Source organism: Streptomyces sp. NPDC056161, assembly GCF_042268025.1.
Classification (GTDB): Bacteria; Actinomycetota; Actinomycetes; order Streptomycetales; family Streptomycetaceae; genus Streptomyces.
Genome location: NZ_JBHJUV010000001.1, coordinates 229714 through 285535, shown reverse-complemented (window position 1 = coordinate 285535; position 55822 = coordinate 229714). Strand labels below are relative to the sequence as shown.

Annotated in this window: 53 protein-coding genes and 3 pseudogenes (2 of these 56 running past the window's edge); 33 read left to right on the top strand and 23 right to left on the bottom strand. The window is 70.1% G+C overall.

Features of this window, described 5'->3' with window-relative positions; all coding sequences use genetic code 11:
* Both ACFC09_RS01290 and ACFC09_RS01285 read right to left on the bottom strand, forming a co-directional pair.
* Nucleotides 1-1732, bottom strand: the 5' portion of a protein-coding gene (locus ACFC09_RS01290) for an alkyl/aryl-sulfatase (RefSeq protein WP_376522548.1). 170 nt of this gene lie to the left of the window's left edge; only the first 1732 of its 1902 coding nucleotides appear in the window; its start codon is at nt 1730-1732; its stop codon lies beyond the left edge, outside the window.
* Between the two features lie 190 nt (nt 1733-1922).
* Nucleotides 1923-2390: a MarR family winged helix-turn-helix transcriptional regulator gene (locus tag ACFC09_RS01285; RefSeq protein WP_376522546.1), complete on the bottom strand. Its 468-nt coding sequence runs from the start codon at nt 2388-2390 to the stop codon at nt 1923-1925.
* Between the two features lie 175 nt (nt 2391-2565).
* Here ACFC09_RS01285 and ACFC09_RS01280 point away from each other — a divergent pair.
* The 7 genes and pseudogenes from ACFC09_RS01280 to ACFC09_RS01250 all read left to right on the top strand — a co-directional run.
* A pseudogene (locus ACFC09_RS01280) lies at nt 2566-3747 on the top strand (MFS transporter); the annotation flags it as partial.
* 369 nt (nt 3748-4116) lie between these two features.
* Nucleotides 4117-4941: an aldo/keto reductase gene (locus tag ACFC09_RS01275; protein ID WP_376522544.1), complete on the top strand. Its 825-nt coding sequence runs from the start codon at nt 4117-4119 to the stop codon at nt 4939-4941.
* A 62-nt stretch (nt 4942-5003) separates the two neighbouring features.
* Complete coding sequence (locus ACFC09_RS01270; RefSeq protein ID WP_376522542.1) at nt 5004-5798, top strand: SDR family NAD(P)-dependent oxidoreductase; 795 nt, start codon at nt 5004-5006, stop codon at nt 5796-5798.
* Between the two features lie 240 nt (nt 5799-6038).
* Complete coding sequence (locus ACFC09_RS01265; protein ID WP_376522540.1) at nt 6039-7052, top strand: aldo/keto reductase; 1014 nt, start codon at nt 6039-6041, stop codon at nt 7050-7052.
* 53 nt (nt 7053-7105) lie between these two features.
* Nucleotides 7106-7528, top strand: coding sequence for an SRPBCC family protein (locus ACFC09_RS01260; protein ID WP_376522539.1), 423 nt, complete (start codon nt 7106-7108; stop codon nt 7526-7528).
* A 280-nt stretch (nt 7529-7808) separates the two neighbouring features.
* A complete protein-coding gene (locus tag ACFC09_RS01255; RefSeq protein ID WP_376522538.1) occupies nt 7809-8312 on the top strand; it encodes a MarR family winged helix-turn-helix transcriptional regulator in 504 nt (167 codons plus the stop codon).
* Between the two features lie 501 nt (nt 8313-8813).
* A complete protein-coding gene (locus ACFC09_RS01250; RefSeq protein WP_376522536.1) occupies nt 8814-10331 on the top strand; it encodes an MFS transporter in 1518 nt (505 codons plus the stop codon).
* Between the two features lie 457 nt (nt 10332-10788).
* Here ACFC09_RS01250 and ACFC09_RS01245 read toward each other — a convergent pair whose 3' ends face one another.
* The 3 genes from ACFC09_RS01245 to ACFC09_RS01235 form a co-directional block, all read right to left on the bottom strand.
* A complete protein-coding gene (locus ACFC09_RS01245; protein WP_376522534.1) occupies nt 10789-11313 on the bottom strand; it encodes a hypothetical protein in 525 nt (174 codons plus the stop codon).
* Complete coding sequence (locus ACFC09_RS01240; protein WP_376522533.1) at nt 11313-12434, bottom strand: lipid II:glycine glycyltransferase FemX; 1122 nt, start codon at nt 12432-12434, stop codon at nt 11313-11315. Before ACFC09_RS01240 ends, ACFC09_RS01245 begins: the two co-directional genes overlap by 1 nt.
* Nucleotides 12435-12612: 178 nt before the next feature.
* Entirely contained in the window at nt 12613-13389 is a 777-nt protein-coding gene (locus ACFC09_RS01235; protein ID WP_376522531.1) for a GvpL/GvpF family gas vesicle protein, read from the bottom strand.
* A 999-nt stretch (nt 13390-14388) separates the two neighbouring features.
* Here ACFC09_RS01235 and ACFC09_RS01230 point away from each other — a divergent pair.
* The 7 genes from ACFC09_RS01230 (at nt 14389) to ACFC09_RS01200 (ending at nt 23930) form a co-directional block, all read left to right on the top strand.
* On the top strand, nt 14389-16017 hold the full coding sequence (locus ACFC09_RS01230) for a cytochrome P450 (protein ID WP_376522529.1): 1629 nt from the start codon (nt 14389-14391) through the stop codon (nt 16015-16017).
* Nucleotides 16018-16122: 105 nt separating this feature from the next.
* On the top strand, nt 16123-17697 hold the full coding sequence (locus ACFC09_RS01225) for an NAD(P)-binding domain-containing protein (RefSeq protein WP_376522527.1): 1575 nt from the start codon (nt 16123-16125) through the stop codon (nt 17695-17697).
* The gene (locus ACFC09_RS01220) at nt 17697-18917 is read left to right on the top strand and encodes an alpha-hydroxy acid oxidase (protein ID WP_376522525.1); all 1221 of its coding nucleotides are present in this window, start codon (nt 17697-17699) and stop codon (nt 18915-18917) included. The genes ACFC09_RS01225 and ACFC09_RS01220 overlap by 1 nt, the downstream gene beginning before the upstream one ends.
* Nucleotides 18914-20653 (top strand): MFS transporter, encoded by a 1740-nt coding sequence (locus ACFC09_RS01215; RefSeq protein WP_376522523.1) that lies wholly within the window; start codon nt 18914-18916, stop codon nt 20651-20653. The genes ACFC09_RS01220 and ACFC09_RS01215 overlap by 4 nt, the downstream gene beginning before the upstream one ends.
* Before the next feature lie 97 nt (nt 20654-20750).
* On the top strand, nt 20751-21878 hold the full coding sequence (locus tag ACFC09_RS01210) for a DUF6282 family protein (protein ID WP_376522521.1): 1128 nt from the start codon (nt 20751-20753) through the stop codon (nt 21876-21878).
* A gap of 44 nt (nt 21879-21922) precedes the next feature.
* A complete protein-coding gene (locus ACFC09_RS01205; protein ID WP_376522519.1) occupies nt 21923-23314 on the top strand; it encodes an aldehyde dehydrogenase family protein in 1392 nt (463 codons plus the stop codon).
* Nucleotides 23315-23354: 40 nt separating this feature from the next.
* Nucleotides 23355-23930: a carboxymuconolactone decarboxylase family protein gene (locus ACFC09_RS01200; RefSeq protein ID WP_376522518.1), complete on the top strand. Its 576-nt coding sequence runs from the start codon at nt 23355-23357 to the stop codon at nt 23928-23930.
* A 95-nt stretch (nt 23931-24025) separates the two neighbouring features.
* Here the strand turns inward: ACFC09_RS01200 and ACFC09_RS01195 are convergent, their stop codons facing one another.
* Complete coding sequence (locus ACFC09_RS01195; RefSeq protein ID WP_376522516.1) at nt 24026-24634, bottom strand: TetR/AcrR family transcriptional regulator; 609 nt, start codon at nt 24632-24634, stop codon at nt 24026-24028.
* A 176-nt stretch (nt 24635-24810) separates the two neighbouring features.
* Between ACFC09_RS01195 and ACFC09_RS01190 the strand changes: the two genes are divergently transcribed.
* Nucleotides 24811-25524 (top strand): SDR family NAD(P)-dependent oxidoreductase, encoded by a 714-nt coding sequence (locus ACFC09_RS01190; protein WP_376522514.1) that lies wholly within the window; start codon nt 24811-24813, stop codon nt 25522-25524.
* Between the two features lie 95 nt (nt 25525-25619).
* Here the strand turns inward: ACFC09_RS01190 and ACFC09_RS01185 are convergent, their stop codons facing one another.
* Entirely contained in the window at nt 25620-26702 is a 1083-nt protein-coding gene (locus tag ACFC09_RS01185) for an aldo/keto reductase (protein WP_376522512.1), read from the bottom strand.
* A gap of 257 nt (nt 26703-26959) precedes the next feature.
* Between ACFC09_RS01185 and ACFC09_RS01180 the strand changes: the two genes are divergently transcribed.
* On the top strand, nt 26960-27772 hold the full coding sequence (locus ACFC09_RS01180) for an AraC family transcriptional regulator N-terminal domain-containing protein (protein ID WP_376522820.1): 813 nt from the start codon (nt 26960-26962) through the stop codon (nt 27770-27772).
* A 315-nt stretch (nt 27773-28087) separates the two neighbouring features.
* Here the strand turns inward: ACFC09_RS01180 and ACFC09_RS01175 are convergent, their stop codons facing one another.
* Nucleotides 28088-28474, bottom strand: coding sequence for a hypothetical protein (locus ACFC09_RS01175; RefSeq protein ID WP_376522510.1), 387 nt, complete (start codon nt 28472-28474; stop codon nt 28088-28090).
* A gap of 134 nt (nt 28475-28608) precedes the next feature.
* On the opposite strand from ACFC09_RS01175, the gene ACFC09_RS01170 reads away from it, so the two are divergent.
* Entirely contained in the window at nt 28609-28776 is a 168-nt protein-coding gene (locus ACFC09_RS01170; RefSeq protein ID WP_376522508.1) for a hypothetical protein, read from the top strand.
* A gap of 85 nt (nt 28777-28861) precedes the next feature.
* On the opposite strand, the gene ACFC09_RS01165 is transcribed toward ACFC09_RS01170, so the two are convergent.
* From ACFC09_RS01165 to ACFC09_RS01155, 3 genes are all read right to left on the bottom strand, one after another.
* A complete protein-coding gene (locus ACFC09_RS01165) occupies nt 28862-29137 on the bottom strand; it encodes a transposase family protein (protein WP_376522506.1) in 276 nt (91 codons plus the stop codon).
* Between the two features lie 46 nt (nt 29138-29183).
* On the bottom strand, nt 29184-29507 hold the full coding sequence (locus ACFC09_RS01160; RefSeq protein WP_376522504.1) for a hypothetical protein: 324 nt from the start codon (nt 29505-29507) through the stop codon (nt 29184-29186).
* A gap of 341 nt (nt 29508-29848) precedes the next feature.
* A complete protein-coding gene (locus tag ACFC09_RS01155) occupies nt 29849-30700 on the bottom strand; it encodes a helix-turn-helix domain-containing protein (protein ID WP_376522502.1) in 852 nt (283 codons plus the stop codon).
* A 143-nt stretch (nt 30701-30843) separates the two neighbouring features.
* Between ACFC09_RS01155 and ACFC09_RS01150 the strand changes: the two genes are divergently transcribed.
* The 5 genes and pseudogenes from ACFC09_RS01150 to ACFC09_RS01130 all read left to right on the top strand — a co-directional run bounded on the left by ACFC09_RS01150 (nt 30844) and on the right by ACFC09_RS01130 (nt 33893).
* Nucleotides 30844-31263, top strand: a complete 420-nt coding sequence (locus tag ACFC09_RS01150; RefSeq protein ID WP_311696224.1) for a nuclear transport factor 2 family protein — start codon at nt 30844-30846, stop codon at nt 31261-31263.
* A gap of 345 nt (nt 31264-31608) precedes the next feature.
* A pseudogene (locus tag ACFC09_RS01145) lies at nt 31609-31870 on the top strand (NAD(P)(+) transhydrogenase (Re/Si-specific) subunit beta); the annotation flags it as partial.
* A 227-nt stretch (nt 31871-32097) separates the two neighbouring features.
* Nucleotides 32098-32946 (top strand): enoyl-CoA hydratase/isomerase family protein, encoded by an 849-nt coding sequence (locus ACFC09_RS01140; protein WP_376522499.1) that lies wholly within the window; start codon nt 32098-32100, stop codon nt 32944-32946.
* 85 nt (nt 32947-33031) lie between these two features.
* Complete coding sequence (locus ACFC09_RS01135) at nt 33032-33370, top strand: MerR family transcriptional regulator (protein WP_376522498.1); 339 nt, start codon at nt 33032-33034, stop codon at nt 33368-33370.
* Nucleotides 33371-33551: 181 nt separating this feature from the next.
* Nucleotides 33552-33893 carry a hypothetical protein gene (locus ACFC09_RS01130; protein ID WP_376522496.1) on the top strand — a complete coding sequence of 114 codons (342 nt, stop codon included), beginning with the start codon at nt 33552-33554 and terminating at the stop codon, nt 33891-33893.
* A gap of 16 nt (nt 33894-33909) precedes the next feature.
* Here ACFC09_RS01130 and ACFC09_RS01125 read toward each other — a convergent pair whose 3' ends face one another.
* Nucleotides 33910-34338, bottom strand: coding sequence for a hypothetical protein (locus tag ACFC09_RS01125; RefSeq protein ID WP_376522494.1), 429 nt, complete (start codon nt 34336-34338; stop codon nt 33910-33912).
* A 157-nt stretch (nt 34339-34495) separates the two neighbouring features.
* On the opposite strand from ACFC09_RS01125, the pseudogene ACFC09_RS01120 reads away from it, so the two are divergent.
* Together ACFC09_RS01120 and ACFC09_RS01115 are read left to right on the top strand one after the other, a co-directional pair.
* Nucleotides 34496-34651: pseudogene (locus ACFC09_RS01120) on the top strand (NAD(P)(+) transhydrogenase (Re/Si-specific) subunit beta); the annotation flags it as partial.
* Nucleotides 34585-34950 carry a transposase family protein gene (locus tag ACFC09_RS01115; protein ID WP_376522492.1) on the top strand — a complete coding sequence of 122 codons (366 nt, stop codon included), beginning with the start codon at nt 34585-34587 and terminating at the stop codon, nt 34948-34950. The pseudogene ACFC09_RS01120 and the gene ACFC09_RS01115, both read left to right, overlap by 67 nt.
* A 296-nt stretch (nt 34951-35246) precedes the next feature.
* Here ACFC09_RS01115 and ACFC09_RS01110 read toward each other — a convergent pair whose 3' ends face one another.
* Nucleotides 35247-35618 carry a hypothetical protein gene (locus tag ACFC09_RS01110; protein WP_376522490.1) on the bottom strand — a complete coding sequence of 124 codons (372 nt, stop codon included), beginning with the start codon at nt 35616-35618 and terminating at the stop codon, nt 35247-35249.
* 164 nt (nt 35619-35782) lie between these two features.
* Nucleotides 35783-36085, bottom strand: a complete 303-nt coding sequence (locus ACFC09_RS01105) for a muconolactone Delta-isomerase family protein (protein WP_376522488.1) — start codon at nt 36083-36085, stop codon at nt 35783-35785.
* Between the two features lie 485 nt (nt 36086-36570).
* Here ACFC09_RS01105 and ACFC09_RS01100 point away from each other — a divergent pair, with 485 nt between their 5' ends.
* The gene (locus ACFC09_RS01100; protein ID WP_376522486.1) at nt 36571-37284 is read left to right on the top strand and encodes an SDR family NAD(P)-dependent oxidoreductase; all 714 of its coding nucleotides are present in this window, start codon (nt 36571-36573) and stop codon (nt 37282-37284) included.
* A 76-nt stretch (nt 37285-37360) separates the two neighbouring features.
* Complete coding sequence (locus ACFC09_RS01095) at nt 37361-37972, top strand: TetR/AcrR family transcriptional regulator (protein ID WP_376522484.1); 612 nt, start codon at nt 37361-37363, stop codon at nt 37970-37972.
* A gap of 468 nt (nt 37973-38440) precedes the next feature.
* Here ACFC09_RS01095 and sigJ read toward each other — a convergent pair whose 3' ends face one another.
* Nucleotides 38441-39355, bottom strand: a complete 915-nt coding sequence (gene sigJ, locus ACFC09_RS01090) for an RNA polymerase sigma factor SigJ (RefSeq protein WP_376522482.1) — start codon at nt 39353-39355, stop codon at nt 38441-38443.
* A 102-nt stretch (nt 39356-39457) separates the two neighbouring features.
* Between sigJ and ACFC09_RS01085 the strand changes: the two genes are divergently transcribed.
* The 3 genes from ACFC09_RS01085 to ACFC09_RS01075 all read left to right on the top strand — a co-directional run bounded on the left by ACFC09_RS01085 (nt 39458) and on the right by ACFC09_RS01075 (nt 43460).
* Nucleotides 39458-39829 carry a hypothetical protein gene (locus ACFC09_RS01085; protein ID WP_376522480.1) on the top strand — a complete coding sequence of 124 codons (372 nt, stop codon included), beginning with the start codon at nt 39458-39460 and terminating at the stop codon, nt 39827-39829.
* A 310-nt stretch (nt 39830-40139) separates the two neighbouring features.
* Complete coding sequence (locus ACFC09_RS01080; protein ID WP_376522478.1) at nt 40140-41075, top strand: LysR family transcriptional regulator; 936 nt, start codon at nt 40140-40142, stop codon at nt 41073-41075.
* 267 nt (nt 41076-41342) lie between these two features.
* Nucleotides 41343-43460, top strand: a complete 2118-nt coding sequence (locus tag ACFC09_RS01075; RefSeq protein WP_376522476.1) for a flavin monoamine oxidase family protein — start codon at nt 41343-41345, stop codon at nt 43458-43460.
* 250 nt (nt 43461-43710) lie between these two features.
* On the opposite strand, the gene ACFC09_RS01070 is transcribed toward ACFC09_RS01075, so the two are convergent.
* From ACFC09_RS01070 to ACFC09_RS01055, 4 genes are all read right to left on the bottom strand, one after another.
* Nucleotides 43711-45078 (bottom strand): MFS transporter, encoded by a 1368-nt coding sequence (locus tag ACFC09_RS01070; protein WP_376522474.1) that lies wholly within the window; start codon nt 45076-45078, stop codon nt 43711-43713.
* Nucleotides 45075-46082, bottom strand: a complete 1008-nt coding sequence (locus ACFC09_RS01065) for a hypothetical protein (RefSeq protein WP_376522472.1) — start codon at nt 46080-46082, stop codon at nt 45075-45077. Before ACFC09_RS01065 ends, ACFC09_RS01070 begins: the two co-directional genes overlap by 4 nt.
* 180 nt (nt 46083-46262) lie before the next feature.
* Entirely contained in the window at nt 46263-46859 is a 597-nt protein-coding gene (locus ACFC09_RS01060) for a GNAT family N-acetyltransferase (RefSeq protein WP_376522470.1), read from the bottom strand.
* A gap of 707 nt (nt 46860-47566) precedes the next feature.
* Nucleotides 47567-48154: a TetR/AcrR family transcriptional regulator gene (locus ACFC09_RS01055; protein ID WP_376522468.1), complete on the bottom strand. Its 588-nt coding sequence runs from the start codon at nt 48152-48154 to the stop codon at nt 47567-47569.
* A 111-nt stretch (nt 48155-48265) separates the two neighbouring features.
* Between ACFC09_RS01055 and ACFC09_RS01050 the strand changes: the two genes are divergently transcribed.
* The gene (locus tag ACFC09_RS01050) at nt 48266-49279 is read left to right on the top strand and encodes an NADP-dependent oxidoreductase (RefSeq protein WP_376522466.1); all 1014 of its coding nucleotides are present in this window, start codon (nt 48266-48268) and stop codon (nt 49277-49279) included.
* Nucleotides 49280-49342: 63 nt separating this feature from the next.
* Here ACFC09_RS01050 and ACFC09_RS01045 read toward each other — a convergent pair whose 3' ends face one another.
* Nucleotides 49343-50578: an MFS transporter gene (locus ACFC09_RS01045; protein WP_376522465.1), complete on the bottom strand. Its 1236-nt coding sequence runs from the start codon at nt 50576-50578 to the stop codon at nt 49343-49345.
* Between the two features lie 109 nt (nt 50579-50687).
* Complete coding sequence (locus ACFC09_RS01040; protein WP_376522463.1) at nt 50688-51716, bottom strand: alcohol dehydrogenase catalytic domain-containing protein; 1029 nt, start codon at nt 51714-51716, stop codon at nt 50688-50690.
* A 378-nt stretch (nt 51717-52094) separates the two neighbouring features.
* Between ACFC09_RS01040 and ACFC09_RS01035 the strand changes: the two genes are divergently transcribed.
* Complete coding sequence (locus ACFC09_RS01035; RefSeq protein WP_376522461.1) at nt 52095-52298, top strand: hypothetical protein; 204 nt, start codon at nt 52095-52097, stop codon at nt 52296-52298.
* Nucleotides 52270-52920, top strand: coding sequence for a CBS domain-containing protein (locus tag ACFC09_RS01030; protein WP_376522459.1), 651 nt, complete (start codon nt 52270-52272; stop codon nt 52918-52920). The genes ACFC09_RS01035 and ACFC09_RS01030 overlap by 29 nt, the downstream gene beginning before the upstream one ends.
* A 73-nt stretch (nt 52921-52993) precedes the next feature.
* Here ACFC09_RS01030 and ACFC09_RS01025 read toward each other — a convergent pair whose 3' ends face one another.
* Nucleotides 52994-53860, bottom strand: coding sequence for a CBS domain-containing protein (locus ACFC09_RS01025; RefSeq protein ID WP_376522457.1), 867 nt, complete (start codon nt 53858-53860; stop codon nt 52994-52996).
* 430 nt (nt 53861-54290) lie between these two features.
* Here ACFC09_RS01025 and ACFC09_RS01020 point away from each other — a divergent pair, with 430 nt between their 5' ends.
* Complete coding sequence (locus ACFC09_RS01020) at nt 54291-55004, top strand: CBS domain-containing protein (protein WP_376522455.1); 714 nt, start codon at nt 54291-54293, stop codon at nt 55002-55004.
* Nucleotides 55005-55206: 202 nt separating this feature from the next.
* On the opposite strand, the gene ACFC09_RS01015 is transcribed toward ACFC09_RS01020, so the two are convergent.
* A protein-coding gene (locus ACFC09_RS01015; protein ID WP_376522453.1) for a response regulator crosses the window boundary here: on the bottom strand, nt 55207-55822 show its 3' portion. The gene runs 20 nt beyond the window's last position; 616 of the gene's 636 nt are visible here — the last part of the coding sequence; its start codon lies off the right edge, out of view — the gene reads right to left on this strand; its stop codon occupies nt 55207-55209.

Here is a 55822-nt window from a genome sequence, read left to right as displayed (position 1 = left end):
CGATGTCCGGGTCGGCCGCAGCGGGCCCGGTGCCGGTGACGTGGGTGAGGACGCCGTTGTGCAGCCGCTGGGTGTGCTGCTCGCCGTCGGTCAGGTTCCAGCGGACGGTGATGTCCGCGTCCCAGCTGCGCGGGCCGTCCACCCGGATGGCCAGGGCGTCGAAGAGTTGGTCCAGGGAGAGGGCTGCCACCACGTCGGGCGAGGCGGTGACGGTGGGCGTGCCGACCGAGCCGTGACGCAGTTCGTGGGCGCCCATGAGGAAGAAGTTCCGCCAGGTGCCGTTCTCACTGCCGTATCCGAGCTGTTCGAGCGCGTCGGCCTGCAAGGTGCGGGCCTCGGCGTTGCCGGGGTCGGCGAACACCACGTGGTCGACGACCTGGGCCACCCAGCGGAAGTCACCGTCCTCGAAGGACCGGCGGGCGCGGCGCAGGACTTCGTCCGCGCCGCCCATGAACTCGACGTACCGCTGCGCCGATTCGACCGGCGGGTGCTCCCACAGATGTGCCGGGTTGCCGTCGAACCAGCCCAGGTAGCGCTGGTAGACCGCCTTGGTGTTGTGGCTGACGGAGCCGTAGTAGCCGTGGGTGTGCCACGCCCGCTCCAGCGCCGGGGGCAGTCGCATCTGCTCGGCGATCTCCAGACCGGTCAGGCCCTGGTTGAGCATGCGCAGGGTCTGGTCGTGGAGGTAGGCGTACAGGTCGCGCTGCTCGCTCAGGAACTCGATGACGTGTTCGCGGCCGAAGGTGGGCCAGTGGTGCGAGGCGAACGCCACGTCACTCGATCCCGCGAAGAGATCGATGGCCTCGGTGAGGTAGCGCGCCCAGACCCGGGGGTCGCGGACCTCCGCGCCCCGCAGGGTGAGCAGGTTGTGCAGGTTGTGGGTGGCGTTCTCCGCCATGCACAGCGCGGCCCGGTCGGGGAAGTGGATGTTCATCTCCGCGGGTGCCTCGGTGCCGGGGGTCAGCTGGAAGACCATCCGGACTCCGTCGACGGTCTCCGTCTGCCCGGTATGGGTGATGTCCACGGTCGGCGGGATCAGCCCGACCGCACCGGTCGAGGTCGTCTGTCCCAGGCCCGCACCGACCTGCCCGCGCCCGCCCTTCGGCAGCGCCGCGCCGTACATGTAGGCGGCGCGGCGGCTCATGGCCGTACCCGCGTAGACGTTCTCGCTGACCGCGTGCTCCAGGAACCCGTGCGGCGCGAACACCGGCACGCCGCCCGCGACCTCCGCGTCGGTGACGACACCGCGTACCCCGCCGAAGTGGTCGGCGTGGCTGTGGGTGTAGAGCACGGCGCTCACCGGGCGGTCGCCGCGGTGGGAGCGGTACAGGGCCAGCGCCGCGGCCGCGGTCTCGGCGCACAGCAGCGTATCGATCACCAGGATGCCGCGGTCGCCCTCGACGATCGTCATGTTCGACAGGTCGAAGCCGCGCACCTGGTAGATGCCCTCGGCCACCTCGAACAGGCCGTGGTCGGAGCAGAGCCGGCTCTGCCGCCACAGGCTCGGATTGGCCGTGTCCGGGCAGTCCTTGCCGAGGAACCCGTAGGCGTCGAGGTCCCACACCGCACGCCCGTCGCGGTCCCGGATCACGCTTTCCTCCGCCGTGCCGAGGAAACCTCGCCGCGCGTCCTTGAGGTCCTGGGTGTCGTCGAAGGCGAACCGCTGTCGCACCGCCGCGTTGGCCCCGGAGATCTGCTGCTCGGCGGGCTTGGCGTCAAGGGTCTGGGACATCGGGATCTCCCTGCGGGCGGCGTGCGAGGACCGGCGAAACCGGCGGTCACGGACACCCACCACCCTTGACCGGCTTCGCCGGCGGCACGATCGGGCGGACGCCATTCGGGTAGCCGGCGGTGACCGGCCGGTCCGCGGCGGAAGCGCCGGTGACCGGCCGGTCCGCGGCGGAGGCGCCCGCGGCCGGACCTCATACCGGCTGGAAACCGCTCCGCGGTCGCTGGACGACGTGGACCAGGGGAGCGAGCGTGGGTTCGGCCGCCGCCTGGCGGAGGGCGTCGCGCAGGGCGGTGTTGTGGGTGGGGCGGGCCTCCTCCAGCAGGCGCAGGCCGGCGTCGGTGACGTCGGTGTAGATGCCGCGGCGGTCGGTGGGGCACAGGTAGCGCGCGAGCAGGCCGCGTTCCTCCAGCCGGGTCACCAGCCGGGTGGTGGCGCTCTGGCTGAGGACGACGGAGTCGGCGACCTGCCGCATCTGCAGATGCCCGCCCTCGCCGTCGTGCTGGCGGCTGAGCACGTCCAGCAGCGAGTACTCGCGCGCACTCAGCCGGTGTGCGCTCTGCAACGCGCGTTCGACGCTGCTCTCGATGCGTCCGTGCAGCAGTGAGAGCGCGGACCAGCTGTGCGCCAGCGCGGTCAACGCGGGGTCGGTGGCGGTCATGAACAGCTCCCTGGGTCCGGTCGTACGAGCGGAGGCCCCGGCCGGAGCTTGCCGCCGTACCACAATCACTCTCATCACTATACCCGCGTTTGCAATAGACGGCGCATGCAACTATTGTCCATGCGTGTAAGGCGCTCACGCATCTTCCCCTCCCGCATGTCAAAGGACCCTCGTCATGCCGCTCGCACTGCTGGCCCTCGCCATGGGGGCCTTCGGAATCGGCACCACGGAATTCGTGATCATGGGGTTGCTGCCCCAGGTCGGCGCGGACCTCGGCGTGTCCGTACCGACGGCCGGTTTCCTGGTCACCGGCTACGCCCTCGGCGTCATGTTCGGCGCACCGATCATGACCGTCCTCGGGACCAGGATCTCCCGCAAGAACATGCTCATGCTGCTCATGGGCCTGTTCATCCTCGGCAACCTCATCTCGGCCGTCGCCCCGGTCTTCGCCGTCATGCTGATCGGCCGCGTGGTGGCCGCACTGGCCCATGGCGCCTTCTTCGGCATCGGCTCCGTCGTCGCCGCCGAACTGGTGGCGCCGGAGAAGAAGGCCGGTGCCATCTCCCTGATGTTCACCGGTCTGACCGTGGCCAATGTCGTCGGCGTGCCCCTCGGCACGTTCGTCGGCCAGAGCGCCGGCTGGCGCGTGACCTTCCTGATCGTCGCGGGCCTCGGTGTCCTCGGCCTGGCCGGCGTCGCCAAGCTCGTCCCCGACGTGCCCAAGCCGCAGGGCGTGCACCTGCGGCACGAGGTAGCCGCCTTCAGGAACGTCCAGGTCGTTCTGGCCATGGCCATGACGGTCCTCGGCTTCGGAGGCGTGTTCGCCGCCATCACCTACATCGCGCCGATGATGACCGAGGTCAGCGGCTTCGCGGAATCCTCCGTCACCTGGCTGCTGGTGGTCTTCGGGCTGGGCATGGTGGCGGGCAACCTCGCCGGCGGCCGTTTCGCCGACCGCAAGCTCATGCCCATGCTCTACACCGCGCTGGGCGGCCTGGCGCTGGTCCTGCTGCTGTTCACCTTCCTGGCCTCCGGCAAGGCCGCTTCCGTGGTGGCTGTCTTCCTCATCGGCGCCTTCGGCTTCGCCACCGTGCCGCCGTTGCAGAAGCGCGTCCTGGACCACGCCCACGGCGCGCCGACGCTGGCCTCGGCGGCCAACATCGGTGCCTTCAACCTGGGCAACGCCCTGTCCGCCTGGCTCGGCGGCCTGGTGATCTCCGCCGGCCTCGGCTACGCCGCGCCCAATGCCGTCGGGGCCGTCCTGGCCGCCGCCGCGCTGGTCCTGGCGGTCCTCTCGCACCGACTTGAGCTGCGGAGCCCCGGCGCCACCGGGGATTCGGCCCCGGCGGGCCCCGACCGCGCTGCGGTTTCCGCCCGCGCTGCGGTTTCCGGCCACGGCAGGCCCGGCACCCATGCCGATCCCGCCGCGGCTTCCGATCGGCGCGTCGCTTCCGTCCCGGTTTCCGGCGGTGGCGTCGCTTCGGCCCCGGTTATCGACGGTGGCGTCGCCTCCGCCACGACCGGAGTCATCCGCTCCTGATCACCCGTACCGGCTCTCCCGTCTCACCCTCCCCTCTCGCCTTTCTCCCCGCTCTCTCCGCTCTCTCCGACCGACCTGCCCGCGGACCGTCGGTGGCCTGCTCCGGAAGCTTCCGCTCAGGCCCCCGTCCAGGCCCTCGTTCAGGCCCCCAGTAACCGCACCACCGAATTCGAAGAAGGACCCCTGATGACTTCCGTACCGAACGTGACGCTCAACAACGGCGTGACCATGCCGCAGCTGGGCTTCGGCGTCTTCCAGGTCCCCGACGAGGAGACCACCGCCGCGGTCGCCGCCGCCCTGGAGGCCGGCTACCGCAGCATCGACACCGCCGCGATCTACGGCAACGAACGCGGCGTCGGCAAGGCCATCGCCGCCGCCGGCCTGCCCCGCGAGGAACTGTTCGTCACGACCAAGCTGTGGAACGCCGACCAGGGACACGACCGGACCCTGGCCGCGTTCGACGCCTCCCTGGACAAGCTCGGCCTCGACCACGTCGACCTCTACCTCATCCACTGGCCCACCCCGGCCCGCGACTTGTACGTGGAGACCTACCAGGCCCTGGAGGAGATCCTGGCCGATGGGCGGGCCCGCGCCATCGGCGTCTCGAACTTCCAGGTCCCGCACCTCCAGCGGCTCCTGGACCACACCGGTATCACCCCGGCGGTCAACCAGGTGGAGCTGCACCCCGGCCTTCAGCAGACCGCGCTGCGCGCCTTCCACGCCGAGCACGGCATCGCCACCGAGGCATGGAGCCCCCTGGCCCAGGGCGCGGTGCTCGGGGACGAGGCGATCGTGCGAATCGCCGCGGCGCATGGCGTAACCCCGGCGCAGGTCGTCCTGCGCTGGCACCTGCAGAGCGGCAACATTGTGATCCCGAAATCCGTCACCCCCGACCGCATCCGGCAGAACCTCGACGTCTTCGGCTTCGGCCTCACCGACGCCGAGATGACCGCCCTCACGGGCCTCGACCGGGGTCTGCGCACGGGCCCCGACCCCGACACCCTCAACTGACGACCGCCCCGGAGCGCCGGTACCGAGACAGCCGCTCCTCGCCTCGACGACGGGAACGCCTCATGCAGATCGATCTCTCCGGCCGTACTGCCCTGGTCACCGGTTCCACCCAGGGCATCGGCCTGGCCATCGCCGACGGCCTGGCCCGCGCGGGCGCCCGCGTCGTCGTCAACGGCCGCGGTGAGGAGCGCGTCGCGGAGGCCGTCCGCACCGTACGGGCCGAGTCCGGCAGCGACGACGTCACCGGCGCCGTGGGCGACCTGGCGACCGAGCGGGGCGCCGCCGCCGTACTGGAGGTGGTGCCCACGGTCGACATCCTCGTCAACAACCTCGGTATCTTCGGCGCCGCCATGCCACTGGAGATCGACGACGACGAATGGCGCCGCTACTTCGAAGTCAACGTGCTCTCCGCCGTCCGGCTCATCCGTGCCTACCTGCCCGCGATGAAGGAGCGGGGCTGGGGGCGTGTCCTCAACCTCGCCAGCGACTCGGCCGTGGCCATCCCCGCCGAGATGATCCACTACGGCATGACGAAGACGTCCCTGCTCGCCGTCAGCCGCGGGTTCGCCAAGGACGCCGCGGGCACCGGCGTCACCGTCAACTCCGTCATCGCCGGACCGACCCACACCGGCGGGGTCGAAGGTTTCGTCCGCGAACTCGTCGGTGACGAACTGCCCTGGGACGCGGCGCAGCACGAGTTCATGGTCAAGTACCGCCCGCAGTCCCTGCTGCAACGCCTCATCGAGCCGGAGGAGATCGCCAACCTGGTCGTCTACCTCGCCTCGCCCCACGCCTCGGCCACCACCGGCGGCGCCGTGCGCGCCGACGGCGGCTACGTCGATTCCATCCTGCCCTGAGCCCGGCGCCGCCCGATCCCGGGCCGGCGGTCACCAGCCACCAGCCACCAGCAACCAGCCACCCACCGGTCACCGGTCCCGGTCCCTGTTTCCTCCCTTCTCGCGGACTGCGGCACTTGCGGACGGCGGCACTTGCAGACTGTGGCACTTGCAGACTGTGGCTCCGGTGGCCGGTGGCCGGTGGCTCTCGCGGACGGTGGCGCCGAGCTGTTCACCATCACGTACGAAAGGGGGCTCCTGATGAGCCTCGAACACCTGCTGCCCGGCCCGCTGGGCTTCGGCACCGCCCCCATGGGCAACATGTTCCGCGCCATCCCCGAGGACGAGGCGCAGGCCACCCTGCGGGCCGCCTGGGACCAGGGCATCCGCTACTACGACACCGCCCCGTTCTACGGCGCCGGACTGGCCGAGATCCGGCTCGGCGAGATGCTGTCCCGGCAGCCGCGGGACTCCTTCGTCCTGTCCACGAAGGTCGGCCGTGTCGTCCACGACGAGGTGGAGGACCCCGCCACCCGCGACCTGGGCGAGAAGGGCGGCCTGTTCGAGCACGGCCGTCCCAACAGGATGACGGACGACTACAGCGCCGACGCCACCAACCGCTCCATCGAGGACAGCCTCCGGCGGCTGGACACCGACCGGCTGGACATCGTCTGGGTGCACGACATCGCCCAGGACTTCCACGGCGACCACTGGCTCGCCCAGTTCGAGACCGCCCGCACCGGCGCCTTCCGGGTCCTGGACGACCTGCGCGACCAGGGTGTGATCAAGGCGTGGGGGCTGGGCGTCAACCGAGTGGAGCCCGTCGAGCTGACCCTCGCCCTGGACGAGCCGCGCCCCGACGGGTTCCTCCTGGCCGGCCGCTACACCCTGCTCGACCATCACCGGGCGTTGCAGCGGCTGCTGCCCGCGGCGGTGGAACAAGGCGTCGACATGGTCGTCGGGGGCCCCTACAGTTCCGGGGTCCTGGTCGGCGGCACCCACTTCGAGTACCAGCCGGCCCCCGCGCACATCCTGGAGACCGTCCGGCGCATCCGGGAACTGGCCGAACGGTACGGCGTGTCCGTCAAGGCCGCCGCGCTTCAGTTCTCCCTCGCCCACCCGGCCGCCGTGGCCGCGATCCCCGGCGCCACCCGTCCCTCCCGCATCGCCGAGGACCTCGCGGCCCTGCGCGAGGAGATCCCCGTCGCCTTCTGGCACGACCTGCGGGAGGCCGGCCTGGTCGACCCGGCCGCCCCGCTGCCGGCCGGCGCCTGACCCGCACCCCACAAGACACAAGAACCCCAGCCCGACGCACGAAGGACCCGTCCATGGCATCCACTTCCGTCAGCCGCGTCGTCCCAGCCTCCCCCGATGAGGTCTGGAACCTGATCGGCGGCTTCCACTCCCTGCCCGACTGGCTGCCCTTCATCCAGGAGAGCGTTTCCGAGCAGGGTGGCCGCGCACGCCGACTGACCAGCGCCGACGGCGAAGTGATCATCGAGCAGATGACGGCGTACGACCTGCTGGAGCGCTCCTACAGCTACACCTTCCTGCGGACGCCGTTCCCCGTCACCGGCTACGAGGCCACCCTCCGCGTCCACGCCTTGCCGGGCAGGCCGGAGGCGGCCGAGGTCCAGTGGAGCGGACGCTTCGTTCCCGACGGCGTGACCGACGAGGAGGTCGAAGCCCTGTTCACCGGCATCTACCGGGACGGCCTCGACGCCCTGACCGCGGCGATCGAGCGGCGGTGAACGGCCTGTGACGGGGTCCGGCCGGACGTCCGACCGGACCCCGTCACCCTTGCGGTGAGTGGAGAACCGGGGCCGTTCGCAGGAGCTGATTCTCCGCGCGAGACCGCTCCGCCCCGTGGCGTGGTCAGCCCGGCACTCGAATGCGTCGATGCGTCGATGCGTCAATGCGTCGAAGAATCCTTCATCCATGATGCGGTATGTACAATGCAAGGATGCTTCGGCCTCTCCGTTCGTGCAGGAAAGTCTGCACGAACGAGTAGGCAAGGCGTACACCGAGCTCATGGAAGGCTGGATCACTGTGATGAAGCAGACGGACCATGAGTTGATCCTCAAGGCGCTTGAGGCCGAACCCGGCCTGAGCTTTCACCTGAGGCGGGCGGAGCAGGCGCTGGTGGCCCGCCGAGCCGAACTCTCCCGTGACCTCGGTCTGACCGTCCCGCAGTGCAAGACGCTCAGCTACCTCCTGGGTGGCGTGGAGAAGTCGCCCACGCAGTTGTCCCGTGAGGCGCTGGTCACCTCGCAGACGATGAACAGCATGATCAAGAAGCTGGAGTCGATGGGGCTGGTGGAGCGCAGGATCTCTCCGCAGCACGGACGCGTGGTCCTCGTCTCCCTCACCGAGGAGGGTGCCGAGCTGGCGGAACGCGCGGCGCGCTTCGCCGTGGGCATCGAGGAAAGTCTCCGCGAGCGGCTGTCGGATCTGGACTATCAGATGCTCGTGCGGCTGCTCGACCGGGTGGCGGAGATCGCGCCCGCCACCACGGTCGACGGAAGCGCCGACTGACCGGCGGACGCGTCAGGCCGGTCGTACGCCGGCCACGGCGGCGCGGTGGCTTGTCCAGCGCGCCGCCTTCTTGCTGAAGGCAGCACCCGACGGGTACGGACCGTCGGGCAGTCACTCGTACGTGAACCCCGCTCCCCCGCACTCGCGACACCGCGCTGGACTTGATCCGCCACGGCTGGTCGGCGCCGCCGTCCACGACCAGGCTCGCCACGACGCGGGACCGTCGAGGCTCTGATCGTCCAGCGGTGGCGCCGCGCACCTCGCTCCGCCCGAAACCCGGCCATCGCCTCAAGTCACCGGCAGTGAGGCGAGTCGCGTATTGAGCAGTTCATCAATGATGAAGAAGTCTTGCCCGAAGGGGAGTTATTCATTTTCTTTGCAGGCGATAAAAGGGTAGATGTCCGCAAATATCCACATCGAGTGATACGTGTCACATCCTGTGCTGAGCTTTTGATGTGCAGCCCCTTGTAGAGTCCTTGTGCTATGAAGCACTCATCACAGATGAAGAACTCTTCATCACGCCAGAGCCCGGCATGGCTCACCCTGCTCGTCGTCTCCGTGGGGGTGTTCCTGCTCCCCGTGGCGCTCACGGGCGCCGGCGTCGCACTGCCGGACATCTCCTCGGACCTCCACCCCAGCTCCCAGTCCCTACAGTGGGTGATCAGCGGCTACAACCTCAGCTTCGCCTCACTGATGCTGGCCTTCGGGGCGCTGGCCGACAAGTTCGGCCGACGGCGGGTCTTCCAGGCAGGTGTCGCGCTGTTCACGGCCTCCGCCATCGTCTGCGTCCTGGCCAACTCGATCATTCTGCTCGACATCGCCCGCGTCACGGGTGGCCTGGGAGCGGGAGCGACCCTGACCGCCGGCTCCACCCTCATCGCCTCGCGCTTCGAAGGAGCCCAACGGGCGCGTGCCTTCGCCGTCTTCGGCACCGCTCTGGGAGCCGGGCTGGCCTTCGGCCCCCTCATCTCCGGCGGCATGCTCTCCGCGATGAACTGGCGCGGAGTCTTCGCCATACCCGCCGTACTCGGACTCGTCGTCACGTTCCTCACCCCCTTCCTGATGGAATCGCGCAACCCCCACGCCAAGCGGCTGGACCTGGTCGGCACCGTGACCTTCACCGGCGGTCTGTTCCTGCTGATCTTCGCCCTGATCGAAGCACCCGCCTTCGGCTGGGGATCCGGCCCGGTCATCGGTTCCCTGATCGGCTGTGTGCTGCTCCTCACGACGTTCTACTTCGCCGAGAAGCACCAGAAGAACCCGATGTTCGACCTCGCCCTGCTACGCAACTCCCGCTTCACCGGCATCACCATCACGGCCGTCGCGCTGGCCTTCACTCTCCTGCCGCTGCTCGTCCTGCTCCCGACCTACTTCAGCGCGGTCGAGGGCTACGGCGCCCTGCACGCCGGCGCCATCCTCGTCCTGTTCACCGCGCCCACCCTGGTCGTCCCTCTCCTGGCCGCCCAACTGGGACGGTGGTTCTCGGTTCGGACCCAGCTCACCACCGCCATGGTCTTCGTAGCCGGCGGAATGGCCTGGCTGACCACCATCGAGCCGCACATCGGTATCGGTGCCCTCGCCGGACCGCTGCTCCTCACCGGCGTCGGCTACGGCATCACCCTGGCCATCCTCGACGGCGCCGCGGTCTCCACCGTGGAACTCAACCGGGCCGGCATGGCCGCCGGCATGTTCAACGCCATGCGCCTCACCGGCGACACCGCCGCCGCGGCCGTCGGTGGATCCCTCCTGATCTCGGTCACCTCCTCCCAGCTCGCCGGCAAGGTCGACAACCCCGAGGCCGTCACCGACGCCCTCAACGGCGGCTCGCACACCACCTCCGCGACGGCGGCCGACGCCTTCACCACGGCCCTGCACGTCGTCATCTGGATCAGTGCCGGCTTCGCCCTCGTCACCGTCCCGATCCTCCTCAGGGCACTGCGCCCCGAAAAGAGCCGCATCGTGGCACGGAGCACACCGGCAGAAGCACACTCCCAACCGCACTCCGACGCAAGGCACTGAAGCCCCGAAGCCGAGCGCACGCCGAAGCCGAAGCCGAAGCCGAAGCGGAAGCCGAAGTCCGAGCCTGGCCCGTGGTCTTGGCTCGGCTTGCGGCCGGACCTGCCGGGTCCTTCGCCGCCGCCACCGAGCACATCCAGGCGGCCGAGGACCATGCCCCCGGCCTCCCCTCCCCGGACGCCCCCTGAAAGAGGTGTGGGAGGCATTGTCGGACTTCGAGGAGGCGCAACGTACGGCCATGTCCCGCCGGGATCCGGCCGCCGTCGACGAGACGAGTCGGCTGACGCAGGTCAACCTCCTGCTTCTGCGGCGTTCCCCGTTCCTCCGGCCGGACGAGCAGGAATGGGCGCAGGCTTTCGCGCAGCACGTGACGGAGATCGACACGTTGATCCGGGCGCGGCTGAGCGGCGGTCGAGTCGACACGGACTGGTGGGAGACGACCAGTCTGCAGCCCGCGTCGTCACATGTCGCGGCCGTGGCCGCCGGGCAACTCCAAGTTCTGCGGACCAAGTTGGGAGAACGTTACGCTGCGGTCGTGCGCGGGGACAGCGAATGATCCCGCGTTCGAGGGCGCCGGCTTCCAGACGGTGATGTCGGTGCCCCAGTGGGCGACGGACCACCACAGGGCCGGCAGGCCGACGACGGTGATGGACAGCCCCAGGTGCAGGCTGGAGCGGCCCAGCTTCTCGGCGAGTACGGCGCCGGCGAGCAGGACGGCGTCGGCGAGCAGGACGGCGCCGGCGGTGCCGAGGGCCCAGGGGATCAGCGTGAGGCCGGTGCGCAGCGGCGTCCGGTGCAGGCCCTGTTGCAGCAGCAGGTTGATGACGAGGACGAACGCGCTGAGCGACGCGTAGAACCCGGCCACGATCACCAGGCCGACGACGAAGCCGCGCTCGCGGAACAGCGTCGGTGCGATGACCGGGTGCCTGCTGGGACGCGCCCCGACAGGACGCGCCCCGACAGGACGCATCCCGTCGGAACGCATCAGCGGCGGGACATGTAGACGTCCAGGGCCTTGTGCAGGACCTTGTTGAGCGGGTAGTCCCACTCACCGAGGTATTCGACGGCCTGGCCGCCGGTGCCCGCCTTGAACCGCAGGAGCCCCAGCAGGTGATTGCCCTCGTCCAGGGTGTCGGTGATGCCGCGGAAGTCGTAGACGCCGGCGCCCAGTTCGTGGGCGTCACACATCATCCGCCACTGGATGGCGTTGTTCGGCTGGACCTCCCGTTTGCGGCTGGTGGAGGCGCCGTAGGAGTACCAGACGTGCTCGCCGACGGTCAGCATGGTGGCGGCCGCGAGGATCCCCCCCTCGTGCTGGGCGAGGTAGAGGCGCATACGGTTCTCGTCCTCGGCCCGCAGCACGGTCCACATCCGCTGGAAGTAGGCGAGCGGACGGGGGATGAACCGGTCCCGCTCGGCCGTCTCGGCGTACAGGTCGTAGAACACGGGCAGGTCCTCGTAGCCGCCCTGGACGACGGTGACGCCGGCCTTCTCGGCCTTCTTGATGTTGCGCCGCCACTGCTGGTTGAAGTCGCGCTGGATCTCCTCCAGCGTGCGCCCGGCGAAGGAGACCTGGAAGACGTAGCGCGGCTGGCCCGCCGCGAATCCGTCCTCGCCGCCGGGCTCGGTCTGCTGCCAGCCCAGCCGGCGCAGCCGGTCGGCGATGTCCAGGGCCTGGGGTTCGTGCGCGGTGGCCGCCACGTCCCGCAGCCGCCCGGCCTGCGGGTCGGCGATGGCGGCCTTGACCGCCTCGGCACTCCAGCGGCGGGTGACGACGGGCGGCCCCATCTTCACCGAGAACGCGCCGCGCCGCTTCAAGTACGCCAGCATCGGTTCGAGCCACCGCTCCAGGTCAGCGGCGGCCCAGTCGATGACCGGGCCCTCGGGCAGATACGCCAGGTATCGCTTCAGCTTCGGCAACGGCCGCAGCAGTACCAACCCGACGCCGACGAGGCCGCCGCCCCCGTCGAACCAGCCCAGACTCTCCGCCCGCCAGTCCGGCTTCACGTCACCCCATGAGGGAACCTGCATGTGACTCACCGAGGGACGAGCCGTGACGAAGGCCAGATGTTCCTCGCGGGTGATCGCCTTGACGTGATAGCTCATGCGCAACTCCTTTGTACGACGCACAAGCCTACTGAGACGCAGAGCGGCTCGGGATCTCACAGACGTACGTGTCACGGCTGCTCAGCACGTGCTGGAGTCGGCTCGGGGAGGAAGTCCTGGATCCTTCAGGACGCTGCTGCCCAGTGCCGAAGTGCGGCCACGGGACGACGACGGCAGGTCACTGCCCCGCTCCCGGGTACGCACTGCCCGCCGTGCGGTCCGCGGGCTCGGACGGACCCGGCTCCACGAAGCTGTACGGCGGCAGCGGACCGTTGACGCGCACTTCCAGATGCGGGAGGTTCGCCCGCACGTCCTCCACGGCCGCCAGGAACGCCGGTGCCGTGTCCCGTCCCACCAGGAAGGCCATGGCGACCAGGCTGCCCGTCGACTCCGGCCCGGCACTGACGGCGGCGGCCTGCGCCTTAAGAGTCCGCGTCACCGCGGCGACGTCCTCGACCTGCTGGGCCCGCACCGCGGACACGATCATGTCGCCGAGCCGGGCCTTCTGCTCGTAACTGCCGCCACCCGCGAGGCGGTTGGCCTCCGTCAGGTCCCGGATCTCCGCGTTCTGGCTCATCACACGGTGCAGCACGGCCTTCTCGACGGGACTGGCCCTGACGTCGTACTCGACCATGCCGCTCAGCGCCCGCAGCCGCTCCTGGTAGTGGCCGGCCCGTTGTACGAGCACGTCGGTGACGGTGTCGTCGTCGCGAGCGACACTGCCGAACCGCATGGGGAGCACACAGCCGGCCGCGCCGACCTCGGTGAGTACGTTCTGGTGGGCCAGGAGGTCTCTTCGCTCGGGACGCAGACCCTCGGGCGCGTCACTGACGACCGCCGCCAGTTCACCCTCGGTGAGCGTGCGGACCGGGCGGGCCGGGTCGCCGACGCCGACCGTGCCTTCCGGTGGCGCGGGGTGCGATGCGGCCGTGATCCCGTAGACGTACGTAGTCACTGCTGCTCCCCTTGTTCGGGTTTCCTCGCGTTTCCTCGCGTTTCCTTCGCCCTTCCTTCGTTCCTCTCGCCTTCGTGCTCCGGTGCTCTCACCGTGCCGGTGCCGGTGCCGGGGCCGGACTCGCTATGTGTGGCCGAATGTTGCTCACGCGGTTCATGAGGGGCGGCCGAGACGGGCCGGGGGCGCGCCGGGTCTCCTGCGGTGGGCGCGGCAGCGCACCGCCAGGCCCCGCTCTGGCCGGCCGTGCCGCGTGCGCGGCGACGGTTGTCCCAGGTTCTGCCCGACATCCGTGCCAGGTACTGCTGGGTACTGCTGGACGTCGAGTCCCCTCCGGTCCGGTGCACAAACCCCAGGGCGGCGTCCTGTGCATTTGGCGTGGTATTCGCCGGGGAGCCATCATCGGCGATTCGCGAAATCGTAAATCACTTCAGGCTATCCGCCCATTTCGTCGCCACGGTGCGGGAAGTGTCCGATACAAGGGTCGGATTATGGCCATCGGGCGAGGCTGTGCCGTCCGTCCAGAAGCCCCGGATTAGCTGTGACCCAGGTCACAATGACCTACTCCTGTTGTGTGCTTGAAGGGACAAGTATCGTCGTTGACGCATCCCCCACAGGAGGCAGGAGGCTTCCATGTGCGATCTCGGACGGGTCGACCATCCCGTCGACGATTCGGGTCCAGGCCCTGTGCGGCAAGGGGTCGGTCAATATTCGCGCACCGTGGAAAAGGCCGGGCGAAACCATTTGATCGCCGAGACGGGGCCCTCTCTCCGGGTATTTTTCGCCCGAGTTTCCGGCGCACCGTAAACCCGCTTCGGTCAACGTGGTGCACAGGGCGGCAAAAGCCTTGGAAAAAGGGTACCGCGACGACGGGAATTCGCTTGCCTTTCTGCGTGCGACCACATCGGTCTTCGGTTCGGCAGGGAAGTCCGCCCACGTCCTCGCGCCCCCACGTACAGCACCCCGGGATCCCCACTCCCACCCCGTGAGAGGAGCGTGACGATGGTCAGGCCCAGGACCGCGGCGGCCCTGGCGGCAGGCACGTTGCTGCTGTCCACCCCCGCATGGCTGCCCCGCTCGGTCGTCGCCCTGCGCATGAAGGTGTTCGCCAGGGTCAACGGCGACGAGGGCATCACCTTCCCCAACGCCACCGTAGGCGCGGACCGCTTCCAGGAACTCTACGGTCACCCGGCGGCGAACGGCCGGAGCGAGGGCGCCGTCCTGTCCGACCTGTTCTGGTACTGGCTCGTGCCCGGCGCCGATGTCCATCAGGAACACCTGGAGGCCGGCCCCCGCTACGACGAGGTCGCCCGATGCACCCTGGCCTTCCTCGCCGGCTCCTCCGACCACCTGTACGCGCGTGCCGCCGCGCACACCGCGGCCGTACTCGACACCGTGGCCACCGGGCGGGTGACACTCGTCCGGCTGCGTGACCTGATGATGCCGGTGTGGGCGGAGTTCTTCCACGAGTTGGTCTTCGACCGGCCCTGCCCGGCACACGTGCGGCGACTGATCGTGGACAACGCCGAGGACGTGGTCAACGGCCTCAAGTGCACCCGCCCGCGCCACCTGGGACGCCGTGACCGGCTGACCCGGCACCTGCTGCGCCGGCTCTCCGCCGGCGACACCACGCGCCGACCGCTGCCCACCTGCCTGACGCCGCTCCAGCAGGCGTACTACCTACAGGGCACCTTCTTCAACACGGCCGTCGTGCAGATGTCGGAGGCCATGGCCCACCTGCTGCTCGCGCTCGCCCAACACCCCGACGTGCAGCGGCGGGTGGCCGGGCATCCGGACGACGACCGGTACCTCTCCCACGTCATCGACGAGACCTTCCGGCTCTACCCGCTGTTCGGCGTGGCCCACCGGATCACCACCGACGACATCACCCTGGACGGTCTGCCGACCATCCCGGCCGGGTCCGTGCTGTGCTTCAGCTACCCCGACTACCACGCCGACGGATACCAGGACCCGGACGTCTTCGACCCGGAGCGCTGGGAACACACCTCGGCCAGGAACGCCCACCACATTCCCTTCGGGGTGGCCGCCAACCGGCCCTGCCCCGCCTGGCGTCTGGCACCCTTGATCATGCGGGCCGCGACCCGTGAGACCCTGTCCCGTTTCGTGCTCGACTCGTCCGTCTCCCACACCCGGTCCATCCCGCACCGTGCCCCCTGTCTGCTGATCCGCAGGGACGCCGGTCTGCCGCGGCGGCAACGGTGCGCCCTGCGCGGCGCGCTGTGGACGCGGGACCGTTTCGAGGATGTCGGGCGCAGCATCGCCCAACTCGGGTTCGGCACCTGGATGGTGCTGGACGCCCGCCGTACCCGGCCGGCCGCCCGCCACTTCGCCTCCCACTCCGGCCAGGGGCGTCCGCTCGACCGGTCGGCCCCGCCGGCGGACGGCGACCCGCACCACGTCCCGCACGACGACCGGCGCCAGGACCCGCACGACGACCGGCGCCAGGACTCGCACGACCTCGCGGACGACGCCGTCCGCTCGGCCACGGGCACCCCCACCGATATCAACACTGGCACTGGCACCGGCACTGGTACCGGGACAGGGCCCGGTACCGGCACGGCACCGCCCGCGCCCACCCGTACCTGCCCGCATACGGGCCGCACACCCTGACGCACGTCCGGGCCGCTGTTCTCGCCCTGCCCGGAGACGGCCGGATCGGGTCCGGCCCCGTGCCCCATCGTCCGCAAGCCTCAACGCGCACTCCTGGAGGACGACTTGACGCAGAAGACGCTGGACTACCTCGTCATCGGCGCCGGACCGGCCGGCGTGCAACTCGCCTACTTCCTCAAGCGGGCCCACCGCGACCACCTCGTCCTGGAAGCGGGCTCCGTACCGGGCGCGTTCTACCGTACGTTTCCGCGACACCGGCAGATGATCTCGATCAACAAGCCGTACTGCGGATTCGACGACCCCGACAAGAAGCTGCGGGTGGACTGGAACTCGCTGCTCGGCGACGCGGACATGCCACGGTTCACGCAGTACACCGACCGCTACTTCCCGCACGCCGACGACTACCTGCGCTACCTCGCCGACTTCGCCGCCCACCACGAACTGGACATCTGTTACGACACCCGGGTCACCGAGGTCGCCCGGGACGGCGAGCGCGGACCCTTCCGGGTCACCGACGAACACGGCACCGTGCGCACCGCCCGGCGCGTGGTGGTGGCCACCGGTTTCTCGCGCGCGTACGTTCCGCCGATCCCCGGCATCGAGACCGCCGAGTCGTACGCGGACATGACGCTGGACCCGGACAGCTTCACCGACCAGCGGGTGCTGGTCATCGGCAAGGGCAACTCGGGTTTCGAGACCGCCGACCACCTCATCGAGCGCGCGGCCGTCATCCACGTACTCGGCCCCAGCTCCCTCAAGCTCGCCTGGAAGACGCACTTCATCGGCCACCTGCGGGCGGTCAACAACAACTTCCTCGACACCTACCAGCTCAAGGCGCAGAACTCGGTACTGGACGCCACGGTGGATCGTATCCAGAAGCTGTCCGACGGCTACGAGGTCACCCTGACCTATCTGCGGCGCGACGAGACCGTCTCCTTCCGCTACGACCGGGTCCTCGCCTGCACCGGATTCGCGATGGACGCCTCGATCTTCGCGCCCGCATGCCGGCCCGAACTCACCATCAAGGACCGGTTCCCGGCACTGACCTCCTCCTGGGAATCGGTCAACGTCCCCGACCTGTACGTCGCGGGCACGCTCACTCAGGTGCGGGACTTCAAGAAGTACACCAGTGCCTTCATCCACGGCTTCCGGTACGGCGTACGGGCGCTGACGCGGATGCTGGACCGCCGTTACGAGCATGCCGAGTGGCCGCACCGGCCGGTGCCGTCCGACCCGGCCGGTCTCGCGGACGCGGTGCTGGCGCGGCTGGCCACCACCTCCGCGCTCTGGCAGCAGTTCACGTTCCTGTGCGACCTGTTCGTGGTGGACGGGGACGGCGTCCGCCACTACGAGGAGATGCCGGTGGACTACCTGCACGACTCCGACTTCGGGCAGCACGACAGCTATGTCACCGTCACGTTCGAGTACTTCCCCGGACATGACGAGCTGGACCCGTTCGACATCGCGGCGGGCCGCGCCTGGGAGCAGGAACACCAGCACGACGACCGGTACCTGCACCCGGTGGTGCGCCACTTCCACCGCGGCGAGGTCGTCTCCGAGCACCGCGTGAAGGAGAACCTCGACAACGAGTGGACCGACCCGGTGGTGCACGTCAAACCACTGGTGGAGTACCTGACGGACACCCTGGAGCGTTCCCTCCCGACAGGCGGTGACCGGTGATGAGCACGACCAGGAACACCACTACGAACACCACTACGAACGCCACTACGAACACCACCACGACCACCACCATGACCGACACAGCGACCGACACAGCGACCGACACAACGAACACCACCGCGACCATCTCTCCGGCACCGGCGAAGCCGCTGAGCGTGCGCGAGTACGAACCGCTCGCCCGCGAGCGGCTGGACCCGGTGCACTACGACTACTTCGCCGGCGGGGCCCACGACGAGATCACCCTTCGCTCCAACGAAGCCGCTTTCGCACGGCTGGCTCTGCTGCCGCGCATCCTGCGCGGGCGGGGCCTGCCCGACCTGACCACCGACCTGCTCGGCCATCGCGCGTCCATGCCGGTGGTGCTCGCCCCGACCGCCTTCCACCGGTTGGCGCACCCGGACGCCGAGCGGGCCACCGCCCGCGCCGCCGCGTCCGCCGGCGCCGTCATGATCGCGGCGATGCTGTCCACCGTGGCCATCGAGGAGATGGCCGCCGAGGCCCGTAAGACGGCCGCCGACGCACACCTGTGGTTCCAGCTCTACATCCAGCGGGACATGGGGTTCACCGAGGCTCTGGTGCGGCGCGCCGAGGACGCCGGGTGCGCCGCCCTGGTCGTCACCGCCGACTCCCCTGCGCTGGGCCGTCACGTGCGCAACGACCGCAACGACTTCCACGACCTGCCACCCGGCGTGGTGTGCGAGAATCTGCGGTCGCTGCGTGCCGACGAGCCGGGGCACGTCCGGCAGGTGGACCTGTCGCCCGAGCTGTCCTGGGCGCACGTCGAGCGGCTGCGCGCGATGACCGGCCTGCCGATCGTCGTCAAAGGCGTACTGCACCCCGAGGACGCGTGCGTCGCGGCCGACCTGGGGGTGGACGCGGTGATCGTCTCCAACCACGGCGGGCGCCAGCTCGACACCACCCCCGCCACCGTCACCCAGCTGCCCCGGGTGCTCGACGCGCTGGGCGGCCGGATTCCGGTCCTGCTCGACGGGGGCGTCCGGCGCGGCACCGACGTCGCCAAGGCGCTGGCGCTGGGCGCGCGGGCGGTCGCCGTGGGTCGCCCGGTGGTGTGGGGCCTGACGGTCGGCGGGCAGCAGGGAGTGGAACAGGTGCTGGGCATCCTGCGGGACGAACTCGCCCACACCCTGACCCTGTGCGGTTGCGCCGGCCCCGCCGAACTGGGCCGGGACATGGTCGTGCGAGCGGACTCGGGACGGTGAGTGCCGCCGGAGCGGGCGGTCGCACCTCGCGCCGCGCGGTCTTCGCGGCGGGCTCCCTGCTGGTCGTGGTCGGCGTGGTGCTGCACATGCCCGCCTACTGGAGCATGCGCGACGACCACTTCGCGATGGCGGGCATGGGCATGGACCCGGCCATGACCTCCGGCATGCTGCTGATGGCGCTGGGTCTGGGCGTCGCCGCCTGGAGTCTGCTGCCCGCCCGTCGACCGACCACCGCCCGCGTCCCCAAAGCCCTGACCACCCGTTACGCCGCCCTGGACGGCGCCGGCTTCGGCCGCGCCCACCGGGGCCTGGTGGTGGTGCTGTCGGTGGCGCTGGTGGTGGACACCATGAAGCCCGCGTCGCTCGGGTTCACGGTCCCGGGGATGCGCGCGGAGTACGGGCTGACCGCCGCGGAGGCGTCCCTGCTGCCGCTGGTCGCCATCGGCGGCACCATCGTGGGCTCGGTGCTGTGGGGCTGGCTGGCCGATCTCTACGGCCGCCGCTCGACGATCCTGCTGTCCGCGCTCATGTACGTGGCCACGTCCGTGTGCGGCTTCATGCCGTCGTTCGGCTGGAACCTGGCCATGTGCGCCCTGATGGGGATGGCCGCGGGCGGCATGCTGCCCACGGTGTACTCGCTGATGTCGGAGTCGGTGCCCGCCCGGCGGCGCGGCTGGATCGTGGTGGCGCAGAGCGGGTTCAGCGCCGCCGCGGGCTACCTCGTCGCGAGCGGCTGCTCGACCTTGCTCGTCCCCCACTACAGCTGGCGAGTCCTGTGGCTCCTGGGACTGCCGACCGGTCTGCTGCTGGTGGTGCTGCGCCGGTGGATCCCCGAGTCACCGCGCTTCCTCATCGAGACCGGGCAGCAGGAGGAGGCGGCCCGGGTCATGGCGCGCTACGGCATCCGGGCCGTGCCGGCGGACGCCGCGAACGCGGGGGAGACGGCCACCGGCGTCGGCGCCGGCACCGGAACACCGGCCGCCACGACGCCCGGCCTGGACGGTGCCCGCGCCCCGCGCGAGCGCCGCCCCCAGCCCATGGGCCCGCTCGTCGCACCGCGGACGACCGGCGCGGGTACCGGACCCCGCCGGTTCGCCCGGCTGCTGTCGGCCCCGTACCGCCGGCAGACCTGGGTGATCATCCTGTTCGGGGTGAGCTGGTCCATCGTCAACTGGGGCTTCATCACCTTCCTGCCCACCTTCCTCACCTCGGCCGGCTCCAGCACCCGGGCGAGCAGCCTGCTGTTCGTCTCCTCCGCCCTCGCCGTGCCCGCCACCGTCGTCGCCGCCGCCCTGTACGCGCGGTGGAGCAGCCGGAAGGCGATGTGCCTCTACGCCGCCGCCACCGCTCTGGTCCTGGTCGGGTACGCGGTGCTGCGCCCCGAACGCGGCGGCCACGGCGGCGCGTTGGTGGTGCTCACCGCACTGCTGCTCGTCACGTCCGGTGGCATGGTCGCCCTGCTGGCCCCTTACGCCACCGAGGTCTACCCGACGGCGCTGCGCGCCACCGGCAGCGGCGTCGCCGCCGCCGGCAGCAAGGCGGGCGGTCTGTTCGGTCCGCTGCTGCTCAGCTCGGCGCCCCGCCTGGAGGGCCTGGCCCTGGTGAGCGCCGTACCGCTGGTCGCGGCCGGGCTGGTGCTGTGGCGGTACGGCACCGAGACACGCGGCGGACCACTGGTCGAGGCGGACGGCCCGGCGAGGCCGGCCGGGATCGTCCGGGCCCCGGCCGACACCTGAGAACACGGGCACGCACCCCCGCTCCACCTCTCCGTCCCCGCTCCACTCCCGCTCCACTCCCGCGCCGCACGACGCCCCCGAAAGGCGAAGGACGCCCATGGACGACATCACCGCGGACACCACCGCGGACACCACCGCGGACACCACCGTGGAAACCACCGCGGACACCACTGCGGACAAGGAACTGCTGGCCGAGGCCGCGCTCCGCCGCCCCAACCAGGCCCCCCACGACCGTTTCCTGGCCGCCTACCGGGCTCGCATGGGCTACTGCGACACCCCCTTGCACCCGCCGGCCGTCCACGGCGTGGAGGGCGCGATCGACATCCACTGCCATGCCCACGAGGGCCAGCAGGACGCGCTGGCCGTGGCCCGGATGGCCGCCGCGAGCGGCATGGGCGGGTTGCTGTTCAAGAGCAGCCTGGGCATGCGGCGCCCGGACGTCGCCGGCCCGGCCGGTGTGATCCGCGAAGTCGACGCCGACCTGCGGCGCTGGTGCGAGGAGACCGGCGTCGAGCCGATCGGCCTGTGGGCGGGCTGGATCACCAGCTTCACCAAGGGACTTCCCCTGCTGGAGGCCGCCCGCACCCAGCTCCAGGACGGCGTCAAGGCGGTGTGGATGCCGGTCTTCCGCAGCGCCAACACCCTCAACAAGGTCGGCGGGCCGCCCATCTGGTGGGGCGCGAGCAGCGATCCGAACGAGTGGAGCGACCCGCTGCCGTGGGAACAGGCGCTCAAGGTCGGCGAGCACACCCTCGACAGCCACGGTCGGCTCAAACCGGAGTACAAGGAGATCTTCCGCATGGTCGCCGACCACGACGTGATGGTCTCCTTCGGACACGCCACCCACGAGGAGATCTTCGCCATGGCCGAGGTGGTGCGTGAACTGAACATCACCAAGGCCGTCGTGGACCACCCCTTCAGCCCGTTCATCGACCTGTCGGTGACCGAGATGCGGGAGCTGACGTCCGCCGGCGTCCACCTGAACTTCACCTACGACGAGATCTCCCCGCTGCTCGGCGTCAACCCCGCCGACATGGCCGCCGCCATCCTGGAGCTGGGCACCGACCACGTCACCCTGTCCAGCGACGCCGGCGAACCGCTGTTCCCGCACACCGTCGAGGCGATCCGGCTGGTGCGGGCCCACATGCGGGCGTTCGGCCTGAGCGAGGAGCAGGCGCACCAGGTGTGCGCGGTCAACCCCGGCGTGCTGATGGGCGTCCGGTGACCGCGCCGACGAGCGGCATGCCGCCGGCCCCCGAGGACTGCCCGATGACGATCGGCTCAGCCGCCGTCGTCGGTGACGCGCTGTTCGACGTCGTCAACCCGGCGACCGGCCGGGTGTGGGCGCAGGCACCGGACTGCGGCAGGGACCTGCTGGACGAGGCGGTGGCCGCCGCCGAAGGAGCCTGGCCCGGCTGGCGTGCCGACCCCGAGGCCCGCGGCGCGGCGCTCACGGCAGGAGCCGCCGCCGTCCGGGAGGCCGCCGACGACCTGGCCCCGGTCCTCACCGGCGAGCAGGGCAAGCCGCTGCGCGAGGCGCGAGCGGAGGTGCTGCACGCGGCGGCCCGCCTGGAACACGCCGCCGGCCTGCGGGCCGAGCCGGTGGTGATCACCGACACGCCCGAGGAGACCGTGGAGGTCCGTCGGCGGCCCCTCGGCCCGGTCGCGGCGATCGCCCCGTGGAACTTCCCCGTACAGCTCGCCGCCGCGAAGATCGCACCGGCCCTGGCGGCCGGGAACACGGTGGTGCTCAAGCCGTCCCCGTACACACCGCTGTCCACGCTCCTGCTCGGCCGGGTGCTCGCGCGGGCCCTGCCGCCCGGTGTGCTGAACGTGGTGTCCGGCCGCGATCCGCTGGGCGCATGGCTGGCCGCCCACCCGGGCATCCGCAAGGTCAACTTCACCGGTTCGGTCGCCACCGGCAAACACGTGGCCGCGAGCGCGGCGGCCGACCTCAAGCGCCTGACCCTCGAACTGGGTGGCAACGACGCGGCGATCGTGCTGCCCGACGCCGACGTGGAGACGGTGGCCGACCGCCTGTTCTGGTCGGCGTTCGCCAACTGCGGCCAGATCTGCATGGCCGTCAAGCGGGTGTACGCCCCCGCGGAACGGTACGAGGAGGTGGTCGAGGCGCTCGCCGTCCGGGCCGCCAGGACCGTCGTCGCGGCGGGCACCGACCCGGCCGCACAGCTCGGTCCGGTCGCCAACCGGCCGCAGTTCGGCCGGGTGGCGGAACTGGTGTCCGACGCCCTCGCACACGGCGCGAGGGCCGCGGCCGGCGGCCGGGCCCTCGACCGCGCGGGCTACTTCTTCGCCCCCACGGTGCTGGCCGGCGTCTCGGACGGCGTGCGGATCGTGGACGAGGAGCAGTTCGGTCCCGCCCTGCCGGTGATCGCCTACGCGGACGTCGACGAGGCCGTGGACCGCGCCAACCACACCCGCTACGGACTGTGCGGCTCGGTGTGGGGAACCGACCTGGACCGGGCCGAGGCGGTCGCGGAACGCCTCGAATGCGGCACCGTGTGGATCAACCGGCACCTCCAGATGTCCTTCGACGAACCGTTCGCCGGCACGAAGTGGAGCGGGCTCGGCGTCTCGGGCGGCCCCTGGGGCGTCCACAGTCACACCGAACCGTTCGTCCTGCACCGCCCCAGGACCTGACCGGCCCACCCGCCCGCTACGAGTGCGAGGAGAACCCGCCGTGGCCTTCCTTTCCGTACTGCCCGCCGACGCCACCGTCATGGACGTGCTCAGGACCTTCCCCGAACCCGCGGGGCCACTGGTCGACTACCACCAGGTGGTACTCCGGGGCCCGTCCGAACTCACCGTCGCGGAACGCGAGTTGATCGCGGCGTTCGTGTCGGCGCTGAACTCCTGCCGGTACTGCCGCGGGGTCCACGAGGCGGTCGCCGAGCGGTTCGGCATCGAACACGGCGTGCTGGCGGCGCTGCTCGCGGACCCCGCCACCGCACCGGTCCGCGACGCGCTGAAGCCCCTGTTCGCCTACGTACGCAAGCTCACCGAGGCACCGAGTCGCCTGACCGCGGCCGATGCCGAGGCGGTGTTCGCGGCGGGCTGGCAGGAGCGGACCCTCTACGACGCGGTGTCCGTGTGCGCCTTGTTCAACCTGATGAACCGGATCGTGGAGGGCCTGGGAGTCCGGGCACCGGACGACGACTACTTCGCCGTCGCCGCCCGCCGCCTGTCCTCCGACGACCGTTTCTCCGACTACCGGGGCCTGGTCCCACGCGAGCACGACCACGACCACGGCGCCTGACCCGCGGACGACGGCACGCGGCCGTCGTCCGCGGATCAGGCCGATGCCTTCGGTGCTGTCGGTCGGCGGGTTCCGGACCGGCCGGTCGGCGCGGGTCAGCCGCGCACCGCGGCCAGGCACTCGTCGTACAGGTCCATGATGTCGCCCTTGCCGTCGTCGTCGACCCACGTCATCGATGCGGCATCCAGACACGCGAACGCCGCCGCGATCACCGCGCGGGCCCCTGGATCCGTCCTGCCCGCGGCAGCGTCCATACGTGTCTTGACGAGCGGCAGCAGCTCGTCCTGGAACCGCAGTCGCTTTTCGAGCCAACCGGCGCGCAGCGAGGCGGTGTTGTGCAGGAGGCGGAACCGTGCCAGGGCCTGCTCGCGGCTCTCGTGCAAGGCCAGTACGGCGGCAACCCCCGCGCGCAGGGCCTCCCAGACATCGACTTCGGCGGGCAGTTCGCTGATCGTGTCCGTCAGGACTTGTCCGAACCGGTCCTGGCCGCCGCCGAGAAGGTCTTCCTTGGTGCCGAAGTAGCGGAAGAGGGTGCGCTGGGAGACGCCGGCCTCTCGGGCGATCTGGGCGATGGACGTCTCGTCGTAGCCCTGCTCGGTGAACAGGCGCAGAGCCGTCTCAAGGATCTCCTGGGTGGCCAGCCGCCGTGTCCGGTCCCACAGCGTGGCCGGTGCGCCCGTCGCCGTCTTGGCTTCCTGCTTCATGCGACCAGATTAGCCCAGCACTGCCAGTGCGGCAGTCGCATCATGCTTGGCAGCGACTGCCAGAGTGGCGTACGCTGCCATTCGTGATCGGGCGGCACGGTCCGTCACCGCCCCACGGCCCGGAACCGCCCACCGGTCACCCGCTCACCTCCCAACAGCACGCAAAGGAACGCAACATGTCCGCACCCGCAGCTTTGATCACCGGTGGAACCAGCGGCATCGGCAGGGCGACCGCCGAACTGCTCCACTCCCGCGGCTACCGCGTCATGGTCACGGGCATCGACAGTCTCGCCACCGCCGGACTTCCCGAAGACGTCCTGACCGTCCGGGCCGACGCACGGTCCCTGCCGGACATCGACCGGGCGATCGACCAGGCATGCCGGCGATTCGGCTCCCTCGACCTGCTCTTCCTCAACGCCGGCGTCTCCCGTCCCGGCCCGATCGAGTCAACCGACGAAGACGCCTTCGACGCCCTGTTCGACATCAACGTCAAGGGCAACTTCTTCACCCTGCAAAAGGCGCTCCCGCTCCTCAACGAGGGCGCCTCGGTCGTGTTCACCGTGGGTGCAGGGGAGGGGCTAGGAGCCGCCGTCACCGCGGCCAAGGGCGCCCTGCTGCCGCTCATGCGGTCCCTCGCGCTCGAACTCGCCCCGCGCCGCATCCGCGTCAACGCCGTGAGCCCAGGACTGATCAACACCCCTGCCTACAGCAAGGTGGGTGTCTCCCAGGAGATGATCGACTCCTGGGCCGGGGACGTTCCGCTCGGCCGCGTCGGCGCTCCCGCCGACATCGCCGAAGCCGTGGCCTTCCTCGCCTCGGACGCGGCCGGCTACATCACCGGCGACAACCTCGTCGTCTCTGGAGGCATCGGTGTTCACGCCCGCCCCTGAGGAGCGGCCCCGCAGTCGGCTCTGACGGCACGGGGTGCCACCGGACCCGGTGAACGTCCCCCCGTCGCGACGCGCGGCCAGTGCCCCAGTTGTGGTCAGTAGCGGGCACTGCTCGCCCGCAGCAGCGGGGACACCACTGACGGGACCCCGTCCACGGTGGCTCCGGCGAACTGGATCATGGGTGCCAGCGTCCCGTTGTTCGCGGCCGGGAAGTTCAGCGTGGGAGCGGACACGTCATCCAGCGTGGCGCGCTGGGCCTCGGTGAGGGTCACGTCCAGGGCGTGCAGGTTGGCCTCGAACTGGTCCAAGCGGCGCGCCCCGAGCAGGGTGGAGGTGATCCCCGGACGGCCCTGCACCCAGGCCAGAGCCACCGCGGCGGGGCCGGCGCCCACGTCGCCGGCGACGGCGTTGAGCGCGTCGATCACGACATAGTCGGCCTCGCTCGGTGCGCCGACCAACTGCGCACGCGTGGTGTCGACCGGGCCGGTGGTGGCGCTGGAGTACTTGCCGGACAAGAACCCGCTCTTGAGCGGCCCCCACGGCATCACGCCCATTCCCAGGGCCTGGGCCATCGGGATCAGCTCCCCTTCCGAGGTGCGTTCGAGCAGGGAGTACTCCAACTGCAACGCGATGATCGGAGCCCACCCGCGCAAGCGCGCGATGGTGGCCGCCTCGGCCGTCGCCCACGCCGGCACGTCGGAGAACCCGACGTAGCGGACCTTGCCGTCGCTGATCAGGTCGTCCAGTGCGCGGAGGGTCTCCTCGACCGGCGTGGCCGGGTCGAAATTGTGCAGCCAGTAGATGTCGACGTAGTCGGTCCGCAGACGCCGCAGCGAGTTCTCCAGCTGTTGCACGATCGCCTTACGGCCGGCTCCGCCGCCATTGGGGTCGTTCTCGTACAGGTTGCCGAAGAACTTCGTGCCGAGCACCACCCGGTCACGCAGTGCCCGCCGGCCGGCGAAGTAGTCACCGATGATCTTCTCGGAGTGGCCGTTGGTGTAGATGTTGGCGGTGTCGATCGAGTTGCCGCCCCGGTCCAGGTAGGCCGCGAGGATGTTCTTGGACTCCTCTGGGCTGCAACCCCAGCCGTGATCCTCACCGAAGGTCATGGCGCCCAGGGTGAAGGGGCTGAGGCGCAGTCCCGAGCGGCCGAGCGTGACGTAGGAATCGAGCGACATGTCGAAGCTCCGAACTGGTAGAGGTACGAGACGGTACGGAGGCCGTCTCCCTGTGCTCCTCCATTCGAGCCCGAAGCGTCGTGATCGCCTAGAACGATGCGTGCGGACCGTTGCACGATCCGCTCAATCTTGCCCGGATCATGTTGGCCCGGGGCACCACTCCATGGTCCACTGGTGTGGTGCATCACCTGGACGAACTTCGTCACCGGATCGGACGGCTCGCCGCAGGCAGCCCACGCCCGTTGCGGATCGAGGGAATGACGGTGTTCTCGACCGAGCACACCACCGAACCGCTGGGCTCGGTCACCGAACCCATGATCGCTCTGGTCGTGCAGGGAGCGAAGCGCTCTGTCCTCAATGACCGCGTCTTCGACTACTACGCGGGCCAGTACCTCGTCGTGACCGTCAACCTTCCCCTGACCTCACAGATCATCCAGGCCTCGCCCGGCGAACCGTTCGTCGGGTTCGGGCTTCCGCTGCAACCCGCGATCATCGCGCAACTGCTGGTGGAAGCCGGCCCCGCAGTCGTCCCCCCTCACGACGGTCCGGGCATCGCGACCAGCGACGCCGACGACAAACTGCTCGACGCTGTCGTCCGGCTGCTGGGTCTGCTGGACGAGCCGCGTGACATCCCGGTACTGGCGCCCGGCGTGCGGCGCGAGATCCATTGGCGGCTGCTGAACGGACCCCAGGCGGCCCTGGTCAGACAGATCGGCCTGGCCGACAGCCGCACGACCCTCGTCGCCCGCGCGGTCGAGTGGATCAAGGCCCACTACGACGAGGTGATTCGCATCGACGACCTCGCCGACGAAGTCAGCGTGAGCGTCTCCTCGCTCAACCGGCACTTCCGTGCGGTGACCGCCATGAGTCCGCTGCAATATCAAAAACAACTCCGACTCCAAAGGGCGCGCATCCAGCTCATCGCGGCGCCTGACGACGTGGCCGCGATCGGATACGCCGTCGGGTACGACAGCCCGTCGCAGTTCAGCCGCGAGTACCGGCGCATGTTCGGGGCCCCGCCGAGCCAGGACGCGGCACGCCTCCAAACCGCGGTGATCGTCCAGGAGTAGACGCCCGGTAATGCCGCCTCCCACCGAGTCGGCGGCCGTGGTGACACCGAACGGTGACGGCGCTCGTATCGATGCGGATCCCGCCCGGCGCCACCTGAGCGGTGATCACCAGGACCTGTGAGGCTGCCAGGTCGCCAGGTCGCCAGGTCGCCAGGTCGCCAGGTCAGCCATCGCCGGGACGCGGCGGGCCGGGGCGGGGTGCGACTGGCTCCCGGCGGGCCGGTCCGCCCCGGTCCGCCGGGAGCCGGGCGGGCCGGTTGTCGCGCCCACTCGCCGAGGTCCCGCCAGCCACGGGACGGCGGGCAGTGGTGCTCCTCAGTCCAGTACGAAGCTGCCGCCCGCGGTCGTCGCCAGGTCAGCCCCGAGGGCGGCTGCCGGAGTCCAGGCCCCGGGCCTGCCGACGCCACGGGCCAGCAGGTCGGTGACGGCGGCGGTGACGTCGGCCGTGTAGTCCATCCCGGCGCCGGCGCGGAGCCATCCTTCGTGCCGGGTGCCGTCCGCCCACTCGACGACGGCGTGCCCCCAGGAGTGCTCGCGCGGACCGGGTGCGGCCTTGACCCGCACCCGGCCGAGCCGGTCGACGGCGCGGCGTCGCACCGCCGGAACGGACAACAGGCGGCCCAGCAGTGGGAGCAGGGCACGTATCGGCGGAGCGGTCGGCACGAGAGCGGAAGTGGCGGTGACGAACGGTGCTCCGCTCACCGCATGCGCCGCGACGAGCTCGCCGGACGCGACACCGGCCGACTTCGTCGGCTCCCCGTCCGGGAAGGTGAGTCGCTGCGGGTCGGCGCCGAGGCGCGACCTGGCGGCACCGATGCACGGCGGAGCGCCGGGCGGTGATCGACGCCGGCCCGGAGCTACAGGAGCGCGAACGGACCAGGACGGCCGCGGTCACCGAGGCGATCCGCGACGCCCTGACGCAGCGTCAGGTGAACACCAGGACGGCCGAACTGGTCGCCCAGCTTGCCACGGTGGCCTGCGACAATGAGAGTTTTTCATCCTGAAATCGCAGGTGAGTGGAGCTGGTGGGGCCCTGGGTTGGTATGAGTGGGCTGATGGAGCGCCATGGTCCATCGTCTTGATCGTCCGTCATCTGGTGACCTGGAGCCGGGTCAGGACCAGCAGGGCGCGCAGGAGGTCGGTGGCGTGGCGGGCGTTCATGCGGACCTTGGCCAGGATGCGCCAGGCATTGAGGTCGGCGAAGGCGTGCTCGTTGGCCGCGCGTTCGCGGCTGACCAGGTTGTTCGCCTCCTTCTGGGCGTCCGTCAGCGGCCGTTTGCGGGCGGCCTTCTTCCCGGTGATGATGACGGAGTCGTCGGGGTCGTCGTCCAGGCCTGCCCAACCCGCCGGGGGCGCCGTGGTCACGATGGCGCTGGCGGTACGTCGGCGACAGCCCTGCGGGCGCCGCCGGTCAGGGCCTTGCGGTGAATCGGCCGTCGGACAGCTTGCGCAGCCAGCCCCGCTCGGCCAGCTTGATCAGCTTCCCGCGCAGCGGTTCCGCACTGCCCCGCGCGGACAGGTCCATCCCCAGGGCCTCACCGACCTGCCGCGTCGCCACCGGTCCGCCGACCTTGGCGACGGCGGCCAGGATGCGCTGATAGTCCGGCGGGAGCGTGTCTTGACCGAGGCAGGGGCCGCGGGCCGGGACCAGCAGCACGCCTCGGCCACCCACCTGGGCCTCGGCTGGCGCGGATGCCGCGGAGTCGTCCTGGACCTGTTCGCTGATGCGCCGCACGACGCGTTCAGCGACCGCGAGCTCGTCGCGCTCGGTCCGCGCGTCGGCCAGCTGCCTGGCCAGCTACTCCTCCAAGACATCCAGCTCAGCACGCCGCGCGGCGACACGTTCCAGTATCACGGGATCCGTCATACAGCCGAGCGTAGAAAACGTCTCACGCACCGCGACGAGCAACCGGTAGAGCCGTCAGACGATCTACACCACAGACAGCCGCGCACAGCCAGCGCGAGTACCGCGACACCCCGCCACACCAGCCCCGCTCACCTGCGATTTCAGCTCTCAATGGAGTCCCGAGGTGGGGTCACCGCAACCATCGAGGGCAGACGCGAGGTCGGCGAACGTCACAACGTGGCGTTGAACGCCGGTCGGTCCGGGGATGAACTGCGGAGCGCAGTCAGCGCTTCTGCGCTGAGAGACCCACGCGGCGCGGTGTAGGCGACCACGCGCGTATCGCCGTCTGCGGCGTTGAGGACATCGCAGTCGAACCAGAGGTTGCCGAAGTCGGGGTGCTCGACCTGCTTCGTCTCCGCCGTGAACGGCTCAGCGCGGCGGTCGGACCACGCCGCAGCGAAGGCTGCATTGTGGTCGATCAGCTCCCGCAGGAGCGCCTGCAGACGGAGATCGGCCGGGTAGCGGACGCTGCTGGAACGGAGATCGGCGACCAGAGAACGGCACAGCCGGTCGCGATACTCGGGGGTGGTCCGCACACGCGTTGGCATGTTGGTGAATGTCGTCTGGACAAGATTCACCCCCGGTGTGCTGTCGGCCACACCGAGCAACTGTCGCCACATCGAGTTGGCGGCGATGAGGGTCCAGGTTGCGTCATAAGCGGCTACCGGCACATCGCCGAGACGATCGAGCAGACGTTGTGTGCCGGGCGATAGATGAGTAGGCACCTCAAGGTCCGTGGGTGGCACGAGGCCGGCGAGCTGATGGAGAAGGTCGATCTCGACGCGGGGAAGGCGCAGCGCGCGGCCCAGCGCGGTGATGACCTCGGACGACGGATGTACCGCGTTGCCCTGCTCCAGGCGGATCAGATAGTCGACGGAGAGGTCGGCGAACGCGGCCAGCTCCTCGCGGCGAAGCCCGGGAACCTTGCGCCGGGGTCCGGCCGGGAGTCCGAGTTCTTCGGGTGCGGTGCGGTCACGCCATTCGCGAAGACGTGTTCCGAAGGCGAGCAGGTCCTGAGTCACCTCACCAGTGTCACCCCTGCCTCGCGGGAGTGCCTGGTACTGCCAGTGCTAGGGGCCAGGAGGCTCGGGAACCACGGGCGCGTGGCCGGATGCTCGGTGTGCCGTCCCCGGACGGCACTACCCTCCAAGCGAATGGAACTGTCATGGCAATCGAGCATGAGAACGCACTCACCACCGCGAAGCAGTACTTCGAACGGTGGGAGGCGCATGACGCAGCCGGGATGCGTGAACTGCTGACCGACGAGACCACCATCATCTTCCCGATGTCGATCGAGGGCACACCCGAGCCCTGGGCCGTGTTCGACGGGATCGAGAAGGCGATGGGCTACCTGCAACTGGCCATGTCCAACCTGCCCCAGTTGCGCCTGATCGATCGGGAGTGGTCGGTGTCACACGACGCGCGTTACGTCCACCTCCACGCTCGCGGCGACATGATCACCCGAACCAACCTCCCGTACCACAACGTCTACGTCTTCCGGCTGGAGATCGCCAACGGGCGCATCATCCGCGTTGACGAGATCGCCAACCCCGTGCCGTGGGCGGCCACCGGCCTCGCCGGCTGACGCTCCGGCCCCGACCAAGGACCTCTCCCCACGAACAGGGGGGGGTGTGGCTGCTGGCCGAGAGCGTCACCTGGCTGGTCGTTTCCGGCCATGTCTGTCGGTGCCGATCACTTCAGCTGCCCCGCCTGCCAGCTGGTCTTGAACCGCTACCACCTGGTCAGACAGGCGGGATTGGACGCCGAGTTCGATGTCGAGGGTGATGCCGATGAATATCGGCCACGAGCCTGAGTACGGAAACGACTATCGCGGCGGCTGGTCTTGTTTTGGCAGGCACTAAGCAAGCGAGGTAGCCGCTCATGTCGCTACGACGTGAACGGCTACCTCGCTTGCGACCGACCTGGGCGCCGTGAGATCACCGCTGCGGAGACGGCCGACCCGCTCAGGAAACGGCAACAGCGTTGCCATCGGGCCTGGCTACGGCATGGCCGTAGCCAGGCCCCAGTACCAGGTCGCGGACCTCGCGGCCAAGTTTCGCTATCGCGGCGTTGACGTCACCTTCGGCAGCCATCCCGTCGCAGGCCGGCTCCTCGGACACATGAACGTGCTGCTGGCCGAGGCGAAGGTGCCCTACGACGTAGTCCTGGAGATGGACGAGATCAACGACGATCCTGTCGGGGCCTCGCGCAGCCGCCCGGTCGGTGAGGTTCTCGGCGAACTGCAACGCCGTCACCAGCGCCAGCTGTGGCCGGGAGGGACACCCCGTGATCTACGGCACATCGAAGAGAAGATGCCCGTTTGGGGTCGCAGCTTACGTCAGCGTCAGATTTTAGCGTCCAGTGGTGGGGCCGGGAAGGCGCCATACGCACTGAGGAAGACCCGCAAGAGGAGTTGACCATGACGTACACAGGTTTCACTGCCCTGGAGATCACCGCCCACGACGCCGTGCTGACCGTGTCCCTGAACAACCCGCCCCTCAACCTGCTCGACAGCACCCTCATTCCCGAACTGAAGCGCTTCGTGCGGGAGGCAGCGTCCGACGACACGACGCGGGTCATCGTGTTCGAGAGCGCCGTGCCCGGCTTCTTCGCCGCCCACGTCGACCTCGGCTACGGCGCGGACCCGTCCGCCTTCATGGCCCTCGGCGCCGACGACAGCGGCCACAATGGACTGAACCCGATGCAGCATCTGATGGCCAGCATTCGGGCACTGCCGCAGGTCACCATCGCCAAGCTGCGTGGCCGCCTCCGCGGCGGCGGCAACGAGCTGGCCATGGCAGCAGACCTCCGTTACGCGGCCGCCGACGAGACCTGGTTGGGCCAGATCGAGGGCCGCATGGGCATCATTCCCGGCGGCGGCGGCACCCAGTTCCTCTCGCGCGCCATCGGACGCTCCCGCGCCCTGGAGGCGGTACTGACGGCCGACCTCTACGACACGGCGACCGCCGAAATGTACGGGTGGATCACCCGGGCATTCCCCGCCGGCGACCTCGACGCCGCCGTCAGCGACATCGCCCAGCGGATCGGGACCCGCCTGCCCTCGCAGATCCTCGCCGCCAAGGCCGCGATCGACCCGACCACCGCCGGCGACCGCCTCGACGACGACCTGCGCGCAGAGGGCGCCGCCCTCGCTCACGTCTACCCCTCGCCCGCCCACATCGAGAAGCGCATGAACGACGCGCTCGCCGACGGACTGCAGACGCCGGAGAACGAGCGGAACCTGGAAGCGTTCCTCGACCGCTACTGAGGTACCCCGAGCCGCTGGGCAGACGAGCGGTCTGCCCAGCGGCTTCCAGCCATCCCAGCACCGCGGAAGGATGCGGAGTAGAGGCATGAAAATCGGCGAGCTCGCCGCACAGGCAGGCGTCAGCGTGCGCGCCCTGCGCTACTACGAGGAAGGCGGACTTCTGCGCTCGGAACGCACCCCAGCTGGCCAGCGGACCTACCCCGACGGTGCCCTGGAGCGCGTGCTGTTCATCCAGCAGCTCTTCGCAGCGGGGCTGGCAAGCCGCACCATCATCACCATCCTGCCGTGCATCGACACAGGCAAGCTCAGCACCGATCAGCTCGCCCTGCTCACATCCGAAAGGCTGAGTTGGCGCCCTCTCCGACATGATGATCAGCGTCTGGTCGGATTGCGGAGGGGGCTGCTCGTGGACACGCCGTCGTAGGGCCGCCGTTAACCAAGCCCGAACGAAGTGCCAAGTACCGGAAAGCGACGGGTCGTAAGCCGGTGACCAGCTGCCATTACCAATGGTCACCGAATTTCCGAAGGGCCTGACAATCCGGTCTGGACCTCCCCTGGGATCCATATCACGAGTCCCTGACCAGCGCTTTTGCGCTAGTTGGCACTTGGTTCGTCGCTGGTTAACGGCAGCCCAAGCACCGCTGCCGCCCCTGAAGAACCCCGAACTCGCCCTCATCCTCGCCGGGGTCCCCGACTCCCTCACGGAAACCAGCGGCGACCTGTACGCCGTGATCCTCGGCGTGGCCGTCAACGCGTGGATGGCCGGGCACATCCACGGCGAAGACGGCTGCACAGGCTGTGACGGCAGCCGCGGGCAGACCGGCCACGACTGGGAAGCCCCCATGAAGCAGATCCGCCAGATGCTGCCCGACGGGGACAAGTGGTTCGACCGCGACGTGTGGACCAACGCCCTGACCGACGCCGGCTTCAGCGTCGTACGCCGCTGAACAAGGGCAGGATCATCTACCCCGGCGCCCACGCTCCCGGGCGCTCGCCGAGCAGCGCCGCCAGGCCCAGCTCCTCGTCGGAAGCCGCCATCACCCTGTCGATGGTGCCCCTGGACAGCTCCTCGGCGAGGCCGAGCACCTTCCTGTTCAGCTCCCGAAGCCCGGCGATCTGCTCGTTCAGAATCGTGAGCTTCGCCCGCCGCGACGGGCTCAGGTCCGGGAACTCACCCCACTTGGCCGCCTGCTCCTCGAACAGGGTCAGGTCGTCGGCCTGCTCGGTGTAGACCCGCTTGATCCGCGCCACGTCGCTGTCGGCCAGTACGTGCGGTTTGGCGCGGGCCTCCTCCAGCGTCTCCAGATGCTCCCGCACATCGACCGCCCAACGCCGGGTGTGGTCGATGAAGAACTCCAGCTTGCTGATGGGGTGCCAGATCCGCTCGGGCATCACGCGGTCCCTCTCCTACGAACAGCAGACCCGGCGACCCTAACCCCAGGCCACCGCTCGCTACCCCAGATCAGTGCAAGGGCCCACGACCGTACGCATGACCTGCTACGCAACCAAGATCAATCTCACCGATACTGACTGTTCCACCAGTCCCGTGGCCGTCCTCGTCATCGGAGCCGACGACACCGCCAACCCCGCCGCCGAGGACCCGGGAAGCCCGATCGTCGGAATGCCGGTACTGCGTGTGTGGGAGGCCGACAACGTCGTGGTCTTCAAGCGGTCCATGGCCACCGGATACGCTGGAGTGCATTCACGGCAAAGCTGCGGGACGCCGGCGTCGGCGCCATTGGCGACCTGGGGTTCATCGGCCTGGACGACGACCCCGACGACTCCGTCATCATCACCGGGAAGAAGGCCGCCCGCAAACGGCCGCTGACGGACGCCCAGAAGGAGGCGAACAAACTGGTCAGCCGCGAACGCGCGGCCAACGAGCACGCCTTCGCCGACCTCAATGCCTGGCGCATCCTGGCCAAGGTCCGCATGAGCGCCCGCCACGCCACCGACCTCCTGCGCGCCCTGCTGGTCCTGACCCGGCTCCAGGTCACCAGATGACGGACGATCAAGACGATGGACCATGGCGCTCCATCAGCCCACTCATACCAACCCAGGGCCCCACCAGCTCCACTCACCTGCGATTTCAGGATGAAAAACTCTCAGTGCCTTCCGGCGCTGGTTCGAGGCCAAGGAACGTACGAGTTCCGGCAGTTGTCCGGACGCGGTGACCGACGAACTGCGAGCCGCCCTCGCCGAGACGTGAGCGGGGCGCCCGGCCGACGCCGTGACCAGCTGCCGGACACCCGCTTCATGACAGCGCGGGGTCAAGGGCAGAGCAAAGGAAGAGGCACTCGTCAGTCCTGCTTCGACACCTGGTAGTGGGCGATGCGCCAGTGATCGGCGATGCGCCCGAGGACGATGCTGAGGGTGACTTTGACGGGCGGCCGGTCGGTGAAGGAGAAGTCGACACTCAGGTAGCCGAGCAGTACGTCCTCCGCCAACTGCCGCGTTTCCAGCACCCGATAGTCGGCTGTCAACCCGAGAGGCTGGGCGTCGTAGTACTCGACGACTCCCTGACGCCCGACGGTGTAGGGACGGAGCCCCTGGAAGATCGCGTCTTCCGTGAAGTACGAGGCGACCTGCTGCGGTTCGTGTGCGTCGACCCCGGCCTTCCATCCGTCCATGACGCCGGACAGGATCGCTTCCTGCGCTGTTGTGCTGGTCATCCGGGTTCTCCTTTTCGAAGGGACGCGGGGGTCTCGGGAAGGGGGCGGGGGGTCTTTCGAAGAGGTACGTGGGTTTTCTGAAGGGGCGCGCGGGCGGTAGATCGAATACCGCTTTCCGTGGCCATGGCTTGCGAAAGGTGCATGGGCGCGGGGGCCGGAGGGGATCAGGCGGTGGGCCCGGTCGGGCCCGGGTCGTTGGGGTGTGGCTGCACGGCGGTGACCACTGCGGTCATCCAGGGCCACAGGGGCAGTGTGCCAAGGACCTTCTCGCGCAGATCCGCCTCGTCCTCGGCGCGCCACACACCGATGCTCCGAAGCTCGCCCACCGGGCGCCACAGCCGGACCAGGTGGCCCGTGGAGGCAAGCTCCTTCGCCCGGACGGCCTCTTCGGCTCGGCGGCGGCCGACCTCGGTGGGGTCGGTGCCCTCGGGCACGGTCGTGGTGAGCTCGACCAGGAACTCCTTCATGGCCTCTCCTCTCTCGGTCCTGCCGGGGTGCGTGCGACCCACGGTGCCGGACGGCTCCCGGTACGGCCTGTCGGGGCCACCCGGGAGGAAGATTAGTTGACCGGTCGACTAGTTGCAATCCGGACGCGGTCCTCCGTGGCGCGCGAGGGATCACCGGCCTGTGTGAGACGGCGAGGTGCCTGCGCGGGCCGGGTCCTCGCGCCTGGCCCGAGGGGCGCCCGGGTGTGTTCCGTGGGTGTGCCGCCCGCCACGGAATCGACACCGTGCCGTGTGGCCTGCCGTGCGGCAGATGGCCACTTCCGGCGGGCTGGGGTGGCCGTTTGCTTCGCTGGGCGCAGGCTCCCGCCGCAGGTGGCGGGCCTGTCGCGGGGTCGCAACACTGGAAGCGCCGGGGGTGGCGTTGAAAATAGTCGACCAGTCGTCTAGTTTCTCAGTCGCGAGCTGACACATGTCGGTGCGCACAACCATTCCGAGAGGGAACAGCCATGAGCACTTCCGGTCAGAAGGTCGCCGTCATCACCGGCGCATCCCAGGGCATCGGCGCGGGACTGGTGGAGGCGTACCGCAAGCTCGGCTACGCCGTCGTGGCCACTTCGCGCACCATCGCCCCCTCACAGGATCCCGACGTCATGACCGTCCAGGGCGACATCGCCGACCCGGCTACGGCCGAGCGGGTGGCCGCGGCCGCCGTCGAGCGCTTCGGCCGCATCGACACCGTCGTCAACAACGCGGGCGTCTTCGTCGCCAAGCCGTTCACCGAGTACACCCAGCAGGACTACGACACGGTCATCGGCGTCAACCTGGCCGGGTTCTTCCGCATCACCCAACTCGCCGCCGAGCAGATGCTCCACCAGGGAAGCGGTCACATCGTCCAGATCAGCACCAGTCTCGTCGACCACGCCAACTCGGCCGTCCCCTCGGTGCTCGCCTCCCTCACCAAGGGCGGGCTGCAGTCCGCCACCAAGTCGCTGGCCATCGAGTACGCCGCCCGCGGCATCCGCAGCAACGCGGTCGCCCTCGGCATCGTCAAGACCCCCATGCACCCGGAGGCGCAGCACGAGACACTCGCCGCGCTCCACCCGCTCGGGCGCATGGGTGAGATCAGTGACGTCGTCGACGCGGTCGTCTACCTTGAGAACGCCCCCTTCGTCACCGGTGAGATCCTCCACGTCGACGGCGGCCAGAGCGCCGGTCACTGACCGGATGCCCCCGGGCGCCCCATGCGGCGCCCGGGGACCGGCTTTCGAAATAGACGATCGGTCGTATACTTTCGCCATGGGACGCACCAGTGACGCCAAGGAGAAGATCCTCACCGCCGCGCACTCGCTCATCGAGCAGCGCGGTTACACAGCACTGGGCGTCGCCGAGATCTGCAAGGCCGCCGGCGTGCCCAAGGGCAGCTTCTACTACTTCTTCGATTCCAAGGAGACGCTCGCCCTGGCCGTGATCGACCAGCAGTGGGAGAGCCAGCGTGGCGACTGGACCCGGGTCCTGCGGGACGACGCGGAGCCACTGGAGCGGCTCCGCCGACTGCTGGAGGAGACCCAGGCGGACCTGCGCGCGGGCCAGCAGAGCTGTGGGACCGTCTCCGGGTGCATGTTCGGAAACCTCACCCTGGAACTGAGCAACCAGACCGAACCCATCCGCGAACGCCTCCAGGAGATCTTCGACGCCCAGGTGAAAATGGTCGACGAGGTCATCACCGAGGCCCGCGAGCGCGGAGAGGTCTCCGTCCGCGACACCACGGAAGCCGCCCGGTCGATCGTCGCCCAACTGGAGGGCCAGGTGCTGTTCGCCAAGCTCTACAACAACACCCAGCGTCTCGAAGCCCTGTGGGAGAACTGCCTGTCACTGCTCTCCGCCCGCCGGACATACACAGCGGCCTGAGCAGCGGAGGCTCCCACCACGGGGGCCGTCGTCGACGACCAGCACACCGTCCGGGCACACCGAGGTGCCCGGCGTCGTATCCCCGGGCCGCTGCGTCGACGCATTTCCCGGCCGTGGCCACGGGGTTCGGCAAGCGCGCCGTTGATCGTCCGCTCCACTTCGTTCACCGGCACAGAGCACGTGTGCCGTGGCTGCCGTACGGTGCAGTACTAGTGCCTCGGCAGGTGACGTTTGCCCGTCAAGGAGCGGCGTTCGGTGCGTGGCCCCCACTGCCCTGGACGGGCGTGGGAGGTACCCCCTCTCGGTGTGCCGGCCGGAAGTCCTCGTACTGGACGTACTTGGGCTTTCGGCCGGTGCGGCGAGTGGGGGTCCCCCTGCTCGAAGAGCTTGGGGGAGCGTGCCTGGGGGTACCTCCCGGCCGAAGGCTGGGGGAGCGTCGCGACGGGGCGAACGTTGCCTGTCGGGGCACTAGCCTCTCCCCGCCCACGGTCGGAGCTTTTCCGGGTTGCGGACGGCCCAGATCCGGGTGACTCGCCCGTCGGAGACGTCGAACGAGGCCACGGTCAGGACGACGCCGGCGCGCTGGGCCACCAGGCCGGGCACACCGTTGACCGACCTCTCCAGGAGTTCGAGTCCCGGAGCCTTCTCGGCAATGGCGACCATGTACTGGGCGATGCGTGCGCCGCCCTCGACCGGGCGCAGGACGGTGCCGGCCCGGCCGCCGCCGTCGGCGGTCAGCACGGCGGCCGGATCGAGGAGAGCCACGAGGGCTGCGATGTCCTTGGTCTCCCAGGCTTCTTTGACGCGCGCCACCACGTCGGCCCGGCCGGCCGCCGTCACCGGAGTGTGCGCGCCGCTCACCCGCCGTCGGGCGGAGGCCGCCAGCTGCTTGCAGGCCGCGGGGGTCCGGCCGAGAACGTCGGCGATCTCGGCGAACGGGTACCGGAAGACGTCGTGCAGGACGAACGCCACCCGCTCCGCGGGCGTCATCGACTCCAGGACGACGAGGAAGGCCATGGCCACCGATTCGTCCAGGACGACCTGGTCGGCAGGGTCCGCCGAGCCGGTGTGATCGGCGCCCGCACGATCCCACTCGGCGCGGTCGGGCAGCGGCTCGGGCAGCCACGCACCGACGTAGCGTTCACGGCGGGCCCGCGCCGAACCGAGCAGGTCCAGGCAGATGCGGCTGGTCACCGTCGTCAACCAGGCACCGGGGGACAGGATCTCCTCCTGCCGGCTGCGTGGCAGCCCGTACCAGCGTGCGTAGGCATCCTGTACGGCGTCCTCGGCCTCGGTCACCGAACCGAGCAACCGGTAGGCCACATTGATCAGTTGGCGTCGCTCGCCGGCTGTCTCAGGTGTGCTGCCCCCGACAGTCCCCATGTTTCCGGCCGCTCCCTCGCCTTACCTTTCGCGGGCCCGCGTCGTCGACCTCACGAGACCTTATCGATCCACTGCCCGAGGGCGGAAAAGGGGACTGTCGACATGGCCACTCAGGTGACGACGGCGAAGGCACGGCGCGGCTCCTCGTTCCTGCGGATCGCGATCGCCCTGCAGACCCTGACCATCTTCTTCCAAGCGGTCTCCGCCGGACTGCTGCTGACCTCGTCCTATGGAGAGACGCTGCACGGCGTCGGGGCCCGTGTGATGTACGGGGCGTCGATGCTGTACCTGCTGGTGGCGGTGCTGGCGTGGAAGCCGGGCGGCGGCTCGCCCCGGCCGGTGTGGCACGCGTCGGGATTCCTGGTACTCGCCTCGGTCCAGGTCGTACTCGGCATCGCGCACGTCCCGTCGGTCCATCTCCCCCTGGGGGTCCTGATGTTCGGGCTGAGCGTGCTGGCGCTGGCCCGGCGCTGAGGTCCGCTCCGCGGCCCGCCCGGGATCAACCGGGCCGCTTCCTGGGCCACGGCCGCGTGACAGCAGGGGCATGGGCGCGGGACAGCAGGGGCATGGGCGCGGGACCTGTGGCGCTGCCCGTCATGGCCTTCGGGGCGGACGGTACGGCGGCCGGGCCCGCGGAGCAGCCGGTGGGGCAGGGACCGCGCTGCGCTTTTGGGACGGATGTCGAGCGGGGCCGCGGCTCCGGTCCGCAAGATCCACACCCGGGGAACCGACAACCGCTGGACCGGTCGGCCACAACCGACAGTTGTGCTCATAGGGTGTCGGCATGGACTTCGACACCGTCCGGACCTTCGTCGTCGCCGCCGACGTGGGACAGTTCCAGGAGGCGGCCGCGGAGCTGGCGGTCACCCAGCAGGCCGTCTCCAAGCGGATAGCCGCGCTGGAGCGCACCCTCGGCGTACGGCTGTTCACCCGTACGCCGCGGGGTGCCGAGCTGACCATCGACGGGCAGGCGTTCCTGCCCCACGCGCGCGATCTGCTGCGGGTCGCCGAGCGCGCCGTCGCGTCCGTGCGCCCCGGCCGCCGTCCGCTGCGCGTCGACATGATCGCTTCGCGCGGCGCGGCGTCGGGCCTGCTGCGCGGCTTCCACCAAGCGCACCCGGACATCGATCTCGATGTGATGACCCTGTTGGACATCGATACGGCCGTCGCCGCCATCCGCTCCGGCGCGATCGACGCGTCCTTCCGTGCCGTCGCCATGCCCGGCCGGCCCCTCCCCGAGGACATCGAGTCCGTCCGGGTGCTCGACGAGACGCTCCAGCTCCTCACCGGCCCGGAGCACGTGCTCGCGGACGCCCGGTCGGTGACCGTCGCCCAGCTCGCCGGGCACCGGATCTGGATGCCCGGCGTCGTCCCCGGTACCGAGTGGCGTGCCTACTACGACGACCTCGTCGCCGAGTTCGGCCTCACCATCGAGGTGACCGGCCCCAACTTCGGCTCCGACGCACTCCTCGACACCATCGCCTGCACCCCGGCCCTGGCCACCTTCATGGGCGAGCGGACCCGGCACGTCTGGCCCGCCGGCCACGGCCTGCGCCGCATCCCGGTGACCGACCCGACGCCCGTCTACCCGCACTCGCTCCTCTGGCGCCGCGACAACCCCCACCCGGCGCTGGCCACCCTCCGCGCCCACCTCGCCGACACGGCGGCCGGCCTCGACGCCCCCGGGACCTGGAGGCCGGGCTGGGTGATGCCGCACTGAGCACCGCCGCCGCGCCCGCCATCACCGTGGCCGGATCGGCTGGGGCCGAGGTGTCGGCGCGCGCCCGCACGCGACACCTCGTAGGAGCAGGAGAACGAATGCTTCCGTCTCCGGAGCAGGAGAACGAACGTCCCTTTCTCCAAAGGCCGTTGGCGGGGAGTTCGGTGTCATGTAGCCGTCCGGGTGGTTTACCGTTCCGATCCGTGTCAAGCCGCTGGCAGTGTGCTGCTCATGTGCCCAGTGTGATGCGCGATGAGTACATACGACATGAGCACCCCAGGCGAGATCACTCCCGGTGCGACTACTCCCGGTGCGATCACTTCCGGCACGGAGAACAAGGACACACCGAGCGAGAAGCACCCCGAGCCGGGGGCTTTAACCACCTCGCAGCCTTCGCAGCCCGCACAGCCTTCGCAGCCCGCGCAGTCCTCAGGGTCCGTGCCCCGGTCGCCGGGCGTGCGGCTCTCGCGACGTGCCGTTGTCGCGGCGAGCGGCGCCGGCGCGCTCGCCGCGGGACTGACCGCCGCGTCCGCCACGCCCGCCACGGCGCTGAGCCCCGCCGCCGCGCCCTCGCCGGCGCCCGCAGCGGTACCGCCCGGCACCGACCCCAAGGCGTACACCACGGTCGCCCGCGCCATCGCGGTCTACGACGACAACGACACATCCCTCGTTCCGGCCTATCTGAAGGTCGTCGAGAACGGGCTGCCCGCGAGCCGGGCGAAGGCAACGAAGCGGGTCCTGGTCGTCGGTGCCGGACCGGCCGGCCTGCTCGCCGCCGACCTGCTCAACCGGGCGGGCCACGACGTCGTCGTGATCGAGGCGAACGGCAACCGTGTCGGCGGCCGTATCAAGACGTTCCGCAAGGGCGGCCACGAGAACGGGGAGCAGCCCTTCGCCGACTCCAGGCAGTACGCCGAGGCCGGGGCCATGCGACTGCCCGAGAGCCACCCCCTCCTCATGGCACTGCTCAAGAAGCACAACCTCCCCCTCCAGGAGTTCTACCTCGTGGACGTGGAGGTCGAGAACCCGGCGAAGCAGGCCAACCGGGCCTGGATCCACGTCAACGGCGTCCACATGCGCCGGGCCGACTACGAGAAGCACCCGGAAAAGATCAACGACACCTTCGGTGTCACGGGCCCCCACCGTACGAAGACCGCCGCCGCCATCCTCGCGGCGGCACTCGAACCCGCGCACCAGCTCATCCGGGGCAAGGAGGGAACCGCCCTCGTGGGCGGATGGGCCGAGATCCTCAAGCGGTACGGCCACTGGTCCATGTACCGGTACCTCACCGAGGTCGGGCAACTCGACACCAGGACCATCGATCTCGTCGGCACCGTCCAGAACCTGACCTCGCGGCTGCACCTCTCCTTCACACACAGCTTCCTGTCCGCCGCGCTGATCGACCCCAAGACCAAGTTCTGGGAGATCAAGGGCGGCACCGCGCTCCTCGCGGACGCGATGTACACGCCCGTGAAGGGAAAGGTACGGCTCGACAGGCGTGCCGTACGCATCGAACGACACGCAGGAAAAGTCAGGGTGCACACCGTTTCCGAGGAGTGTCAGACCGGCCGGGGCGGTGCCACGGAGGTCTTCGAGGGCGACGAGGCGATCGTCACCGTCCCGTTCGCCGGACTGCGCCACGTGGCCTTCGACCCCCCGCTCGGCTACGGCAAACGCCGAGCCGTCACGGAACTCCACTACGACGCCGCGACCAAGGTGCTGCTGGAGTTCTCCCAGCGCTGGTGGGAGTTCACCGAAGCGCAGTGGAAGCAGGCGCTGAACTCCATCGAGGACAACCTCTACGACAAGTACCGGGCGGGCAAGGTCAAGGACGGTACGTACCTCGGCGCCCACAGGTCCGTGCGGGACCTGAAGGTGACGATCCCCGGCGAACTCAAGAAGTGCTTCACCTCCTTCCGCCCCACCGGCGGTGACCCCGAGGCCGCGCACATCCGGGGCGGCGGCAACGTGAGCGACAACGCCAACCGCTTCCTGTACTTCGAGCACGCACATCCCATGGAGGGCAGCGCCGGAGGCATCGTGCTCGCCTCCTACAGCTGGTCCGACGACGCCCTCAAGTGGGACGCGTTCGCCGACGACGAGCGGTACCTGCGTGCGCTCGCCGGGGTGCAGGCGGTCTTCGGCCGCCGGTGCGAGGTCTTCTTCACCAACAAGTGCAAGACACAGTCGTGGATGCGCGACCACTACGCCTACGGCGAGGCGTCGGTGCTCCTCCCCGGCCAGCACACGGAACTGTTCCCCGACGTTCCCACGTCGGAGGGACCGCTGCACTTCGCGGGGGACCACACGTCCGTCAAACCGGCCTGGATCGAGGGCGCACTTGAGTCCGCGGTCCGGACCGCGCTGAAGGTCCACACGGGCTAATAGATGTTCACGGACTGATAGATGTTCACGGGCTGACAGGTGTGCACGGGCTGACGGTGTGCACGGGCTGACAGGTGTTCACGGGGGCGGGCTCGTCCGGGACGGGGCCGGGTCCGCCGTCGACGTACGGCAGGCCCGGCCCCGAGCCGCCGACGGCCCGGTCGTGCTCCCGGTTGCGGGCCGGGGCTCGTGTGCACGCTGTCGACCCCTGAGTCCTCAGTTCGGGCCACGGATATTGCGCGGGTCGGACTCACGAATCCGCGGCCAGGTGGCGGGGCGGACGCCGGTGCCGGCCCTCGGGCTCCGGCGCGAGGTCGATGCTGATGCGCGGAACCCGCTGGGTGAGCACCGACACCGACATGGCACGGAACGCGGTCATCACCAGCACGACCGCCGCGACGAGCAACGTCACCGCGGCCCCGCCCAACGCGATCGCCGGGCGGGGGCCCCATGTCTGCGCCAGCCAAGTCGCGACCAGGGTGCCGAGGAACCAGCCCGCGCGGTAGACGAGTTGGAAGATCGCCATCACTCGGCCGCGGAATTCCGGCAGTGTCTGAAGCTGCGCCAGGCTGAGCAGGCCCGCCCGCAGGACGAGGGAGACCACTCCGACCGGCAGCAGCACCAAGCCGAGGGTCAGCAGCGACGGCATGGCCGCGGTGGCGAGTTCGAGGATCCCGAGCACGAGGCTGCTCATCAGGACCGTGCCCAGCACGACCTTGGTACGCCAGGTCAGCCAGGCGCCGATGAGGGAACCGACGGAAATGACGGCGAGCAGAATGCCGTACGCCCCTGCCTGCGCCGCGAGTTCGCCCGAACACAGCAGGAGCAGCAGCGAGGGAAGACTCGTGCCGAAGAGGCCGACGATGCCGATGACGAGCAGCAGGAGCGTGAGGACGGGGCTGTGCCACACGAACCCCCAGGCGCCCCGCACCCGGGGACGCCTGCCCGGCCGCACCGGACGGACGTGGAGTCGCGCCGGGCGGATGAGGAGGAGCGCCGTGAGCATCGTCAGGTAGGAGAGCGCGTTCAGCAGGACCACGCCGCCCAGGCCCACCGCCGCCATGAGCGGTCCCGCCGCACTGGAGCCGACGACCAACGACAGGTTGAGGATGACGTTGTTGAGCGTGACCGCCTTCTTGAGCAGGGTGTCCCCCGCGACCTCCGAGACGAAGACCTGCTCCGCCGGCAGACCGATCGCGTTGATGCTGCCGACGCAGAGTGCGCTGACCACGAGGTGCCACACCGCGAGTGCGCCGCTGTGCGCCAGCAGGCCGAGCAGCAGGGCCAGCAGAGTGAGCAGGGAGTGGGTGCACAGCAGGACCCGACGCGGTGGCAGACGGTCGGCGACCACGCCGCCGAGCTGGCTGAGCAGCAGCATCGTGAAGATCGGAGCCGCGGTGACGACACCGAGCACGAGTGCGTCGTGGCTGAGCTGGTAGGTGTACCAGCCCAGCGCCACGAGCTGCGTGTTGGTGCCGACCTGGGAGACGATCAACCCGGCGTAGTAGAACCGTGGATTGCGGGACGCGAACAGCCCCGGCGTGCGTACCGCGGGCGCCGCGTCCGCCGTCCCGCCCGTTGTCCCGCCGGTTGTCCCGCCGGTTGTCCCGTCCGTCATCCGGCGACCTGTGCGTACAGGTCGGACACGCCCTCCATGTAGGCACCCGCCGACAGCCGCTCCTCCGCCAGCGCCCGGACGCCGTGCCGGTCCACGTCCAGTGCCTCGCGGATGTCGTCCATGACGAGGGCCGGGTCCCGGTCGCTGCCGACGGCGGTGAGGTTGTACCGCATGAGGGAGGCGATGTTGTCCGCCGTGATCAGGCCGGCGTAGCCGTGGCCCGCGCACAGGGTCGGCAGACCCGTCGCCATGGCCTCCATCGCCCCACGCCCGAGCGAGATGACCACGTCCATCTCCCCGAGCAGGTTGGGGATCGACTGGCACGGCATGTGGTTGATGAGGATGATCTCGCTGCCGAAGCGGTCGCTGGTCTCCCAGAACCCCGGGCCGTCGCCCGCCACATACAGGAGGATCTCCTCGCGGTCGATGTTCTCGATGATCCGGCCGAGGACGGCCTCGCGCCCCGAGTCCAGTCGGCAGTAGAGCAGGACCCGCGGCTTCGGCCGGCGGCTCGTGCCGTGGACGGCGGGGAAGCGTTCCAGGTCGACTCCCTGGTGGATGAGGACCGCCTGGTCCTCGGGAAGGTACTTCCGTTGCAGCGACAGCGCGTTCTCCGTCATGCACAGGAAGCGCGCGCAGCGCGCGACGAGGTAGTCCGACGAGCGGCGTCCCGCGTGGTGCACGATCCTGAACGCCGGTATGTGCTCGTCGAACCGCATCAGCATCTCGTCGGGCACCTCGTCGACCAGGATCAGATCGGTCTTGCCCGACGGATCGATCTCCTCCGTCACCGTGACGGAGTCCATGCCGCGGAACGTCGAGGTCAGGGCGAACCTGGCGGGGTCGTCGACGATGAGCTGTACGGTGTGGCCCGCTCTGCTCATCGTGCCGATCAGGTCGAGGACGAAACTTTGCTGGCCGTACGTGTGATAGCGCCCGCGCTGACTGTACTTTCCGTCGTAGATGGCGTTGCTGCCGGTGGCGAGCAGGTAGGTGATGTGCACGCTTCCTCATCGGGTCACTGAGTGGGGGCGGGTGCGTGTACGGCGGCCCGGTGCCGGACACGCACCTGGACGCCGTCCCGGGCCGGGGTAGCCGCCGTTCCGCAGGGGTGGCGGCGGGCACCCTGTCGGTGGGTCAGGCGGTTGTGGGCCGGCTACGCGGCGCGTGGGCCAGGAACACGGTCAGGCGCCCTTCGGGTACTGCTCGAAGCCGAACCGCCGGTCGAACTCGGCCTGGCGGTCCCGGTCGAAGAAGCGCACCATCTTGACCATCGGTCCCCAGCGCTCGTCCAGGCTCATGCCCTCGATGCTGAAGCCGTGCTTGAGCTGGAAGATCATCGCGGTGCGGTTGCTCGGGTGGTGCTCGGACGTCACACGCTCGTATCCGAGCGCCTGAAGGTAATCGAGCAGCTTGGTGTAGCAGAGCGCGGCGACGCGCTGCGAGCGGTATTCGGGCAGCATCCCGCTCGTGCCCAGGTAGAAGGTGTCGGGGTCGGTCATCCGGCCCTTCAGCCACCCCATCAGCTTGCCGTCCCCGTCCTCGATGAGGATCCGTTCCTGGTGCACCCTGCGGTATTCCGCGACCAGTTCATCCGACTTGGGGCGGTACGGGTGGGCGTCCCGATCGGGGAAGACGGACGCGTATATCTGTCCGACCGCCTCCCGGAACGTCGCTTCGTCGACGCACCGGCCGACTCCGCTCCCCGCGCCAGGAAGCCGCACGGGAAAGAAGCGGCTGCGGATGTCGTCGATGGTTTCCAGAGTGTCGGAAGAAGGCATGGAGTTTCACCTGAGTTGGTTCTATCGTCATGGATGGGCGGCGCCGTGGCCCCGGCGAAGCGGCATGGAACCGCATGTCTTCGGCCTGCCCGCAGGGTGGGAGGGCACGCTGAAGCGCTCCCGTGACCCGGGGTTGCGCAGGCGTCGGATCGCGACGCCGACGTACCGGGAGACCAGTGGTCCGCCTGCGGGGTGTTGGTGGGGGTGACCGGGATCTCCGGGCTTCCCTCCTACGAAGATGCGAGTCGGCGATCAAGGGGTTCCAGTGAACCCCGTCGGGTCTTCGGAATTGGGTGCAGATCTTGTGACGGCGCCCTCGCCAGGTGACGTTCAGGAGTCGGGATGTGGCCGCCGGCGTCGGCATCTACGGTCGTGGGTGTCGAACTCGCGGTGTATGTGCGGGTGTTGAGTGCAGGTGGGTGGGGAATGTGCCGTCGTCGATCGGGGCACTGAGGGCCCGTCGGGCCGAGCCGGCGGACCAGTCCGAGACCGACCGCGGACGTACGGACGGCGAGCGTGGCGGAGTCGTCCGTGCCCGTGCTGTGTCGTGCTGTGTCGTGCTGACGGTAGGTGAGAACGCCTTCGCCGCCTCGGCGGTGGCGGCAGCCGGGCGGCGCCGTCGTGGGCGCCCCCCGGTCGACGGCGCCGCTCACCTCGTCGGAGAGTCGCACGGCCGAGTGCGCGGTCCGTATGCGCGACGCTGTCGCCTACGGACCCGAGGGTGGCGTTCCTCCGGCACCGGTGCTCGCCGCACTCGTCAGGATCGCGCTCGTGAGAACGCCGAAGAGGTGATCGGCGCGGGGCGTGAGCGAGGGCTGGTCACTGAGCCAGGCGAGCGCCGCCACCAGCGCGAACAGATCGGTGCCGTCGATGTCCCCCCGCGCCGTGCCCGCCGCCTGGGCGCGGGTGAGGAGCCGCGCGCCGGCTGCGCGCATGGCGACGCACGAAGCATGCAGCGCGGACTCGGGGTCCTCGACGGCGGCTGCCATCAGCGCGGTCACGCCCCGGTACTGATGCGCGCACGCGACGCATTCGCGTAGCCACGAGACGAGAGCGTCTTCCGGCGGGCCCGACGTTTCCAACTCGTCCGCCCGGACCGTCAGCTCGTCGAAGCCCGTGCGGAGCAGGGCGTCGAGCAGCGCCTCGCGCGTCGGGAAGTGACGGAGCAGCGTCGCGAGTCCCACGCCTGCCCTGCGTGCGATGTCGCGCAGCGAGACGTCGACGCCTTGCTCGGTGATGGCGGCGCCCGCGACTGCGAGCAGGTGGTCGTGGTTCTTCCTGGCGTCGGCCCGCATCTGTCCCCTCTTGACTTTCCGGATCAGTGGTCCATATATTCGGATCAGTGGTCGGGATATATGGACCACTGATCCGATCAGCGTATCCCCTGGTAGGGGTGGGAGAAAACAATGCCGACCCACACGATGAAGGCGATCCGGCTGCACGAGTTCGGCGGCCCCGAGGTGCTGCGACACGAGGAGGTGCCGGTGCCCGAACCGGGGCCGGGCGAGGTGCTCGTCCGCGTGCACGCGGTCGGCCTCAACCCTCCCGACTGGTACGCACGCGAGGGCATGCCCGACGTACCGCCCGAGCTCAAGCCCCCGTTCACTCTCCCCCTGATCCCGGGGACCGACGTCTCGGGCGTCGTGGCAGCCGTCGCCGCCGACGTCAACGACTTCGCGGCCGGAGACGAGGTGGCCGGCCTGCTGCGCTTCCCCACCGCCCTCCAGGGCAGCGCGTACGCCGAGTACGTCACCGCGCCGGCCTCCGACCTCGCCCGCAAGTCGGCTGCCATCGACCATGTGCACGCCGCCGCCCTGCCCATGTCGGGGTTGACGGCGTGGCAGTTCCTGATCGAACTCGGGCACGACCATCCCTCGCCGTTCCAAGCGGCCCGGCACCGCCCGATGCCACTCGACACCGGGACCACGGTGCTCATCAACGGCGCTGCCGGTGGCGTGGGGCACCTCGCTCTCCAACTGGCCAAGTGGAAGGGAGCCCGCGTCATCGCCGTGGCCTCCGGCGCCCACGAGACGTTCCTGCGTGACCTCGGCGCCGACGAGGTCATCGACTACACCAAGGAGCGGCCCGAGGAGGTCGCCCGTGACGTCGACCTCGTCCTGGATACCGTCGGGGGCCCGGACAGCAGGCGCTTCCTGCGCACCCTGGGGCGCGGCGGATCCCTCTACCCGGTGTACTTCGGCGAGTTCGACGACGAGGAGAACGCGAAGCTGGGTGTCACGGTCACGTCCACCCAGGTCCGTTCGAACGGCGCACAGCTCGCCGAGCTGGACCGCCTGGTCGACGCCGGCACGGTGCGCGTCGCGATCGACAGCACGTTCCCGCTCGCCGACGCCCGCGTGGCGCACGAACGCGCCGCCCGAGGACACATCCAGGGCAAGATCGTGCTCACGGTCGCTTAGGGCTTGTGGGAAAGGGCCCCGGAACTGCACGACCCGTCACTGGATGAGAGCGCAGGCAATAGCTCACCCTTGCCCCTCCGCTCGCACCGCCCGATCCTCCCCGGCCGTCACAGGTTGGCTGGGCGCTGCCGTTCGGTCCCACCACGCCGGGACCAGGGCTGTCAGCATCATCAGCGCGGTGAGCGCGAATGCCCAGGGGTAGCCGGTCAGGCCGACCACCGTGCCGAAGCCGACCGCGCCGATGCCCATGCCCGCGTCGTAGGCGACGTTCCACAGAGCGCTCACCGTCCCGTACCCGGAGGCCGGGACCCGGGAGTACATCAGCGTGATGGTGGCGCTCTGGGTGATGCCGAAGCCGACCCCGAACACGGCCGCACCTGCAACGACCGCGACGGGGACGCCCGTGAGGGCGACGACGAGGATGCCGGCGGCCGAGACGACCAGCCCCGGCATGACCAGCCCGGCGGCTCCGCGCCGGTCGGCGCGCCGACCGGCGAACCAGCGCGACGCGGTCGCGGCGGCCGGCTGCACGAAGAGGGCCGCGGCGGCCACACCGGAGTCGCCCGGCGCCACGGCCAGCGGCAGAAAGGTGACGACGATCCCCGCGCCCACCGCCGTCGTCGCGAACACGGCCGAGGGGCGGCCGAGCGCGCCGGAACGGGCCCCCGCGAAGATCCCCAGGGGCGACCCCGGCGCCGCTTCCCGGCCGGGCAGTCCCGGGACGGCGGCGATGGAGACCAGGGCGATCAGCGCCGCCACCGAGCAGACGGGCCCGTATCCCGTGTGTGATGCCAGCCAGGCCCCGAGCGGCAGACCCACCAGCGACGGCACACCGGCCACGACGCCGATCAGGGCCAGCCCCTCCCCGCGGCGTTCGGGCGGGATCAACGACGCCGTCAGAGCGCCACCCGCCACCAGGGTGAACGCGAAGCCGAGCCCCCTCACAAGGCACACCGCGACGATGCACCCCATACTCCGCGACACGGTCAGGGCCAGCGCCGGAGCACCCAGCAGCAACAACCCCGCTCCCAGCAGCACGCGATACCCACAGCGTGCGGCCAGCCATGGCGCCATCAGTTCGCCGGCCACCGTGGCCAGCATCAACGCACCGGTGACCAGGCCCGCCGTGTCGCTGCCCCGGCCCGGCACGCTCTGTGCGTACGCCGGGACGACCGACAGCAGCAGGTAGAAGCTCGCCGAGGAGCCGACGACCGTCACGAAGCGCAGCACCAGCGGGCGGGTCACCAGACGTGGCCGCGCCCCGGCGGCGCGGCGTTCAGGACCGACGGATGACGCCATGGGGTGAAACCTAGGGGACAGGACCGCCCGCGGGCTCCACTTCCGCGAACGCCGGGCGTACGGAAGCGCGTCGACCGGGACGTCATGACCATGCTGGCACACCGGGCCGTCACCGGCGGTGCAGCACGACCTTCGCGGCTCCCGTGGTGGTGCCGTGCGCGAACACCTCGTAAGCCTCCGCCATCCGGTCGAGGGGGAAGGTGTGGGTGACCAGCGGGGTGACGGGCAGGCGTCCGAACCTCATCAGCTCCAGCAGCCAGGGAGTGGAGGACGTGTCCACCATGCCGGTGCTGATCGTCACGTTCTTGCGCCACAGGGATTCGAGGTGCAAGGTCGCCGGGCTGCCGTGTGCGCCGATGTTGGCGATGTGCCCTCCCGTGCGGACGGCCCGCGTGCACAGGACGAAGCCGTCCGGATCGCCCGACGCCTCGACGACCACGTCGGCACCTGGTCCCTCGGACAGGTCGGCGATCATCTTCCCCGGTGAGTCGGCGATGTCGGCGCCCACCCGGACGGCGTTCTCCAGCCGGGCTCCGGACAGGTCGACCACGATGATCCGACGGGGCGAGTAGAGCCGGGCGACGACGGCGGTGGCGAGACCGACGGGACCCGCGCCCACCACGACGACGGTGTCTCCCGGGCGCACGTGCCCGTTGCGCACCCCGACCTCGTAGGCGGTCGGCAGGAGCTCGCAGAGCAGCACCGCGTCGTCGAGCGGGAGGTCGGCGGGGCAGCGTGTGGTGGAGTGATCGGCGAAGGGCACCCGTACCAACTCCGCCTGGGTTCCGTTGACCAGATTCCCCAGGATCCAGCCGCCGCCCCCGCCGCACTGCCCGTACCCGGCGTCACGGCACGCCCGGCAGTGCCCGCAGGCCGACACGGACGAGACGATCACCTGGTCCTCGCGGCGCACGTGGTGGACCTCGCCGCCCACCTCCATGACCTCGCCGACGGCCTCGTGGCCGAGGACCGTGCCCGGTTTCACCTCGGGAAGCCGCCCGCGCAGGATGTGCAGATCACTGCCGCAGACGGTGGTGGCGTCGACGCGTACGACGGCGTCGGTCGCCTCTTCGATCACCGGGTCCGGGACGGTGTCCCAGGAACTTCGTTCCGGTCCGTGGTAGACAAGCGCTCGCACGGTCCTCACTCTCCCTGCCCCTCCCTTCCACCGTCGCTCCCGCGGGACTTCGGGGCAACACGGCCGCCCGTGCCGCGCGGACACATCGCGGGCGTGCCGCGCGAGCACCGCGGCAGCGGACCGTCCGGCCGGGACCGGGGCCGAACGGCACTCGCCGGGCGGTGGTTCCCGTGGTGTGCTGGAAAGGACGGGAAGGAGCGTGGGAAGACGCGGGGAAGCGGCCCCGAGCCGTGCACCGCGCAATCCGGATCCACGAGAAGCGGATGGCCCTTCCCGTCGTAGGTGTGCCGTGGCACCCGTGGTGCCGCGCCCCGGACACGTCCCGGGCCCGGAGCAGCCGTCGTCAGGGAAGCCCCTGCGACGAGCCCCGTCATCACCGTGATCACGACCCTGCCGTCCGAGCACCGCGAACGGCCGGTGCGGCTCGGGGAGTTCGACGCCGGGCCGGTCCTGGCGGTGTGCGCCGAGAGCCCCGAGTCCGGCCGGGCGACCGCGGTCCCGGTGGGACCGGCGGGCGCCGAGCGGGCGTACCCGCCCCGGCGAGGAGGAGAGCATGCAGAGCAGTCCGCACCGGGTGAGTGACGTGATGACGCACGCCGTCGTCGCGGTGGGGCGTGCGGCGCCGTTCAAGGACGTCGTGGAACGCATGGCGCGGTGGAAGGTCAGTGCGCTGCCGGTGGTGGTGGGCGACGGCCGGGTGATCGGGGTGGTGTCCGAGGCCGACCTGCTGCCCAAGGAGGAGTTCCGCGACGCCGACCCGGACCGGTTCGTCCAGCGGCGCCGCCTGGCCGACCTCGCCAAGGCCGGGGCGCTGACCGCCGGTGAACTGATGAGCACCCCGGCCGTCACCGTCCGCGCCGACGCCACGCTCGCCGAGGCCGCGCGCATCATGGCGCTGCGGCACGTGAAACGGCTGCCGGTGGTGACCGCCGAGGGCGTGCTCGACGGCGTGGTCAGCCGCGGTGACCTGCTGAAGGTCTTCCTGCGCCGGGACAACGACCTCGCCGACGAGATTCGGCGCGACGTCCTCGACCCCCTCTTCCCGTCGCCGGTCGAGCCGGTGCACGTCACGGTCGTCGAGGGTGTCGCGACGCTGACCGGACGAGTCCCGGACGCCACCCGGATTCCGCTCGCCGTCCGCCTCGTGCGCGGCGTCGAAGGCGTGGTGAGCGTGGACTGCCGGCTCACCGCGGCCGACGCGTAGCTTCGGCAGCCCCGCCGCGCGCCGCCGGAGTCCGGGGTTGAGTCCGGGGCTGAGTCCGGGGCGGAGGCCGGAGTCAGTCGGTGGTGAGGAGGTTCTTCACCTCCACGACATCGGTGATGCTCTCGACCTCGGCCACGAGACGGGCCGTCGTGGCCGCGGGCATCCGTCCGGTCAGCTGCACGGCACCGTCGTGTACGGCGACCTCCACCGTCTTCCGGTCGGCCGGCGGGCAGCAGGCTTCGATCCGCGCCTCGACCTCCTCCCGTATCGCGGCGTCGTCCCTGATGAGGGCGTTCAGCAGCGCGTTGCGGCGGACCACGCCGACGAGGCGGCCGTCCTGGTCCGTGACCGGGAGCCGCTTCAGCCGGGACAGCGCGGCCAGCCACGCGGCCTCGGCGACGCTCGCACCCGGGAGCACCGTGATCGCGGGGCTCGTCATCAGATCGGCCGCCGTCTCGCCCCGGGACCTGCCGTGCAGCCGCCGCTCACGCAGCCTCCCGATGGGGCCGGGCCGGTGACCGGACGCCTCGAAGGCCACCTTCGCCAGCAGGTCGGACTCAGAGACGACACCGACCACATGGTCCTGGGCGTCCACGACCGGGGCCGCGCCGATCTGCTCGCGGGCCAGCAGCCGGGCGATGTCCCGGAACGGCATACCGTCGCGCAAGGACGCCGCGGGTACGTCCATCACGTCCCGCACCGTCGTGGCCGGGGTGTCGGGCGGGGGAGCCTGCCGGGCCGGTGACGCGGGCGCCGTCGGTGGGGAGGCGGCCGGCCGGCCCTGTTCCTCGGCGCGCGCGTGCCGGACCGCGGCCGTGGCCACGGCGCCCAGATAGCGGATCAGCATGTCCTGCCGTCCGGTTTCGCCGGGGCTGAAGGGACGGGCGGGCAGCGTTCGCCGGGTCTCGGTCTCCGCGTGGAAGTTCTCGCGCTCGTTCACGGCAGTCTCCGGGCTCGGTCGAGTTGCCTACCGTTCCAGTCTTCCGCCCTCATGTCCGTTGCCAAGAGCCGAACGGCCCTGGTGGAACGGCGCGGCGGCCCTGACCGATGCGCGGAAACAGCCCCCGTGACACCGAACGAACAGCCACCCCCCAGGACACCGAACGAACAGCCCCCCCGTGACACCGAAAGAACAGCGGCTGCGACACCGAAAGAACAGCCGATCGACGTGATCAAGAGGGGCGGGCCGGGGGGAGGTGGGCCGGGAGGAGGCGGCCGGGAAGCGGTCGACGGCGAGCAGAAAGCCGGACGGCTGACGCAGCGGAGCCTCGCGGCACCCCGGGATGGGCCGCACGGCCCATCCCTGCCGTGGAGTTCTGCCCCAGCCTGGAGTACGTGGACGAGTTCATCCGAGACCCCGGGAGGTCGTCATGACGAGCGGCCGACGGTACGCCGTCAGCGACGTGATGACCCGCAAGGTCGTCGCCCTGGGCGCCAAGGCGTCCTTCAAGGACATCGTCAGGACCCTGCGCGAATGGCAGGTGACCGCGCTGCCGGTCCTGGACGGCGACCAGCGGGTCGTCGGTGTCGTCTCCGAAGCCGATCTGCTGGCCAAGGAAGAGACCCGGGACGCCGACGGCGACCGGGACCCCGGTACGTCGGCGGCGGACCGCGCGGACCCCGCCGCCAAGGCCGGGGCGGTCACGGCCGACCAGCTCATGAGTACGCCCGCGATCACCGTGACCGGGGACGCGACCTTGGCCTGCGCCGCGCGGGCCATGGCCCACCACCGGGTCAAGCGGCTGCCCGTCGTCGACGGCGCGGGAAGACTCACGGGCATCGTCAGCCGGTCCGACCTGCTCAAGGTGTTCCTGCGGAGCGACGAGGAGATCGCCGAGGACGTACGCCGCAATGTCGTCGAGCGTCTTTTCGTCCCGCCGGCCGAACCGCTGCGCATCGAAGTGCACGACGGCGTCGTGACGCTGACGGGCCGAGTCCGGGACAGCACGCTCGTGCCCGTCATGGCGCGACTGGTACGGAGTGTGGAAGGGGTGGTGGACGTCGACTGCGCGCTCATGGGTCCGCTGACCCGGCCAGGCATCGACCCGGATCGGCCGGGGACCGCGGAGAGCCGACTTCTCTGACGCTCCCGCTCCGGACCAGGCACGGAGGGGACGGCGGGGAGGGGAGCGGCTCACCGGCCCGTCGATGGGCGGAGCCATGCGGGCCGCCCTCCGTGTCGTCGACGTGTGCGCGGACCGTGCCCTCGGAGGTGCCCGCGGCCGTCGTCGGGACGCGCACCGCGTACGACAGTGTGCGAGGCACCCGGACGGCCCGCTCGTCCGGTCAGCGGCGGATGAGGCCGAGGCCGGTCGCGGCGGCGACGGCGGCGGTGCGGGATTCGACGCCGAGTTTGGTGAAGACGTGCGCGAGGTGGGACTTGACGGTCGCCTCGGTGAGGTGGAGGCGGCGGCCGACCGCTTGGTTGGACAGTCCCTCGGCCACCAGGGTGAGGACTTCGGTCTCGCGCCGGGTCAGGGCGGTGCCGGGGGCGCGCAGCCGGTTCATGAGACGGTCGGCGACCGTGGGGGCGAGGGTGGTGCGGCCGACGGCCGCCGTGCGTACGGCGGCGGCCAGGTCTTCGGGCGGGGCGTCCTTGAGGAGATAGCCGGTGGCGCCGGCCTCGATGGCGGGCAGGGTGTCGGCGTCCGAGTCGTACGTGGTGACGACCACCACGCGGGGGGCACCCGGCCGTGCGGTGATCCGCGCGGTGGCTTCCGCGCCGCCCATGCCGCCGCCGAATTGCAGGTCCATGAGGACGACGTCGATGTCACCTTCGGCGGCGCGGGTGACGGCGTCCTCGGCGGTGGCGGCCTCGGCCACGACGGCCAGACCGGGTTCGGTCTCCAGCACGGCGCGCAGTCCGGCCCGTACCACGGGATGGTCGTCGGCCAGGAGGAGG

Excerpts from the sequence above, each read along its gene's own strand:
- ACFC09_RS01285 (WP_376522546.1), bottom strand. The coding sequence starts at position 2,390 with ATGACCGCCACCGACCCCGCGTTGACCGCGCTGGCGCACAGCTGGTCC.
- ACFC09_RS01275 (WP_376522544.1), top strand. The coding sequence starts at position 4,117 with ATGACTTCCGTACCGAACGTGACGCTCAACAACGGCGTGACCATGCCG.
- ACFC09_RS01270 (WP_376522542.1), top strand. The coding sequence starts at position 5,004 with ATGCAGATCGATCTCTCCGGCCGTACTGCCCTGGTCACCGGTTCCACC.
- ACFC09_RS01265 (WP_376522540.1), top strand. The coding sequence starts at position 6,039 with ATGAGCCTCGAACACCTGCTGCCCGGCCCGCTGGGCTTCGGCACCGCC.
- ACFC09_RS01260 (WP_376522539.1), top strand. The coding sequence starts at position 7,106 with ATGGCATCCACTTCCGTCAGCCGCGTCGTCCCAGCCTCCCCCGATGAG.
- ACFC09_RS01255 (WP_376522538.1), top strand. The coding sequence starts at position 7,809 with ATGGAAGGCTGGATCACTGTGATGAAGCAGACGGACCATGAGTTGATC.
- ACFC09_RS01250 (WP_376522536.1), top strand. The coding sequence starts at position 8,814 with ATGAAGAACTCTTCATCACGCCAGAGCCCGGCATGGCTCACCCTGCTC.
- ACFC09_RS01245 (WP_376522534.1), bottom strand. The coding sequence starts at position 11,313 with ATGCGTTCCGACGGGATGCGTCCTGTCGGGGCGCGTCCTGTCGGGGCG.
- ACFC09_RS01240 (WP_376522533.1), bottom strand. The coding sequence starts at position 12,434 with ATGAGCTATCACGTCAAGGCGATCACCCGCGAGGAACATCTGGCCTTC.
- ACFC09_RS01230 (WP_376522529.1), top strand. The coding sequence starts at position 14,389 with ATGGTCAGGCCCAGGACCGCGGCGGCCCTGGCGGCAGGCACGTTGCTG.
- ACFC09_RS01220 (WP_376522525.1), top strand. The coding sequence starts at position 17,697 with ATGAGCACGACCAGGAACACCACTACGAACACCACTACGAACGCCACT.
- ACFC09_RS01210 (WP_376522521.1), top strand. The coding sequence starts at position 20,751 with ATGGACGACATCACCGCGGACACCACCGCGGACACCACCGCGGACACC.
- ACFC09_RS01205 (WP_376522519.1), top strand. The coding sequence starts at position 21,923 with ATGACGATCGGCTCAGCCGCCGTCGTCGGTGACGCGCTGTTCGACGTC.
- ACFC09_RS01195 (WP_376522516.1), bottom strand. The coding sequence starts at position 24,634 with ATGAAGCAGGAAGCCAAGACGGCGACGGGCGCACCGGCCACGCTGTGG.
- ACFC09_RS01190 (WP_376522514.1), top strand. The coding sequence starts at position 24,811 with ATGTCCGCACCCGCAGCTTTGATCACCGGTGGAACCAGCGGCATCGGC.
- ACFC09_RS01185 (WP_376522512.1), bottom strand. The coding sequence starts at position 26,702 with ATGTCGCTCGATTCCTACGTCACGCTCGGCCGCTCGGGACTGCGCCTC.
- ACFC09_RS01180 (WP_376522820.1), top strand. The coding sequence starts at position 26,960 with ATGACGGTGTTCTCGACCGAGCACACCACCGAACCGCTGGGCTCGGTC.
- ACFC09_RS01150 (WP_311696224.1), top strand. The coding sequence starts at position 30,844 with ATGGCAATCGAGCATGAGAACGCACTCACCACCGCGAAGCAGTACTTC.
- ACFC09_RS01140 (WP_376522499.1), top strand. The coding sequence starts at position 32,098 with ATGACGTACACAGGTTTCACTGCCCTGGAGATCACCGCCCACGACGCC.
- ACFC09_RS01135 (WP_376522498.1), top strand. The coding sequence starts at position 33,032 with ATGAAAATCGGCGAGCTCGCCGCACAGGCAGGCGTCAGCGTGCGCGCC.
- ACFC09_RS01125 (WP_376522494.1), bottom strand. The coding sequence starts at position 34,338 with ATGCCCGAGCGGATCTGGCACCCCATCAGCAAGCTGGAGTTCTTCATC.
- ACFC09_RS01110 (WP_376522490.1), bottom strand. The coding sequence starts at position 35,618 with ATGACCAGCACAACAGCGCAGGAAGCGATCCTGTCCGGCGTCATGGAC.
- ACFC09_RS01105 (WP_376522488.1), bottom strand. The coding sequence starts at position 36,085 with ATGAAGGAGTTCCTGGTCGAGCTCACCACGACCGTGCCCGAGGGCACC.
- ACFC09_RS01100 (WP_376522486.1), top strand. The coding sequence starts at position 36,571 with ATGAGCACTTCCGGTCAGAAGGTCGCCGTCATCACCGGCGCATCCCAG.
- ACFC09_RS01095 (WP_376522484.1), top strand. The coding sequence starts at position 37,361 with ATGGGACGCACCAGTGACGCCAAGGAGAAGATCCTCACCGCCGCGCAC.
- sigJ (WP_376522482.1), bottom strand. The coding sequence starts at position 39,355 with ATGGGGACTGTCGGGGGCAGCACACCTGAGACAGCCGGCGAGCGACGC.
- ACFC09_RS01085 (WP_376522480.1), top strand. The coding sequence starts at position 39,458 with ATGGCCACTCAGGTGACGACGGCGAAGGCACGGCGCGGCTCCTCGTTC.
- ACFC09_RS01080 (WP_376522478.1), top strand. The coding sequence starts at position 40,140 with ATGGACTTCGACACCGTCCGGACCTTCGTCGTCGCCGCCGACGTGGGA.
- ACFC09_RS01075 (WP_376522476.1), top strand. The coding sequence starts at position 41,343 with ATGAGCACCCCAGGCGAGATCACTCCCGGTGCGACTACTCCCGGTGCG.
- ACFC09_RS01070 (WP_376522474.1), bottom strand. The coding sequence starts at position 45,078 with ATGACGGACGGGACAACCGGCGGGACAACCGGCGGGACAACGGGCGGG.
- ACFC09_RS01060 (WP_376522470.1), bottom strand. The coding sequence starts at position 46,859 with ATGCCTTCTTCCGACACTCTGGAAACCATCGACGACATCCGCAGCCGC.
- ACFC09_RS01055 (WP_376522468.1), bottom strand. The coding sequence starts at position 48,154 with ATGCGGGCCGACGCCAGGAAGAACCACGACCACCTGCTCGCAGTCGCG.
- ACFC09_RS01050 (WP_376522466.1), top strand. The coding sequence starts at position 48,266 with ATGCCGACCCACACGATGAAGGCGATCCGGCTGCACGAGTTCGGCGGC.
- ACFC09_RS01045 (WP_376522465.1), bottom strand. The coding sequence starts at position 50,578 with ATGGCGTCATCCGTCGGTCCTGAACGCCGCGCCGCCGGGGCGCGGCCA.
- ACFC09_RS01030 (WP_376522459.1), top strand. The coding sequence starts at position 52,270 with ATGCAGAGCAGTCCGCACCGGGTGAGTGACGTGATGACGCACGCCGTC.
- ACFC09_RS01020 (WP_376522455.1), top strand. The coding sequence starts at position 54,291 with ATGACGAGCGGCCGACGGTACGCCGTCAGCGACGTGATGACCCGCAAG.